Source organism: Collinsella sp. CLA-ER-H8 (assembly GCF_040092335.1).
Taxonomy (GTDB): domain Bacteria; phylum Actinomycetota; class Coriobacteriia; order Coriobacteriales; family Coriobacteriaceae; genus Collinsella.
Genome location: NZ_JBBNLU010000013.1, coordinates 1 through 57,671 on the forward strand (window position 1 = coordinate 1; position 57,671 = coordinate 57,671).

Sequence of the window (57,671 nt, forward strand, 5' to 3'; positions counted from 1 at the left end):
CATTTCCCCGGACAGGACCACCTTTGCCGCCGAGACCTTGAACTGCCTGTCGTATCGCTTTCTTCTTTGGGTCATCTTGAACACCTTTCGCTCTTAACTAGGTGTCCAATTCATCATACCCACTCCAATGGATACGCCTAGGCGCGGTCCAAGAAATAGTCCGCACCCCCAACAGTCCCTATTTCACCGCAATTTATGAAGGGGATGGGGCTACTTAAGTGCGCCGGTCACCGTGCCGCCGCCGAGGACGATGTCGCCGTGGTAGACTACAACGGCCTGGCCGGGGGCGATGGCTCGCTGCGGCTCGTCAAAAGTCAGCAGCATTTGCCCGTCTTCGCCGCGCGTAAGGGTCGCTGCTTGGTCTTTCTGACGGTAACGGTACTTGGCGCCCACGCGAATGCCGCCGGCATCGAGTTCTGCCTCCATGCGGTCGGCAGGGGCGCTCCAGATCCAGTCGTTGGCCGTGAGCGCTGTGGCCGTCAGGTCCTCGGCCTCGCCCAGATGCACAATGTTGCTGGCGGCGTCGACGCCCGTTACGTACACGGGATGGGCCATCGCGACGCCCAGACCCTTGCGCTGGCCGATGGTATAGCGCAGCGCGCCGTTGTGGCGACCGACCAGGCTGCCGTCGCGCCACACGATATCGCCCGGTGTAGCGGGATGTCCGCACCGACGTTCGATATAGCCCGCATAGTCACCGTCTGGAATAAAGCAGATGTCCTCGCTTTCGGCCTTCTGGGCGTTGGTAAAGCCTTGCTCGGCGGCTATGCGGCGCACGTCGCGCTCTTTGTCTAGGCCTGCCAGCGGAAAGATCGTGTGCGCCAGGCGCTCCTGCGTAAGCGAATATAAAAAGTAGCTCTGGTCCTTTTTGGGATCTTCGCCGCGATGCAGCTGCCAGGTGCCGTCTACTGTCTGGCTTGTTTTGGCGTAATGACCCGTTGCGATGTAGTCGCAGCCCATGTCCAGCGCCGCACCGAGCAACGCGCCAAACTTTATGTGGCGGTTGCAGATGATGCACGGGTTGGGCGTCAGCCCCTCCTGGTAGGCGTTCACAAAGCGCTCGATAACGCTGTGGTCGAAGGTCTGCTGCAAGTCGAGCACATGGTGGGGTATCCCCAGACGCTCGGCGACGGCCTTCGCATCGGCGATGTCGCGGTCGACCTTACTCATGCCCGTGGCGGGATCGGGCGCGGGACAGGTGAGGCGCATGGTGGCACCGACACATTCGTAACCCTGACTTTTGAGCAGATACGCGGTCACGCTGGAATCGACGCCGCCGCTCATGGCGACGAGCACGCGCTTGTTGTGCATGGGGAGGTTCTCCTTGGTGGCATGTGGCCAAAAAAGAAAAGCGGCGCGGGAGGCTGGTTCCGCGCCGCAGACATTGTAGCAAGTTCGGGCGTCCTGTGGGACACCCTGTTGGGATGAGCTCAGGCTGCCAGAAGAGAGGGGAGGCCGGCGCGCCTTGGACTCGTTCTAAGAACGAGAGCTCTAGTCCTGGAAGAGCGCCGTGGACAGGTAGCGCTCACCGGTGTCGGCGAGCAGCGCCACGATGGTCTTGCCCTCGTTCTCGGGGCGCTTGGCCAGCTGCAGTGCGGCCCACACGGCGGCGCCGGACGAAATGCCCACGAGCACGCCCTCCTTGTGGCCCACGGCGCGGCCGGTGGCAAAGGCGTCGTCGTTCTCGACGGGGATGATCTCGTCATAGACCTGGGTATCGAGGACGTCGGGCACAAAGCCAGCGCCGATGCCCTGGATCTTGTGCGGGCCGGCCTGGCCCTTAGAGAGCACCGGGGAGGTGGCGGGCTCGACGGCGACAACCTGAATCTGGGGGTTCTGCTCCTTGAGGAACTCGCCCACGCCGGTCACGGTGCCGCCGGTGCCAACGCCGGCGACGAAGATGTCGACCTTGCCGTCGGTGTCATCCCAGATCTCGGGGCCGGTCGTGGCTTTGTGGATGGCGGGGTTGGCGGGGTTCACAAACTGGCCGGCGAGTATGCTGTTGGGGGTCTCCTTCTGCAGCTCCTCGGCCTTGGCGATAGCGCCCTTCATGCCTTTGGAGCCGTCGGTGAGCACGAGCTGTGCGCCGTATGCCTGCATAAGCTTGCGGCGCTCGACGGACATGGTCTCGGGCATGGTGATGATCACCTTGTAGCCGCGGGCCGCTGCCACCGAGGCGATGCCGACGCCGGTGTTGCCGCTCGTGGGCTCGATGATGGTGTAGTCGCCGCCGCGCACGAGCTTGCCGGCCTTCTCGGCCTCGTCAATCATGTTCTTGGCGACGCGGTCTTTAACTGACCCGGCGGGGTTGAAGTATTCGAGTTTGACGAGCACACGAGCCTTGAGGTCCTCGTCGGCCTCAAAGTGGGTGAGCTCCAGAAGCGGGGTGTGGCCGATAAGCTGATCGATGGATGTGTAAACCTTGCTCATGGGGAACCTCCAAAGTGTTCAAGTTGCTGGTTGCCGTGTGGTTTCACGGTGCGTGTAGCAGCTAAACCCATAAACCTTATAGGTTGTTCGTTTAGCTGTTGGGAAGCATACTAGACACTAAAGCCTAGTAATGCAATAGGAAATAGAAGATTATTACGAGCTGATTAACCATCTTGACCGGAACGGGTATTTTCAAAACCAATTTTTCGGCTAGAATTTCTACGGACTAAATGACCGAAAGGCAGCACGATACATGTTGGTTTCTACTAAGGGCAGATATGCCCTGCGCGTTATGGTCGATCTGGCCGAGCACCAGGCGGCCGGTCGCATCCCGCTCAAAGAGATCGCGGCGCGACAGGGGATTTCCGAGAAATATCTCGAGAACATCTTGGCTACGCTCGTGCGCGCCAACATGCTTTCGGGCATGCGTGGCAAGGGCGGCGGCTACGTGCTCACGCGCCCGCCCGAGCAGTACACGGTGGGCGAGATCTTACGCCTGACCGAGGGCAGTCTGGCGCCTGTCGCCTGCCTGGATGGCGACTGCAAGGGCTGTTCGCGTTCGGATGAGTGCCCCACGCTCGACGTGTGGAAGAACCTGGACAAGCTCATCAACGACTACCTCGACGGTGTGACGCTCGATCAACTTATCGCTCCCAACCGTGGCTACGACTACGTCATCTAATCCCACCTGTCATGTGGGGACGGGGCAGAAATGGTAGATGCTCTCGCCCTTTAAGACTTGACAAATAAGAAGGCCGCCCATTTTTGCGATGGGTGGCCTTCGTTTTGGGCTGTTGAGACGGGCACGGCCGGAATGGCCGTTTTAGTCCTTGGCGATGCTGTCGAGAATGCTACGCATGATGGATACCAGGATGCTACCCATAAAGGCCGAGCCAAAGCCTGCGATGGAGATGCCGACGCCCAGCAGGTTGACCGACAGGTAGCTCGCGAGCTCAAGCATAAAGCTGTTGACGACAAGCTGGAAAATGCCCAGCGTAATGATCGTGAGCGGCAGCGAGATGACCGTCAGGAACGGCTTGACGAACGAATCGACGATGTTCAGGAACAGTCCCACGAAGGCGAAACAGACCCAGGCCTCGGCAAAACCGAAGGGCTGGATGCCGGGAACGAGGAACGTGGCAATCGCGATGGCGATCGAGGTAAAGAGCCAGTTAAGCATAAAGCGCATGGTGTGAATCCTTTCTTGCGCAGGATGTATTGACATCGCGCGAAGCGGCTTGCTGCGGCAGCTTGGACGGCCGCGCGGGTATGCCGCCTTGTTCGGCCGCCCATTGTCTCAGATATTCGTGGAGCTTACGTGCGCATTCGGTTTCAAAACGGCGTTCGTCCTAAAAAACGTGCCGCTGGCAGAGAGTCTTGTCGCTTTAGTTTGGTGGTGTGCTACACTGCTACGGGCAAATGGCCCATGCATAGTTTTATTGCATATTACGGGTGAACGATGCCCGATGTCAGTATCAACTTCGATGCCTTTTGGCGGGTTTGGCGGTGATCGATGAACATCGAGAACATGTTTGACAAGCCTGATGTCAAGCAGCTAGTCCACGCATTTAGTCTTTTGGATGACGAGAAGGATATCCAGGCGTTTTTAACCGATATCTGCACACCGCGCGAGATTTGCGATCTTTCGCAGCGCTTGCAGGTCGCGCGTTATCTGGATGAGGGCGAGCCCTATGTTGAGGTTCAGGCCCGCACGGGCGCTTCGTCCACCACGGTGAGCCGTGTTTCCAAGGCGCTCAACGGCGAGTACGGTGGCTATCGCAAGATCCTCATCAAGCTGGAGGATGGCGAGTAGGTCAACGGCAACAAACGGATCAGCTGGAGCCGCCCCTTCGGGGGCGGTTTTTGTGTGTCGATAATTGATCCCTTGGGGACGGAGGAAAACGGATCATCGAGGGGATCTGGTGCATTGGGGTCAGGTTGTCCGCGCGGGCGGGTAGGATAGATGCGTTGAATATTGCGAACAGTTTGAGTGGAGGACCATGCCTGTTCGAATCTATACCACCAATGCCGGCACGGATTTGAGCGATGCCGAGGCGGCGCTGCTGGCCGACCTGGTTGCCCGCCACGGGCGCGCCGTGTTGCTGGCGCCAACATTTGCCGAGCTCGACCTGTGCCGTCATGATGCGGCAGAAGCCGGGGTTTCACTGGGTATCGATTACAAGACGCCCACATCGTGGCTCCGCTCGCTGTGGGAGCTTATGGGCGATGGCCGCAGCTTTGTGGATAACCTTCAGCGCCAGATGCTGTTCTCGGACATGGTCGACCGCCGCGACGACGCTGCTCTGCAGCCGCTCTCGCGCAGCCAAGGCACGGTACGCATGCTTGCTCGCATGGCCCGCGGCGTGTTGCCAGGCGTGGCGGGGACGGGCGACGAACGCTGTCGCGATGCCGCCGCTCAGCCCGAGCCCAAAAGCGACGCCGAGGCCCGTGTGTTCGAGCTGTTGCGCGCCTATGCGAGCGGCTTGGACCGTCGAGACATGGTCGAGCCCTGCGAAGCCGCCGATATGATGGCAGAAGCCCTGGCGAACAACCTGCCGGGGTGCGCCCGCGCCGTCTGCGTGCGTGGTGTCACGTCGTTTACGCATAGCCTGCTCGAGCTGTTGTCGGCCGTGGCGAACAATGGGGGAGAGGTCGTCGTGCTGCTTGCCCGCGAGCAGGCGGCGATGCGCGAAGACTTGGCCGCAGCTTTTGATGCCCGCGGTGTGCTGTTTGAGGTCGCCCCGTTGGGAGAGGACGCCGGCGCGTCCGAGACCGCTTCTGCGCCTGCTGCCCAGCCTATTTTTATAGAGGTGGCCGGCCCCCATGCCCGCGCCCGCGCTTATGTGGATGCTCTTGAGAACCTGGTCGCGGCATGTGAGGAGTCTGTGTCACGCGACGGCGCCGCGACGAACGCCGACCCCGCGCGCGTGCTCGTAGTTTCCGCCCGGGCGCCCCAGCTGTTCGGCGAACTCGCTGCCCGTCTGGCGGCGCGTCACATTGCGGCCGAGACGACTGAGTTCACGGCGTTTTCCCAGTCCGTCGCGGGCAGGCAGTTTACGGCGCTCGCCAACCTGATCGAGCGTATGAAAGCCGCCGACGAGGGCACCGCTTCCAAGACCGAGTGGTGGCCCGCGCCGGAGCTTACCGACTGGATCTACAGTCCGCTTTCGGGTGCCGACGCCGCGAGCGCCCGCGGCTTCGACAAGAACATGCGCCTGTCGCGCAGCAAGACCGCTGCGGGCGTCAAGAGCCTGCTGCAGAGCGTGCAGGGCCAGGTGAGGGGCGCCCGCAAGGCCGCCAGCGACGATAACTGGTTTAAGAATGTGCCGTGCGTGGTCTCGGACGTGTTTCAGGCGCTGTGGCGCGACAAACCCGTGACGGCGCTCAAGGCCATGCTCGCCGTTGCAGAGGCGCTGCCCGATCGCGCTCTAGGCGGTCTTGACGGCCAGGCCCGTCGTCAGGCAGAGACGGCTTTGCTGCGCCATGCCATCGACATCCTTATGAACGATGCTCGCGCGCTCGACGTGTCGCAGGCCGCGACCATGCCGGTTCTCGACGGCGTTCGAACTAAGGTGGACAAGCGCAGCACCGCTTACGATTACGAGACCTACGAGGTCGATCGCACGCCACGGGCGCAAGTGCGCTTCGTGTCGCTTGCCGATGCGTCGGTTTTGCGTCCTGCCAGCTACGATGCCGTGCTGTTTGCCGATGTCGACCTGGACAGCTACCCGCTTTCGCACGAAGAGGGCCCGCTTGCCACGTTGACGGCCGAGCTGCGCCGCGACGGCGTGTCTTTGGAGCCCGCCGCCCTGCTGCGCGTGCGCTTTGGCCGTGCAATGCAGGCAGCGAACGGTCCGGTCGCGCTCGCCCGCGTGACACACGATCGCCAGGCGCGCGAGTGCTACCCGGCAGCCGTATGGACCGAGCTGCGGGCACATGCCGAGGCCGCTGGCGCTGCCAAGCCCACGCGCGTGGGCGAGGGCGATATCATCGCCGACTTTGATCCTGCGGCAGGCGAAGGTCTTAGGCGCGCGCGCGTGACCTGCGAAGCTCCTCAGCATCTGAGCGATGAAGCCATTCCGTATCTGGTCCTGCGCCGTCGTGATGGCGAGGGCGAGGATGCGCCGCTCGTGCCGCGTCTGACGTCTGCCTCGCAGATCGAGGCCTATTCGACCTGCCCGCTATGCTGGTTCGTCTCGTACCGCGTGAAGCCCCAGTCGATCGACGCCGGCTTTGGCAATATGGAGAAGGGCAACTTTGTCCACGACGTGTTGGAGCATCTGCATGCCCGTCTGCCCCAAGAGGGCATGAAGCGCGTGACGCCCGAGAATCTGCCGCGTGCACAGGAGCTGCTGCACGAGGTCTTTGACGAGACCTTGGCCGAGCACGCCGGCAAGCGCGGTACCGAGGGCCCGCTGGTGCCGCTCTCCCCGGTGGAGGAGCGTCAGGTGGCCGAGATCTTGCCGCAGTTGGAGGGCGTGCTTGCCTACGAGTCCGAGGCACTTGCCCCCTTTGCCCCGCGCTACCTGGAGTTTGCGTTCAACGAGCTCCAGGTTGAGTATGCCGGCTGGCCGCTCGGCGGGCGCATCGACCGTGTGGACGTGGATGCCGAGAACCGCGCCGTGGTGATCGACTATAAGCACCGCACGGGCGTTGAGGAGTTTAAACTCGCCGACCCCACGATGCGCGACGAGGAATCGGGCGAGGCTCCCATCGACGACCCGCGCTGGCTGCCGCCCCATACCCAGACACTCATCTACGCGCAGGCCATGCGTCGGGCGCTGGGCCTAGATACCCGTGCTGCGCTCTATTTCTCGACCAAGGGCGGCAAGCCCGCGCTGCGCGGCGCGGCGAGTGCCGAGTTGCTCGAGGAAGAGCGTGGTGACGGTCGCATCCCGGGCCTCAAGAAGGGCTTCCCGGGCGAGGGCGGCAGCATGGACTTCGATGCCCTGCTCGACCGCGTGGAGACCGGCATTGCCGAGCGCCTGCGCGAGCTCGAGGCAGGTGACGTCGCCGCTGTCGACCCGACATCGGCGCAAGCCGCGCATGCGCGCTGTTCGTATAACCACCAAGGAACGTTTGTAAGGAGGGACGTGTAGACCATGGATCTTTCGACTTTGATGCCGCAACAGCTGCAGATTGTCAAAACGCTCGACCGTCCGCTATTTGTCTCGGCGGGCGCCGGTTCGGGCAAGACCTTTACCCTTACGCGCCGCATCGTCTACGCGCTCTCGCCCGAATCCGGTCCGTTTGTCGAGCATCTGGATCAGGTGCTCGCCATTACCTTTACCAAAGATGCCGCGGCCGAGATTCGCGACCGCGTGCGCCGTGCGCTTATCGACGAGGGCATGGACGAGGAAGCACTGACCGTCGACGACGCGTGGATTTCGACCATTCACGGCATGTGCTCGCGTATCCTGCGCGCGCATGCGCTGGAGCTGGGCATCGACCCCGAGTTCACGGTGCTCACCGATACCGACGAGCTTATGGACCAGGCTGTTGAGCATGTGCTGGCCCGCGCGACGGCGCCCGATGCCGCCCCCGAGCTCGCGGCATCGCTCAAGGCCCTCTATGCCTGGTATCCCATGGCGGGCGAGGGCGGTTCCTTTGGCACCGGCACGACCATCAAGGGCCTGGTGCGCGACCTGCTGGAGCTGTCGAGCCAGTTGCCGGGCGGTATGGACGACGTGTGCGTGGCGCGCGGCCAGGCCGATACCTCGGCACTCGCCGATGCCTATCGCGCGGCGCTGGGCGCAAGCAAGGCCGCGACCGAGAAGGCGCAGATGGCACTCGACGCCATTGACGCGTTCGAGGCGAGCGGCAAGACCATGGCCGATGCAGCGCGACTCATGATGTCGTGCACCATGCCGCGCGCGAGCAAGGCATTCCCTAAGGAGCAGGTCGAGCTGCTCAAGGCCGAGGCCGCCGATGCGTTTATCAATATCGTGCTTGCCTGCGGTGGCCAGGCGCTCGATGCGCTGGTGGGCCTGGCCCGTTCCGTGGAGGCTGAGTATCGCGCGCTGAAGGCTGCCCAGTCCGCCCTCGATAATAACGACCTGCTGCGTATGGCTTACGAGGCGTTGCGCGATTACCCTGCCATCCGTGCTGCGTACGAGGGCCGCTTTAAGATGGTCATGATCGATGAGTTTCAGGATACCGACCAGATGCAGGTCGATCTGATACGCTACCTGACGGGTGCGGGGGAGCGCGCGCTGTGCACCGTGGGCGATGCGCAGCAGTCCATCTATCGCTTCCGTGGCGCCGAGGTCGAGGTGTTCCGTCGTCAGGAGCGCAAGGTGGGCTCGTCTGCCGCGCCCGAGGCGACTGCCGTGGCCGATGCCCCTGCCGGCGAACTCGTCAAACTCGTGCGCAACTTCCGCAGCCATGACGAGGTGTTGCGTTACGTGGCACGCGTCTTCGACGGCGATGACGGCGGCCTGATGCAGGGCTTTTTGGATCTTGAGGCGAGCGATGGCCGCAAGGACACGCTGGTGGCGGACGCCTCGCGCCGCCAGGCCCTCTTTGTTGCCGGCGGCAGTATGCAGGAGCGCACACAGGCCAAGGCCCGCGCGATCGCCGAGCGCTTCCGCGCGCTTGTCGATGCCGGCCAGCCCCAGGGCGGCATGGTACTGCTGCTGGGCCGCATGACCAACGCCGATGTCTACGCCCAGGCCTTCCGCGATCAGGGGCTCGACTGCGTCATCGCGGGCGGCTCGGTCTTTGCCCAAGCAGCCGAGGTGCTGACGGTGCGCTCCCTGGTTTGTGCGCTCGCCAATCCGGCCGATACGGCGCAGGGCCTTATGCCGCTGCTCGCCTCGCCGATGTTTGCGCTCGGCGCCCAGGAGTTCCTGGCGCTGGCGACCAAGCTCGATAGCGAGACAGGGGAGACCTCGCGCCGGAATATCGACATGGGCATCATGAGCGATTTCGACGTGCCGGGTTTGCAAGACTTGCCGCTTGTGACGCGCGCCCGCGAGGTGCTGCGGTATGCGCTTCGTCGCGTGGGCCGCGATTCGTTCGCCGCCATCGCGCGCGACGTGGTCAACGCCTCCGGCTGGTTTGTGCGTCTGGGACAGCGTGGTCCCGAGGGCAAGGCCTTCGCCGCCAACGTGCTCAAGGCGCTCGATGCCGTGGCCGAGGCAGAGGCCGAGCTCGGCAATTCTCCGCGTTCCATCGCGCTGGCCTTCGACCGCTTCTTGGCGGGCAAGGAAGCCCCGGGTGCCCTCAACGAAGAAGGCGACGGCGCGGTGCGCATCATGACGGTGCATGCCTCCAAGGGTCTGGAATATCCGGTCGTGGCGGTCGCCGAGTGCTTTGGCGTGCGTAAGTCCTCGGGTGCGGCACAGATGGGTCGCGTCGAGGGTGGAGCGCAGGTCGTGGCACTGCCGGCACGCTTCGACGGCGTTAAGCTTGCCGACGGTACCTTTGTGAAGGGCGACGACGTCAAAAAGCAGTTTGAGCACGCGTTTAAGGGCAGGGGCACGTCGCTGTGGCTGCCGCCGGAGCTCATGGAGGACGTCTGTGCGACGGGTTCTCCCGCCGAGGCATTTGCTCACCTGCGCAACGACGACCTGCAGCTTTCGCTCGAGGAGCGGGCCCGCTTGCTCTATGTCGCCATGACGCGAGCACGCGAGCTAGTCATTCTGGCGATGGATGCCGGCGTGAGCCGTGGCAAGGTGACGGCGCCGACCTTCGATGTCGAGACGGATCTGACCTACGACGTGCTGCGCCGTATTTTGCCGACCGACGCTCTGGACATGCCGCAGCTCGATGCCGACCGCCTGGTGTTCGACAACTCCCAGCCGGGTGACTACGAGCTCATTTCGCTTTCGGACTTTACCTTTGGCGAGCAGGCGTTTGAGGCCAACGCTTCGCTGGATGCCGAGGGCAGGCTTGTTCGTGGCGATGCCGATACAGATGCTGCCGGCGATTCGGCTAGTACAATCGTCCCCGGTCCTGCCGACCCCGAGCCCGATGCGTTTGAGCTCGTGTATCCCCAGGCGGTGGGCGTGCGCATGGGCATCTGTCCGTTCCCGGCGCGTGACTCGTATAGCTACTCGTCAATCGCGGCGGCGCTCCATGCCGAGACAGAAGACCGTGCCGCCGAGGCGCGTGTGCCCATGGACGAGTCCGGCGATGATGCAGAGTCGGATGGCTCGGAGATGACGGATGCAGACGTGGCTGCTGTCGAGCCCGCCGGCAATCCCATGGCGCTGGGCTCGGCCTTCCACGCCGCCTGCCAGTGGCTCATCGAGATGGGTGCCGATGCGCTGCCCGCTGAGCGTGCCGACGCCCTGGCTCGCCTGTGGCACCTGACGCCAGAACAGCGCGAGCGCTTCGATGCCGCTCTGGAGCGCTGGCTCAAGTCGTCGGTTCGTGCCGACCTGCTCGCGTGGCCGTGCGTTCGCGCCGAGGTGCCGTTCTTTTCGCTGGGCTGCGAGGACGAGGACATCGCTCGCTACGGTGCCTATGCCGAAGGCGCCATCGATGCACTGGCGACGAACCCGGCGGATTCGTCACGCGCGCTGGTCATCGACTATAAGACGGGCGGCACGCCGGACGAGACGCCGGACCAGCTGCTCGAGAAGCACGCCCTGCAGGCGCGCGTTTACGCCGACGTGTTGCACAAGGCGGGCTTTGAGACGGTGACGGTCAAGTTCGTTCGCGTGGAGCAGGCGAATTCAGCCATCTTCGTCGAACCCGCCGAACCTCAAGTAGTCATCTACAATCTCTAGCCCTCAGATAACTTGCGGTGGAATACGGACTGTTTTGGCCAAAAAAGCCGCCAAACAGTCCGCATTTCACCGCAACTGCAAGAGGAGCCGTGTTGGTTTGGCTAGGTTCGGGTGCCGTCCGCGCCGTGCGGTAAAATCGTTCAGTCAGAACACGAACCCGCATCGGAGCTCATCACATGGCATTCGTCCATCTGCACAATCACACTGTTTTCTCCATGCTCGACGGCGCAACCCGTATCCAGGATATGGTCAATCGTGCCGTTGAACTTGGCATGCCCGCCGTGGCCATTACCGACCACGGCTACATGTATGGCGTGCCCGACCTGGCGCTGGCCTGCGACGCCGTCAATCACAACACGCCCGAGTACAAAACCTGGAGCCACGACAAGGCCTTCTTGGAAAAGGACCGCCGCGACGAGCTGGCGGAGCCCGACCCCGAGGCAAACCCGCGCGAGCATGCCCAGTATGTGAAGGACATGGCCATGTGGGACGAGAAGGGCAACATCGACGAGCTCAAACCGCCCCTGGTCATCAAGCCCATCTTTGGCTGCGAGGTCTACTTTACGCCGGACGAGACCCTTGCCCGCGACCACAAGCCCGAGCTCTACCATATGATCCTCCTGGCCAAAGACCAGGAAGGCTACGTCAACCTGATGCAGACGGTCTCCGAGGCCGCCGTGCAGGGCTTTTACTACAAGCCGCGCGTGACGCTCGACAACCTACGCCGCCACGCCAAGGGCATGATCTGCACGAGCGCCTGCATCGCGGGCATCATCCCCAAATACATCGACCGCGGTGACATGGAGGGCGCCATCAAGTGGGCCGAGACCTTCCGCGATACCTTCGACCCCGGCGACTTCTACATCGAGATCCAGGAACACGGCATCACCACCGACAACGGCCTGACCGACGAGCAGATGGACCGCACGCTCATCGATATCGCCAAGCAGGTGGGCGTCAAGGTCATCGCCACCAACGACTTCCACTACCTGCGCCGCGAGGATGCGCCCGTGCAGGACGTCATCATGTGTATTGGCATGAACGCCAAGGTCGATGACCCCAACCGCATGCGCATGACCGGCTCGGAGTTTTACATGAAGACCGAGGAGGAGATGCGGGCGATGTTCCCGTATTGCCCCGAGGCCTGCGACAACACGCTCGAGATCGCCGACAAGTGCTACGTTGAGCTGGACTGGGACTCTATCATCCTGCCGCGCTTTCCGTTGCTCGATCCCGGCGAGACGCACGAGAGCCAGTTCCGCCGTGAGTGCGAGAAGGGCCTGCGCCAGCACTATGGCGACGACTGGGCCACGCGCGAGATCGGTGGCGTCAACATCAAAGAGCGCTTTGAGTACGAATACAAGGTCATCTGCGACAAGGGCTTTGCCGCCTACTTTTTGATCGTTGCCGAGTACGTGCAATGGGCCAAGGACAACGGCATCGGCGTCGGCCCTGGCCGTGGCTCGGCCGCCGGCGCTATCGTCGCCTACGCCATGAACATCACCGCGTTCGACCCGCTCGAGAACGGCCTGATGTTCGAGAGGTTCCTGTCCCCGCAGCGTACCGAGATGCCCGATATCGATATGGACTTCGACGATGAGCGGCGCCTCGAGGTCGTGGAGCACGTTCGTCAGCTCTACGGCCCCGAGAAGGTCACCCACGTCATCACCTACTCGACCATCAAGGCCAAGCAGGCCATCAACGACGCCGCGCGCGTCTTGGACTACCCGGTCTACATGGGCCAGCGCCTGTCCAAGATGGTCTCGAGCGACCCCAAGGTCAAGCTCAAGCAGGTGCTCGACAAGCAGCCCGGCAAAGAGGATCTGTTTAACCCCGATTTTGCCGAGGCCTATAAAAAGGACGACGACGCCCGCCGCATCATCGACACGGCGCTCTCGATCGAGGGTCTCACCCGTGGCGAGGGCGTGCACGCGTGCGCCGTTCTGATCTGCCGCGACCCCGTCAACGAGCACGTGCCCACTAAGCTCGATACCAAGGGCGGCGTCGAGATTACCCAGTACGAGGGCCATACCGTCGCCGACATGGGCCTGCTCAAGATGGACTTCTTGGGCCTGCGCACGCTGACGGTTATCTCCAAGGCCAAGGCAAACATCAAAAAGAACTTCGGCATCGACATCAAAGAGGAAGAGATTCCCTTTGACGACCCCGAGATCTTTAAGCTCATGGGTTCCGGCCATACCGCCGGCGTCTTCCAGGTCGAGTCCGCTGGCATGACGGCCACGATCAAGAACATGAAGCCCACCGAGTACAAGCACGTCGTGGCATTGATCGCCCTATACCGCCCGGGTCCGCTGGGCGCCGGCATGGTCTCGTCCTACATCAACCGTATGAACGGCAAGGAGCCGGCCGTTTCCTACGACGACCGCCTGGACGACATCCTGGGCGAAACCTACGGCACCATGGTCTACCAGGAACAGGTTATGCTCATCTCCGTCGAGATGTGCGGCTTCTCCAAGGGCGAATCGGACTCGCGTATCCGTAAGCCCGTGGCTAAGAAAAAGATTAAGCTGCTCACGTCGACGGTGCTGCACTGGGAGGATGGCTCGGACGAGACCACCTACGACCACTGGATGAACGGCGCTATCAAGAACAACTACACGCGCGAGGTCGCCCAGAAGATTTGGGACGATGTTCTCGAGTTCGCATCCTACGCCTTCAACAAGTCGCACTCCGCCGGCTACGCCATCCTGGTTATGCAGACGGCGTGGCTCAAGGCGCACTATCCGCACGAGTACATGGCGGCCGTTCTGACGTCCTACACGGGCAAGACCGACAAGATCGTGCACTACGTCTCGGCGTGCCGTCACGACGGCATTCCCGTGCTTTCGCCAGATGTCAACGAGTCCGGTACCGAGTTCACGGCTACCAAGGAAGGCGTGCGCTTTGGTCTGGCCGGCATTCGAGGCGTGGGCACCGGCGTGGCGCAGGCGATTATCGCCGAGCGCGAGGCGGGCGGTCCGTTTAAGACGCTGCACGACTTTGTCGAGCGCGTGGACTCGAGTCAGGCCAACCGTCGCGTGATCGAATCGCTGATCAAGGCAGGTGCCTTTGACTCCACGGGGTATCCGCGCCGCCAGATGATGCACTTTGTGGACAAGAACAACCCCGAGAACATCATCGATGCCGCGGTAAAGCGCCAGAAGGACCGCGCGAGCGGCCAGACGTCGTTCTTCGACATGTTCGGCGACGTTGAGGGCTCGGGCTTTGAGGTGAGCGTGCCCGATCCGGATGGCCAGGAATGGGACCGCCACCTTAAGCTGAGCCAGGAGAAGGAGGTTCTGGGCATCTATGTCTCGGACCACCCGCTGCGCCCGTTTGAGTATGCGCTAGCCAAGGCGCGCGACTTCTCGTTCTCGCAGATCGACACCGGCTATGAGGTGCAAAACCCCACGGGCGGCACCATCAACCAGGAGATTCCCGAGGGTAAGGCGCTGTGGTGGGCCGGCATGGTCTCGAGCGTGTCCAAGCGCGTGACCAAAAACGGCGACCCCATGGGCATCGTGCAGCTCGAAGACATGGAAGGCGAGGCCACGGTCGTGGTGTTCCCCAAGACCTACAAGGAGGCCGAGGGGTATCTGTACGGCGAGGTCGATCCCGAGACCGGCGCGCAGCTGTCCGACGCGTTTGTGCGCATTAAGGGCAAGCTCGAGCGCTCGGACCGCGGCGACCAGATCATCGCGCAGGAGATTGTGCCGCTGGAGCTTAGCGAGGAGAAAAACAAGCCCAAGGTCTTTGAGGTCATGGTGCCCAACAGCCGCTTTAGCCAGGGCAATATGGCGCGCCTGGCCACGGTGCTCACCACCAACCCGGGCGGCGACCGCGTGGAGATCTTTATTGAGCAAGTCGACGGGCGCGTGCTGCGTGCCGAGGTGCCGGCCAAGGTCAATGCACGCTCGATTCCGCTGCTGGCAGAGGCAAAGGCCATCGTCGGCAACCAAGGCCGCGTGACGGTTATCTAAGCTACCCCGGGTGAGATTGGAGGAAGTGATGGCGCAGGGGACGTTTGTGCAGGCGCTTCGCAAAGAGGCGGCGTTGAGCGGCACCTTTATGAAGGGGCGTTCGCTCATGCTCAACGGCGCCGTGCTGTCGATCGAGGACAGCGGCTCGCGCTTCTCCAAAAACGTGAATATCGAGGGTACGGTGCGCGGCTCGCGCGGTGACCTGTACAAGACGCACGTAGCGCTCGACATGGACGAGCACGAGGTGATCGACTACGACTGCGTTTGCCCCGCTGCCTATCGCTACCCCGGCATGTGCAAGCACGCTATTGCCACGGCTCTGGCGTATTTGGATGCCAGCGGCGCCGAGCCCGTCGAAGGTTTGCGCACGCCGGTCCGCACGTTTGCGGCGCAGCCGAAACAGCCCGCGCGCAACGCGCCCAAAGCGCCGGCCGTCAATCCCAACTTTCCCTTTCCGGCGCCCGTCCCCACGAGTCCCAGCCTCATGGCGGCGCTCTCCGATCTTTCGGACGCGCGCATGGATGAGCTGGCGAGCATGCGCCGCAAGCTCGCCGGCAGTGTGGATCCCGATGCCCCCAAGGCGGTGTTGGAGCCCTCGCTGGTGCCGTATTACAATCCACTGTTTGCCGACCGCTTTAGCTGGGCGCTCGAGCTTCGCATTCGCTGTGGATCGGTCTCCTACGTGGTCAAGGACATCGACGGCATGGCCGATGCCTACGTGCGCGGCGGCACCTTCTCGTACGGCAAGAAGCTCACGTTTGTCCATACGCCCGAAGCCTTCGAAGACGTGTCGACAAAGCTGCTCAACCTTGTCGTGACGACAGTTGCCTATCTCGATGACATCACAAGCTCGCGTTCGGCGTCGTACGACTTTGCCCGCAGTGGTTTTGCCGCCGAGCGTCAGTTGCCGCTGTCCGAGCATAGCATCGTATATGTGCTGGACCTGTTGCGCGGCCAGACCATCTCTTTTGAGCCCGCCTGGTCGCGGGGGACGACGACGCATCGCACCTATGACGTGGCGGTCGAGCCGGCGCCGCAAGGGAAGGATGAAGCCCCGACCAAGCGCCCGCCGCTCCTTGCCGCCAAGATTGCGCCGGCGGTCGGCGGCAGCTACGACCTTCGCCTGCCCGCCGATATGTACTGCTTTGCATCGGGCGATGCTGCCTACCTGGTCGACACGCGCCGCGCGCGCCGTACCGACACGGCGTTTGCCCAACATGCGGCGCCGTTCCTATCGCGCTTGCTGCCCTGTCGCACGCCGGTCCATATCGCTGCCGACCAGGTGGGGGAGTTCTGTCGTATGGCGCTGCCCATTTTGCGCGACTATACCGACCTTACCGCGCCCGCCGTGCTCGATACCGTGGCACCCGAGCCGAGCTTTGCTATGGCGATCGGCGTCGACGATGGGCTCGTGACCTGCAAAATTACGGTTGCCTACGGCGATTGGTCGGCGGATCTCTTTAGCCTGGGCGCTCCGGGCAGCCCCTTCGAAGAGCAACGCCCCGGCGTGCCGCCCCGCGACGAGGTGGCGGAGTTTCGCGTTATGGACACGGCGGCCCTGTATTTCGACTTTTACGAGGGCGGCCTGGCGTTTGAGGAGCGCGATGACGAGAGCTTGTTCTGCCTGCTGACCGAGGGCCTGTCCGCCCTGTCCGAGCTGGGTGAGGTCATGCTCAGCGACCGTCTGCGCCAGATCTCGGTCCGCCCTGCGCCCAAGCTTTCGGTGCGTGCGACCGTCAAGAGCAATCTGCTCGATGTCGAGCTGGGTGCGAGCGGGCTTTCGGCCGCGGACCTTGCCGTCTATCTCGATTCGTACAAGCGTCACCAGACGTTTGCGCGTCTCACGTCGGGCGACATCATTCGCCTGGACGAGGGCGCCCGAGCCGCGTTTGGCCTTGCCGAGGACCTGGGTGTCGATGCTGTCGACCTGCTCGACGGCGTGTCGCTCCCCGCGTCGAGTACCCTGTTCGTCGACAGCATGCTTGCGCGCACGCCGGCGCTTGAGGCCGATCGCGACGCTGCGTTCCGCCGCACCGTCGAGCGCCTGGACACGCTCGGCAAGATGGACTTTACGGTACCCGCCTCGCTCAAGGCCACGCTGCGTGGCTACCAGGTCGACGGCTACCAGTGGCTCGGCTCGCTTGAGCATCTGGGCCTCGGCGGTATCTTGGCCGACGATATGGGCCTGGGCAAAACGCTCCAGATGATCGCGCACATTCTGGCGCGCGTGGAAGCGGGGGACACTAAGCCCACGCTTGTGGTGTGCCCTGCGTCGCTTGTGTACAACTGGACCGCCGAGCTGGAGCGCTTTGCGCCCTCGCTCGATGTGTGCGCCATCGTGGGCGCCAAGGCGCAACGTCGCGTGCAAATCGCCGGCGTGGCCGAGCATAACGTGGTCGTGACGTCGTATGACCTTATGCGCCGCGATATCGATGAGTACGCCGAGCAGGACTTTGCCCGCGTGGTACTCGATGAGGCCCAGTACATTAAAAACCCGCTCACGCAGGTGGCGCGCGCTGCCAAGCGCCTGCCGGCCGGCGTGCGCTTTGCCTTGACGGGCACGCCCATCGAAAACCGCTTGTCCGAGCTCTGGAGCATCTTCGACTTTTTGATGCCGGGCCTGCTTGGCACGCGTGAATTGTTTGCAAAGCGCTTCGAAAGCCCGGTCGAGCATGCCGAGGGCGACAGCGCCGCTCGCCTGCAGGCGCTCGTGTCGCCGTTTGTGCTGCGCCGCGTAAAGGAAGACGTGGTGGCAGACCTGCCCGAGAAGATCGAGGATACGGTCATGGCGCAGCTCACCGGCGAGCAGCGCAAGCTCTACCTGGCCAACCAGGACCGCATCGCCCAACAGGTGCAGCACCGCGAGTCATCCGAGTTTAAGAAAGACAAGCTCAAGGTGCTCGCCGAGCTCACCAAGCTGCGCCAGATCTGCTGCGACCCGCGTCTGCACTACGAGGATTACAAGGCGGGGAGCGCCAAACTCGATACGTGCATGGAGCTCGTGCACGGCGCACTCGACGGCGGGCATCGCATCCTGCTGTTCAGCCAGTTTACGGGTATGCTCGATATCATCGGTAAGCGCTTGGCCAAGGAGGACATCGCCTTCCTTAAGCTCACGGGCGCTTCGTCTAAGGAGAGCCGCGCCAAGATGGTCGCGCAGTTCCAAGCGGGCGAGGTTCCGATCTTTTTGATTTCGCTCAAGGCGGGCGGCGTGGGCCTGAACCTGACGGCGGCCGACGTGGTCATTCACTACGACCCGTGGTGGAACGTGGCGGCGCAGGACCAAGCAACTGATCGTGCACACCGTATTGGTCAGCAACATACCGTGACCGTGTACAAGCTCATCGCCAAGGACACGATCGAGGAACGCATTATGCAGATGCAGGAGTCCAAACGCGACCTGGTCAACAGCGTGCTCGGCGGCGACGGCATCTCGTCGGCGCTGTTCACGCGCGAGGATGTTCTGGCGCTGCTGGGCGGCGACGGTCGCTAGCCGCGCACGGGGTGGGACTGCTGGAGCGGGCAGGACGGTCGACGCATTTTGGCTCGACCGCTTGCCTAATCCGTTATGTGTTCATTTGCAATGCCGTGGATGGTTTGTCTGCCTTTGGGCATAAGAACCATCAAGAACATTGGCACATCAGCAAAGGAGAACATCATGGCGAAATTCTTTAAGGACCCCGACGGCAAGCTCATCGCCGCCCTTGGCGACGACGTTGCGACCCCTGCCGGTTGCACGGAACTGACTGCAAACACTGAGGACGCGGCGCACGAGAAGCACGTGCCTGTTGTCGAGACCGAGCGTGACGGTCACGTGATTCGCGCACGCGTTGGCTCGGTCGAGCACCCCAGCCTGCCCGAGCACTACATTGAGTGGATCGCCCTTGAGGCCGAGGGCCGCTTAGAGGTTCATTACCTTGAACCCGGCATGAAACCCGCGACGTTTTTCGCGGGCGGCTCCAAGACCGGTACCGTCTATGCCTACTGCAACCTGCACGGGCTGTGGTCCGCGACATTCTAGGAGCGCGCCCCCGCTCGGGGTATCATAGCTAGCATATGCACATGCAAGCGCCGACTGCATTATGCGGCCGGCGCTTTTACTACGATTTCGATGGTTTACGACGGAAAGGGCTGGGCCATGAAGCTCGCGCTTGCACAGATCGATATGCGCCTGGGTGATATTGAGGGCATTTGCGGCCGCATCGAGGACCAGGCTCGTCTGGCCCACGAGCGCGGGGCGCGCGTGCTGTGCGTTCCGGCTCCGCTCTTTATGGGCGCCATGCCCGGTGGCCTGGTGGGCGCTGCCGACTTTGAGCACGGCGTGCTTGCCGGTTTGACTGGTGTCGCCGAGCGTATCCAGGAGCTTGACATGATCTGCATCGTGCCCGCGGCGGTTTCGTTTGAGGGCCAGCCGCTGCTCGACTACATGATGCTCAAGGACGGTCATGTGGTGCCGGCGCGTTCGAGCATTGCCCTGCAGCGTGGCGAGAACAACGACACACGTTGGGCGCCGCCGGTGTTCGACGTGGACGGCGTGCGCATCGCCGTGATTTTTGACTTGGACCGCGAACTCGAGATGCTGCCGACCGGTGTTGACCTCATTGCGTATTTCCAATTCAACGCGTTTGACATGACCGACCGCGAGACTGCCGCCATTGCTGCCGTTCGCAGCGGCGCCTACCGCAAGATCGCATCCAAGCGCAGCGTGTGGTTTGCCTGCATGGCGCCGGTCGGTGCCTATGACGAGTCGGTGTATACCGGCGGTTCGTTTGTGCTCGACGACTGCGGTCGCGTGGTGGCCCAGGCGCCGTGCTTTGAGGAGAGCCTGCTGGTTCAGGAGATTCAGCGCGGCGTGATGCTCGATGCCTTGGAAGACCACGAGCTGCCCGAGTTTCGTTCCGAGGAGTGGCTGTGGCGGGCGCTGGTGCTCGCCGTGCGCGACAACGCCCGCGCCCGCGGTGCGTCGCGTGCTGTTGTGGCACTCGAGGGTGACTTGCCGTCGTCTTTGCTGGCGGCGCTGGCCGTCGACGCTCTGGGCCCGCGCAATGTGATTGGCCTGGTGCTGGGGCGCAACCGTATCTTTACGCCAGCGCAGGAAGAGGCCGAGGCTGCCCGCTGTGCCGCCGTCCGCGCCATTGCCGAGCGTTTGCACATTCGCACCGTCGAGCGCGATGCACCGGATGCGGCGCGTGTGCTCGATCGCGACGTGTCGGCGGGCGATGCTGAGCGCCTGCGTTCGCGCACGCTGGGCCTCATGCTGGAGGACACAGCGCTCGAGCTGGGTGCGATGGCGCTGAGCCCGCTGTCCAAAACCGAGTACGCGCTGGCGGCGCCGGCGCTTTGCGGCGGCTACCAGGGCGACTTTGCGCCCTTTGGCGATGTGTACCTGTCGACGCTTGAGTTTGTGGCGCGTGTGCGCAATCGCACGTCTGCCGTGGTGCCCCAAGAGCTCGTGACGCTCAACGCGGTGGAAGATTGTATGGAGCGCGTGCTGGCGCAAGCGCTTTCGACGCTCGACGGTCCGGTCGATATGCTCGACCGCGCGGCACAGCTGCTCGGCGGGCTTGAGCCGGGTGAGGTCGATGGCGCGCTCGAGGCGCACGTGGACCGTAATCGATTTTTCGACGATATCCCGATGGCCACTGGCAAACCTGAGGCCTGCTCGCTGCTGCTGATGCTCGTTCGACAGGGTGAGGCTGCCCGCCGCATGTTGCCGACGGCACCGATCGTCTCGGCACGTTCGTTTGCCGAGCGCTCCTGGCCGTACATGCTCGCGTGGTCCGACCTGGGGCTTAACGGCAAGGAGCGTATGACGGTCGATTCGCTGGCGCGCGCCGAGGTGCGCCGTTTTGCTGACGAGGATACGAGCGAGCGCGTGCGAAACGAGATGATGGGCGTGCTGGGCGAGCTACTGGGTATTTCGCCCGAACAAATGGAGGAGCTGCGCTCTGAAGACGGTCAGCGTCGTTTGCACGAGGGAATGAAAAAGTTTGAGGGCGAGGTTCAGGACGCCATCGATAAGATGATGGGCGGTCAGGGCGGACCGCAGAGCGGGCCCCAGGGCACGCCGATGCCGCAGCCGCCGGTGGATCCGAGGCAGTTCCCCTTTTTCTCGCAAAATTAACTATGGGATAGGATTCGCTTCCAACCCTGACATTTCAACTAAGCATCTTGGCCCCGTTGTGTTATTCTAGAACAGACGTTCGTGAATGATGTGCGGGGCCTTGCCTTGTGCTGTGCTGGTGACGAGGGGAGGTCGGCTTGGTTATCTTGGGCATTGACCCCGGTTTGGCTCATACGGGTTGGGGGATTATCGAGGAGCGGCGTGGCGAGGTTCGTTGCCGTGCCTATGGCTGCATCGAGACCAGTGCCGGAAGTCCGCTCGCGGTTCGCCTGTCGCATATCGCCCATGACCTTAAGGATGTCGTTGAGCGTTATCGACCCGACACGGCTGCTGTCGAGAGCATTTACTTTGGTGCTAACGTTCGCTCGGCAATTCCTACGGCGCATGCCCGCGGGGCTGCACTCGTGGCGCTGTCGGAATGCGCGCTCGAGATTGGCGAGTACACGCCCATGCAGATCAAACAGGCTGTGGTGGGCACTGGCGCCGCGGACAAGCGGCAGGTCGCCTACATGGTACGCACACTCACACAGCTCGATCACGACCCGCATCCCGACCATGCCGCCGATGCCCTGGCCTGCGCCATCTGCCACGTAAACCTCAGCCGCACCCGCGCCCTCACCGGTGGCGAGTTCTATCAACAGAGAGGAACCGGATACTGATGATTTCCCAGCTCCACGGAACGCTTGTCGAGGCCACGATGAGCTCTGCTGTCGTCGATGTGTCGGGCGTTGGCTTTGAGCTCGGCATCTCGGGCAGCACTGCGGCCACGTTGCCGACGCCCGGCGGCGAGGTCCGCCTCTACACGCGTATGCAGGTGCGCGAGGATGCCATGACACTTTTCGGTTTTTCCTCAAAGGATGAGCGCACGATGTTCGACCGGCTCGTGTCCGTCTCGGGCGTTGGCCCGCGCTTGGCGCTCGCCGTGCTTTCCACCTATACCGTGGGGCAGCTGTATTCGTTGGTGATGGCCGAGGACGACAAGGGCATGGCCAAGGTACCCGGTGTGGGCAAAAAGACAGCTCAGCGCCTGATCCTGGAACTCAAGAGCACCTTTGCCAAGGACAAGGGCTTTGTCCCGGTCGACGTGATTCCCGGCCAGGTTGCGATGCCCGTGCCCGCTGCTGCTCCCTCGGCCATCGATGATGCCCGTGCGGCGCTCCTTTCCATGGGCTTTAGCCCGCAGGAGACCGATGTTGCCCTGAGCGGGTATGATGGGCAGAATATGCGTGTCGAGGATCTGCTCGGCGCGGCGCTTAAGCGACTTGGAATGGATGCGTGATGTGGGAAGCCGATGACTCTCAGGACCTGTGGGCGACGCCCGGCAACTCGCCGGCGGCATCCATGGCGCACGGCGAGCGCATGGTGGGCTCGGAGCTGACGGCCGAGGACCTCGATGTCGACCGCACTTTGCGCCCCCAGCGCCTGGACGATTACTGTGGCCAAGAGCACATCAAGCAGAGCCTGCGCGTGTTGATCGAAGCGGCGCAGAACCGTGGCGAGACGCTCGACCACGTGATTTTCTCGGGTCCTCCGGGCCTGGGCAAGACCACGCTGGCCACCGTTATCGCCAACGAGCTGGGCGCTCAGATCAAGACCACGAGTGGCCCTGCCATCGCGCGCACGGGCGACCTGGCGGCCATCCTTACTAACTTGCAGCCGGGTGATGTGCTGTTTATCGACGAGATCCACCGCCTTAACCGTTCGGTCGAGGAGGTCCTGTACCCCGCGATGGAGGACTTTGCCCTCGATATCGTGATTGGCAAGGGCCCGGCGGCGCGCTCGATTCGGCTGGATATTCCCAAGTTTACGCTGGTAGCGGCAACGACCCGCTCAGGCATGTTGACCGGCCCGTTGCGCGACCGCTTTGGCATTTCATATCGCCTGGATTACTACACGGTCGAGGAGCTCGCGCAGATTGTGACGCGCTCGGCGACTATCCTGGGCGTAACGATCGACCATCCCAGTGCACTCGAGATCGGCTCGCGTTCGCGCGGCACGCCACGTCTTGCCAACCGCCTTCTCAAACGCGTGCGCGATTACGCACAGGTGCGCGGCAACGGCCCCATCGAGCTCGATATCTGCCGCAAGGCGCTCGAGTTCTTCGAGATCGACGAGCTCGGTCTGGACTGGATGGATATTCGCATTTTGGAGACGCTCGCCAAGACGTTCTCCGGTCGTGCCGTGGGACTTACGACCCTTGCCAGCGCGGTGGGCGAGGACCCGGGCACGCTCGAGGATGTCTATGAGCCCTATTTGCTGCAGTGCGGATTGATGATTCGTACGCCGCAGGGCCGTCAGGCAACCCTCCGCACCTTTGAGCACCTGGGGATTGAACCTACCGTTTAGGGCGTTTTGTTTTGGCGGGCTGTTGGACTATCGCTGGGCATCGGGTAAACATATCGCCGTTCATCGGTTATGGGCGTTTTACTATTGCGCGCCCGTGCTATGCTGAATTGGTCTTTTTCTCATTCGGTAACGAAAGGACCGCCCATGCCTACTGACATCGAAATCGCACGTTCTGTCACGCCGCTGCCTATTACCGAGGTGGCCAAGAACGCCGGCGTCGACGTTAAGCACCTTATTCCGTACGGCTTCGACAAGGCTAAGGTCGACTATTCACTGCTCAACGAGCCGACTGATCACCAGGCCAAGCTCGTCCTCGTGACCGCTATCAACCCAACGCCTGCGGGCGAGGGCAAGACCACCACGACCATCGGTCTGGCCGACGGCCTGCGTCGTCGCGGCGTCAAGAGTGCCGTGGCCCTGCGCGAGCCTTCGCTCGGCCCCGTCTTTGGCGTGAAGGGCGGTGCTGCCGGCGGCGGTTGGGCTCAGGTCATCCCCATGGAGGATATCAACCTGCACTTTACCGGCGACTTCCACGCTATCGGTGCTGCCAACAACCTGCTGGCCGCCATGCTTGATAACCACATCCAGCAGGGCAATCAGCTCGGTATTGACGTTAAGCGCATCACTTGGAAGCGCGTCGTCGATATGAACGACCGTCAGCTGCGCCACGTTATCGACGGCATTGGCGGTAAGGCCCAGGGCGTGCCGCGCGAGGACGGCTTCGATATCACCGTCGCCTCCGAGGTCATGGCAATCCTGTGCCTGTCTACGAGCATCAGCGACCTCAAGGAACGCTTGGGTGAGATCGTCGTTGGCTACAGCTTTGCCGGCGAGCCCGTCCGTGCCCGCGACCTTAAGGCCCAGGGTGCCATGGCCGCGTTGCTTAAGGACGCGCTCAAGCCCAACCTGGTGCAAACGCTCGAGGGCACGCCCGCGTTTGTCCACGGCGGTCCCTTCGCCAACATTGCCCACGGCTGCAACTCTATCATGGCCACGCGTATGGCGATGCGCTTTGGCGATGTCGCCATTACCGAGGCCGGCTTCGGTGCCGATCTGGGTGCCGAGAAGTTCCTCGACATCAAGTGCCGCATGACGGGCGTTCGCCCCAGCGCTGTCGTGGTCGTCGCTACTGCCCGCGCGCTTAAGTACAACGGCGGTGTCGCCAAGGCCGACCTCAACGAGGAGAACCTCGAGGCTCTCAAGGCCGGCATGCCCAATCTGCTGCGCCACGTCGACAACATTCAGAATGTCTACGGTCTGCCCTGCGTGGTCGCTATCAACCGCTTCCCGACGGACACCGAGGCCGAGCTTGCGCTCATCGAGTCCGAGTGCCAGAAGCTCGGTGTCAACGTTAAGCTGTCCGAGGTCTGGGCCAAGGGCGGCGAGGGCGCGCTCGAGCTGGCCGATGAGGTCATGCGTCTGATTGAGCAGCCGAGCGAGCTCAAGTTTGCCTATGAGGACGGCGCCGATGTGGCCGACGCCCTCGAGGCTGTTGCCATCAAGGTTTACCGCGCCGACGGCGTTGACTTTACGCCGGCCGCCAAGCGTCAGCTTGCCGAGCTGCGCGAGAACGGCTTTGGCAACCTGCCGGTATGCGTGGCCAAGACGCAGTACAGCTTTAGCGACAACGCCAAGGCCCTGGGCGCTCCCGAGAACTTCCGCATCACGGTGCGCGAGCTCAAGGTTTCCGCCGGCGCCCACTTTGTGGTCGCGCTGACCGGCAGTGTTCTGACCATGCCGGGCCTGCCCAAGGTCCCCGCGGCCGAGAATATCGACGTCGACAACGACGGCAACATCACCGGCCTGTTCTAAGCCCGCTGCTCATAGCCGCTTGCCCGCCCCGTCGTGCCTACCAAGGCCCGGCGGGGCTTTTTTGATCCTTAGACCCGCGCACGTCTTGTAGATACCGACGGACTCTGCCCATCATAGGCTTTTGCGCGGGTAGAATGCATGAATAACTTGAGGCTCACGCGCGACGGAAAGGAATCGTTGCATGGATCAGGACAAGACAACCGTGATGGGCGGCTACGGTTCCGCGCAGGCTGGCGATAGCGCCGATGCGACCCGCGTTGTTTCCAACCCCGGTTATACCGACCCCGCCGCGACGCAGCCTTCTGCCGAGCCCACCCGGGTTATGGACTATGGCGACACGGCGCAGGATTCTTACGCTACATCTTCGCAAGGCCCCTATGGCAACGCAGCTCCGGATCCGTTTGATTACGCACCGCAGGATTCTTATGCTGCCTCGACGCCGAATCCCTATGATGGCCTGCCGCAGAATCCCATTCCGCAGCCTCAGCAGACGACGTATATGCCTCGCACGGCACAGCCTCGCTGCGAGTCGCGCGAGCCGTATCGCGAGTACCCCAAGTCGATTCCGCAATATGGCGAGGACGAGGAGAAGAGGCCGTCGCGTTCGTCGAGCGTGATCAAGAAGATCCTCATCGTACTGGCGACCTTCTTTGCGCTGTCGATTGTGTTTGCCATCGTGTCGGGCATGCTCAACAAGCGGGGGAGTTCAACGGCCGATGCCACTGCCGAGCAAACCGAGTCCGCCTCGTCTAGCACCGTCGATCTGAGCGATATCCCGGGGCAGTACTGGTCCAACGCCAAGAAGATCCTCAAGTCGCGCGGCGCCGATCTTTCGAATGCCGTGGTCCTGACTGATGATGGCTCAACGCCCATCGTCGATGCCAACTGGGTCGTTACTTCTGCCTACTATAACGACAACGGCAACCTCGAAATTCAACTCACGCACAAGAACAGTTCGGGCAACTCGTCCGACGGCCAAAGCGGTACCGACAGCTCGAGCTCCAATACGCTGGAGGACTTGAGCAACAAGGCGCAGGAGTTGGGAGACAAGGCGCAAGAGCTGGGCGATACGGCACAAAATCTGGGCGATACCGCGCAGAACTTGGGCGGCATGGCGACGGATGCCTGGAACGCCCTGCAAAACGGCATCTCGGGCGCGCAGGGAAACTAGCTGTTAAGTGGGCTACAGCTGCTCGGCCGGACGGTCGGGCGAGCTGAAGCCCGAGTCAAATGTGACGACGCACGAGGCATCGGGCCGGCGCTCGTGCACGATGCGCGTGACGAGCTCCAGCAGCTCCTCGTCGGATATGTCAAAGCCGTCGGGACGCACCAGGTCAAACGAAACGAACCCGTCGTGCTCGTGCAGGTCATGGATGGAGAGCGTGGGGTCGATTTGCGCTATGCCGCGCTTGACCCAGCCACGCAGGTCGTCGCCGGTGGTGGCGATGGGGTCGCAGTGCAGCGTGATACCGATGCCCATCTGCCGTTTGATATCGTGCTCGATGGTGTCCAGGATCTCGTGATGTTCAAACGCATCGCCCTCGCCGGGCATTTCCACGTGCGCACTGGCAAATTGCCGACCGGGGCCGTAGTCGTGCACCATGAGGTCGTGCGTGCCTAGGACCTGCGGATACGACATGATCTTGTCGCGGATTGCCTGGACGAGCTTGGGGTCGGGCGCTTGCCCCAACAGCGGGCTGATGGCGTCGCGCACCAGGCCCATACCGCTGATGCAGATGAAGATGCCCACGCCCAGGCCTGCCCAGCCATCGAGGTCAAAGCTGGTCGTCTGCGAAATAAGCGCTGCGGCCAGGACCGAGGCCGAGGCAATGACGTCGTTTTTGGAATCCTGCGCCGTGGCGATAAGCGTCTCGGAATCGATGCGGTTGCCCAGCGTGCGGTTGAACGCCGCCATCCAAAACTTGACGAGCATGGACAGGATAAGGGCTGCCATGGAGAGCGCCGAATACGCGGTGGGGGAGGGCTTGATGATCTTGGTGACCGACTCCAGGATCAGGTTGATGCCGACGGCGCAAACGAGAACGGCGACAAACAAGCCGGCGAGGTACTCGTAGCGGCCGTGACCATAAGGGTGCCCCTCGTCGGCCGGGCGGCTGGCAAGGCGGAATCCGAGCAGGCTCACGATGTTGCTCGAGGCATCGGAAAGGTTGTTGAAGGCATCGGCGATAAGCGAGACGGAGCCCGCGAGCAGGCCAGCTATGCCCTTGGCCAGGCACAGCGTGATGTTGAGGCCGATGCAGATGAGGCTTGCGGCAAAGCCCGCGTTGGTGCGGCAGGAGGTATCGACCGGCTCGCTTTCGCTGCCGGGAACAAGCGTATGTACCAGCCGATTTACAAATAGCATGGCGTATCTCCTCGCATTCTTATTAAGGGGATAGTGTAGCTCGCACAGACGCAACGTGTACCGATGCTCAGAAAATGCAGCAATGGTCTGCCGGCGCTAACGGGCGCGAGGCGGGGGGGGGGACGACTGCCCGCGCGCCTTCGAGTTCACTGCGCCTTCCCGTCCGACCGAGTGTCCCATTTTGGGCCACATGGGTATGGGCACGCGTCGATTTGCTCGACATACTTAATGTCGACAGCCCTGTGCAAAGGAGGACGTTTCCATGGACGAGATGTTTGCCATTAAATGCCAAAACTGCGGCGGCCCCATGTATTCGCACCAGGCAAAGCGCAGCTTTGAGTGCGCCTATTGCGAAACGGTTATTCCGTGGCAAGCGGACGCCGGAGAGCCCAAGAGCGCCCTGGGTATCCGTCATACGCCGCTGACGGTGGTTGACGGGCTGCTTAAGCTCACCCATGTGTCGCAGCTCGAGCGCCCGGTGGACCCCGACTGGTATTTCTTCAATTCGCACTGGCGCAATCAGTCGGTTCTGGAGCATCTGCTGTGGGAAGATCGAGGAACGGCGCAAGAGTTCCAAGATGCCACGCACGTGAGCATCCCGTGCCCCTTCTGCGGTGCATCCTTTGAGGGCGAGTCGACCCAGCGCGTGTTTGAGTGCCCGTCGTGCGGCAACAAGATTGGCGTGGCCGACCTGCTCAAGCCCGGTACGTTTAGCAAACGCCTGACCATGGGCGTGGGTGCCGAATACGTTCCCGAACAGGGCGTCCCCTGTGAGATATCGCCGCAGCAGGCGCGTGCCAACGCGCTGCAGCTGGTGCGTCAGTATCCCGATGCCTTTGCCGGGCATGACGTGGAAGACGCGATTCAAAATGACATGATGCTCTTCTACTTCCCCATGGCGCTCGCGGACCTGCGCATGATGGCGTCCTTCCCGGGCAAGGGCCTGAGCAAGGAGACCCTGGTGTACTACGAGGTTCTCGACTGGGCGTATCCGCGGGCAAACTACCTGGATGTTCGCCTTATGGGCATTTTGGAGCCGTGGGACTTTGGCAAGGTGGGGCCGTTCGATCCCGCTATGCAGGAAGGCGACTTCCGCGTCGTTTCCGTCGATGCGTCCACCAAGGACCAGGTGGTTATTGATAAGCTGGCGCTCGACGTTGCAGGCAACGATGCCGAGGCGACCCTGGGGCTCAATAAAAAGAGCATCCGTGCCTGGGCGCGCAAGACCCGCAAGCATAAGGACGGCCTGGTGATGGTGCCGGTCTACTTTATCGATCGCCCGGCGTCGGACAGCCGCGACGGCGAGCAGGTGCGCATTGCCGTAAACGGCCAGACGGGTCGCGCGGCCGCGGTGGTGTTTGGCGACAAGCGCGAAACGCATATCGTGGCGCCGCTCAGCTCGAGCCTGCATCTGTCCGGTGAGAGCACCGTGCACGCCACGCCCGTCGAGGTCAAATATGTTAAGTCACCCTTTCTGTACCAGATCGTGCGCCGTGGAGGCGGCGAGCAGCCGCGACAGGTGGCGGCCGCAGCCGAGGGTTCCTACCGAGAGGAGAAGCCCAAACGCCGCGGCCTGCTGGGTGCGCTATTTGGGAAGTAGGGGAGTAGTGCTGGGGTGTTGGGCTGCATCACAAGGCCATTAGATGAATTTAAAAGTGCTGGGAACGTGCTAACATTGCCGATAGCCTTAATCTTGTAGAAGCGGAGGCCGGATTATGGGTTTTGCGGATCAGCAGCTTCAGATTCAGGTGCCGTATTCTCCTGACGACACGTTTAATGCCTTGAAGGCAGCTATGGAAAAGCTGCCTAAAGTAAAAGTTGATAGCGCATCGCCCACAACAAGAACAGTTGCAGCTGAGATTGGTATGAGCCTTTGGTCCTGGGGTGAAAATATCAGTATTTCGGTTGTTCCAGTTGAAGGCGGATCTGGCGTTACTGTCAACTCATCATCTAAGGTCAGGACAAACGTATTAAACGGGGGCAAAAATGCAAAGAATATTGCCGAGATAGTCGATGCCCTATCGAAGGAGCTCGAGCAGTATCCGCAGGTTTCACAGACTATTGAGACGCTGGCGGATAGTGGTGATGTAGTTGCAAGGCTTGAGAGACTTGCAACGCTGCGTGATAGTGGAGTACTTACCGAGGAAGAGTTTGCCGCAGAAAAGGAAAAAACCTTTCGTAACTAGACACGATGGCTGGATTTGTATTCTGCTATTGAACTTGTTTAAGCCAGGCTGAAAACGTCGTGTGGAATAAAAGTGCGCAGTATCCTCGCCTTATACAACAATAGAGACCTCTTTCGGGCGCCCTGCCTTTGGAGTGTCGGCGAGTCGTGCCTCGATGGAAGCTTTGGACACCATGCGCTTGGTGCCATCCTTCCATGAATCCAACAGTCCAGCATTTATCAGTTGCGATACTCTTGCCGAGCTAACGCCAAGCATGCGCGCGGCATCCGCTGCGGTGACGGCGGGGATATCGTTGAGTTCGCGGCTGACGGCTACGGCGATAATCTTGCCGCCGTGTCGCGGCTCATGTCCGAAGTCCGGCGCAGGCAGGTCGACGCCGCCCATTAGGTGGTCATCGACCATGCATGCGAGAAAATCAGCGGCGCTTTCGACAGCGTCGTTTAGGTCGGAGCCAAACGTTCCTCCTCCGCCCAGCGAGCCACATGGCACGGCATCGACCATGCCGTCCGAATCAAAGAACTCAAATTCCCATACGTAAACCATGTAAGACCTCCTCTAAAAAGCGATGCGAAATGTGATGAGGATGAGCTATCGAAGTCCTGCCTGCCTTAGGATTCTTTTGGCAATTTGATCCTCAATCTCTCGGTGGCGTTTCACGAGCACGAGTTTATCTCCTTTGACGAACTTCTCGTGATTAGTGCCTCCTTTCGAGATGAAGCCGGCTTCTTCGAGGATGCGGATCAATTCGCGTCTCTGCATCTTAGCCTCTTTCAATAACTATATATTAGCACTTTCTAAGGGTTTAAGACTTAAATCTTAGATATTACTAACCCTTTGTTTTGTGGTGCCATCTTTGGATAACGGCTTATATTCCTTGTTGTATTAGTTTATTTGCTCGTGCGGACACGATTTTGGTGCTCTGCGCACGACCGCGAAAAGGGTTTGCGGCGACTAAAATGTGACCATAGAGGCAGTTTTAGCGAACCCCACGGGAGTGACGCGTATGGACAACAACACGCTGCTATTCCAGGACAAAGGTTCGGGTAGGTATAAAGACGTCAAGATCTACCCTAACCGCATTGAGGTACTCAAGAAGGGCACTTTTGGCGGCAAGCACACCGAGATTGTTTATCTTAAGGACATTACGGGCGTCAATAGAATCAAAGGCCGCGATGTTTTTCTGCGCAATCGTCTGTTGACCGCTTGCGTCTTTAGCCTGAGCAGCCGTGCGAAGGCCCAGGAGTTTGTTAACGCGCTGAACATGGTGATGTAGCCGATAGCGGCGTTCGGACCAAGGTAAAAATCGGGGGCACAGAACGGTGTTCTGCGCCCCCGATTGAGTCGATGTGTCTAAAAGGCCGGCTTGCCTATTCGACAACGTCCTCGTTGTTTTCACCGTCACTGGCAAGCATTGCCGCGCCGGCGACCGTTGTCGCCACGGCGGCAGCGGCGAGCCCGGCGGCGATGCCAGAGCCGTCGCCTGTGTCGGCGAGTTTTCCGCCCGAGCCCTTGCCCTTGTTGCCCTTGCCGTTCTTGTCGGCGCTGTCCGCGTTGGCGCCAGTGCCGGTGCCGGCGCCGCCTGCACTGCCCGAGGCCGCTACGGTAAAGCTTACGGCTCCATCGCTGGCGAGTGTGTAGTTTTGTGCCGCGTCGCCCAAGAGGCCGTTCACGCGCACCCAGTACGTTCCTGCGGCAAATGTTTCGCCCTCGGCCATTGCCGCGCCCGGAGCGCCGTTTGCATCGTGCACAAACTCGAGCTGGGCCGTGCAGGCATCGGTTTCGAGCTTGCCCTTGAGTGATGCCGCAATCTTGGCGCGCACGTCTTCGCCGGCCTTAAGGCCTTCGAGTCCCTCAAAATGGGGCGTCAGCGCGCGTGGATTGATATCGATGGGCACGGAGCCCCGCAGCTCCGTAACGGTCTCGTTGCCCAAGGCGTCGACATCCACGTATTCGATGGCAAACGCGCTGCCAGAAGCGGCCACGTTGAGTACGTTGCTGCTGTCGACAAGGCGGAAATGGCCCTCGCCAACGGTCTTGCCATCTTGGAGCGAGGCATCGCTCAGCGAGTCTCCATACGTCATGTGCATGCGGTCCGGGAGGCAGCATGAAACTGTTGGCTTGTGCTTCGCGTCGTAATTTCGTTGGTAGATGCTCCGGGCCAGTGCCGAATCGACAAAGTCGGACGCGATAATGCCAACGTGCTTGAGGCAATCTGACTTTGTTTTATCGCTGCCGCTGGGATTGATGTACTGGCTCTTGTACAGATGCTCGTTGACCACTCGCGCCGCGGTAAAAGGATTGCTTCCTTGTTTGTAATTCGTGCAACTGGTGTAGTTGATAGACCAGCAGCGTTCCAGGACTTGCACCTTGGCGTCATCATTGTCCTCGACGTCCACCTTGTTGCGCGTGAGATTGGTCGTCTCTCGCAGCGCCATATCGACCCAGCTAATCTTGTCGGTTCCGGTGCATTCAAAATGGTCCTGGGCGTATACCTTGGTGCAATAGGGCTCTTTGTCGCCCGCATTGCCCGTAGTCTCAAAGCCTCGCGCGTCTTGGACGAGGCACATCGACTGCCCGGAATGCGCCTTGATTTTGTCGTCCCATTGGGTGAGATCGAGGCCCCACGTGTGGCTGCTTACGCTGTTGCCGGCGAGTACAAATCGACGCAGCAGGACGATCTTTCCGCGCACCTCGTTCAGTGTGGGGATTCGGCTCGACGTGTAGAACAGATCGGGATTATCGTGCATAACCTTGGCGAAAGCCGTCGTAACGCTTTCGTCGGTAGCCTCGTCGTTGCCTCGTGACGCAAGCATGATGAGCGCTTCTGACGGGTTTTCGTTCAAAAATGTTTTGAAGTAACCGATGACATCGGAGAGATGCATAAAGCCCCCGTCTTTTTTGAGCAGGTAGCATCTTCCATGGTCGATACCGGGGTCGCCGTTCTCGTCGTTCCTTCCGAGTCGGATATCAAAATAGCGAATGCCTTCGAGCAACTGCGTCGGGATGTAATCCTGCTGGCACTTTGCTTGTGAGGATTGGGGCTCGGTGTCGTTGTCCACGCTGCAGGTGCCCGAATCATGCGTGCCCGGGATACTCAGCTCGTCGAGGTACTTGTTGTCGTCGACGTATTTCATCCAGCATGGTCCGTCGACGTAGCTGCTATACGTGGTCCAGTCGATACTTCTAACTGTGGTATTGATCTTGCCCATGTCGTAACCGATAAGTTCGAGCTCCCACGGAATGCTCTTACTCTTATGGCAGATCTTATTGTTGTCCTGGTCTTTGCCGTCCGATTCTATTGCCAGGTACTTAATGTCTTTTTTCTCGGTTTCTTTCTCGACCGTGCGGTCTCGAATGATATAGGTTCCGTTTGATTGACGTTCGAACGCAAAAGCGCGGCTGGGCTTGTTGTCATACTCGCCGCCCCATACGTGGATGACCTTTCCATCTTTGTCCGAGTCGTCGTCGACCGACCAAATGCTGTAGCCCGTCTTTTTATGCTCTTCGAAATTGAGCAAGGTGCGGATAGCATACCAGTTTGTATCGTCATTCTTGGTCGTTACGTTCTCAAGGATGAGCTTGCTGGACGTGCCGTCGTTAAACAAATGGCAGACGTTGCCGCGAACGTTGCCGTCTTGGTTGACGCTCGCGGTGCGAAGATAGCCCGCGGGGCGAAGGCGAATGACGAAATTGTCGAGGCTGTCCGACGCTGTGACAGCGTCGTCTGCAAATGCCGCGCGCACGGGAAGGCCCAATCCCGCGGTTTCGGGCAGGCTTGCAAATGGCGACAATGCCGCAAGTCCTAGGCTCAACGTAAACGCTCGGCGACTGATGGCGTGATGTTCGGTCATAACTTCTCCATTCGCAGAGTGCGGTTATGCGATAGTTTTGGTCACTATACTGCTCAGATGTTTAAAGATGCTGGTTTAATTGCCTGCGCGGCACAATAAATCGGCGGGCGGACGTGTTGGGGCGTTTGTCGTTTTCGTACTGTTGCTACATTTGGAGCGGTTCCGGCGTCCGGCATCCTCGCGTTCGTTGGCTACAGGCATAAGAAAGGGAGGGTCGGTTTACCGGCCCTCCCTGGGTACGAAGCGCTGGGGTACCGTCGCTTGTTTGCACTGCGCCCGTGTTTCCCGCTGCGCTCGCCAGTCGCTTAACGCTTGATCTCGATATCGTCGAGCTTGACGTCCATGGCCTCGGTCTTGGCCTCGGCGATGTCGTCGGCAAACTCCAGAGACTTCATCATGGTCTCGACGGCGTCCTTGTGCTCCTCGACGTTGTCGATACGCACATACACACTGCCGCCGTCAACGTCGGTGAAGTATTCGGTCGTTACGCCGCCCGAGTGCGTGAAGTAGGCACTGCGCCAGGTCTTGCCGTTGTACTTAACGGGATCGCTCTCGGTCCATCCAGAGTTGGCCTTCCACTTTGCCTCGTAGTCGAACAACTCATCGGCGTTCTTGTCAGGATCGAAGACGGGGATGAAGCGGTCGCTGGCGTGCTCGCTCTCGGTGAACTTAAACTGGGCCCTGTCGGCGGTGTCGTCTGCGACGTCGGTGATCTCGACGCCCTCGGGAACCTCGACCTTAAACCAAATGAAGTCGGTCCTCATATCCACGGCGGGCTTTTCTGCTCCGCCGCCACCGCCACTTCCGGTAGCGCCGCCGCTGCCACCGCAGCCCACCAGGGCAACTGCGGCAAAGAGGCTTATGCAGAGGGTGAGAATCGCAAAGGCCTTCTTTTTCATGGTCGTGTCCTCCTCGATCTGTAATCGTCCATGGATTACCTGCCTTTACTGTACGCGTGGACGGCTCCTTCGGGTGGGCCATGTGTCCCATTCTGAGGGCCGGATTTGCGCCGTTAAGTGGCAATATGCACGGGTCCAAAAGAGGGGAGGGCCGGTGCTGTCGGCTCTCCCCGGGGTGAGGTGCCCGTTGATTTAATGGGGCGCGCGTGCGTGGGCGTTGCCCCAACAGGTTCCTTGTTTATAGATATGCCTCAGTTTTTGACGTCCGGAAGTCTCGAAAGGTGGGCCATGTGTCCCATGTTTGCGTTGGCATGGTCTATCGTGTGCCATAGAAATCCGCGATGGCCAGGTACGCTGACGCTCATGTACTTATGGGCTAGACTTAGCACCATTATGTGATCGATGCGGTCGGTCGGTGGTTGCCACCCGACCGATGTATATGACTTGAAGGTGCGTGCGTATGAGCCAAGAGATGATGGACAAGACCTGCCGCGGGTTTGCCGAGGCGCTTGCCGCGCGCGAGCCGGTTCCCGGCGGTGGCAGCGCGAGCGCCTTTGTGGGCGCGCTGGGCGCCTCGCTGTGCGGAATGGTTGCCCGCTACGGTGCGACCAATCCCGCGCTTGCTGATCGTGCGGATGACCTGGCGCGCGCGTTTGCTCAGGCTGATGAGCTGTCCCAGGAGCTTGTCGAGTTGGTTGCCGAGGACGTTCGTGCCTACGGGCAGGTGTCCGCGGCGTACGGTATTCCGCGTGACGATCCGGCTCGAGCGACCGCGATTCAGGATGCGCTACATGTGGCCGCTATGCCGCCGTATCGCATTATGGATGCCTGCGGGCGTGCGCTGGCGCTGCTCGAGGACATGGCCGACAAGGGCTCGCGTCAGCTGCTGTCCGATGTGGCGTGCGGCGCCGTGTTCTGCCGTGCTGCTATGCAGGGCGCGAGTTTGACGCTCTTTGCGAACACCACGTCTATGAAGGATCGCGCTCGTGCTGAGGAGCTCGAGACGGCGTGTGATGAGTTGCTCGACACATGGTTGCCGCGCGCCGATGCGCTGGCGCGTCGCGCCTCCGACGCTGCAAGGAAGAGAGGATAGCCATGGCTGAACTGCTGAAGGGTGCTCCCGTTGCTCGCGCTTTGACTGAGGAACTTGCTGCTCGCTGCGCAGCCCTGCGCGAGCGGGGCGTTGTTCCGACGTTGGCTATCGTGCGTGTAGGTGAACGCGAGGACGACCTATCCTACGAGCGCGGTGCGCTCAAGCGCTGCGAAAAAGTGGGGATTGAGGCTCGTCGCGTTTTGCTTTCTGCCGATGTTTCGCAGGACGAGCTGTTGACGGCCATCGAGGACATAAATGCCGACTCGGCTGTTCATGGCTGTTTGATGTTCCGCCCGCTGCCCGCTGGACTTGACGAGGATGCGGTTGCCGCGGCGCTCGATCCCGCCAAGGATGTTGACTCCATGACGCCGGCCTCGCTGCTTACCACGCTTTCGGGTCGTGGCGAGGGCTTTGCTCCCTGCACGGCCGAGGCCGTGTTGGCGTTGCTGGACCATTACAGTGTTGAGCTGGATGGGGCCAAGGTTGCGGTCGTCGGTCGGTCTCTGGTGATTGGTCGTCCCGTTGCCGCCATGCTTACGGCTCGCAATGCCACGGTGACGATGTGCCATACGCATACACGCGATCTTGCTGCCGAGTGCCGTTCTGCCGATATCGTTGTTGCGGCCGTTGGACGCGCGAGCACGATTGGCGCGGATGCCGTTCGCGAGGGCCAGACGATCATTGATGTTGGCATTAACTGGGACGAGGCCGCTGGCAAGCTGGTCGGGGACATCGATTTTGATGCTGCGGAGCCGGTCGTTAACGCCATCACGCCCGTGCCGGGCGGCGTGGGGGCTGTGACCACCGCGATTCTCGCCAAACACGTGATTGAGGCGGCGGAGCGCGCATCGAAATAGGCGTTTTGGGCTGTTTGAGGGGGTTAGCTATATACCACGTGGTCAAACAATGCCAAATATGAGTACTGTTGCCAAGATAGTCACATATGTCTTACGTCTTTTTGGCTTCCTAACGGTATCCATTATCGTTAGGAAGCCTATTTTATTGAACTTATGGGGAATAACGTTGTCTTACTTTTGGGCAAATGGGGATTTTCGGCACTCGTTACAGGGAAATTTGCTGCCACTAAATTGGTGACAGTACTCATATTTGGCATTTTTGACCACGGGGGCTGCCGAGGCCGTGGTTTCGCCCTTTCTGCGCCGAAGCGATACACTGTTGTCGTTTGATTTCTTCGCTCAAGGAGGATGCGCATGCCGTGCACAACGATTCTGGTCGGTAAGAACGCAAGCTACGACGGGTCGACCCTGGTCGCCCGCAACGAGGACTCGTCCAACGGGGTGTTTGAGCCCAAGCGTATGCGCGTGGTGCATCCCGACGAGCAGCCGCGCGTCTACATGAGCGTCCTGAGTCACCTGACCGTTGAACTGCCCGATAACCCCATGCGCTACACGAGCGTCCCCGATGTTGTCCCGGGCCACGGCATCTGGGCCGAGGCCGGTTTCAACGAGCTCAATGTGGGCATGTCCGCAACCGAGACGCTCACCACCAACGAGCGCGTCCGCGGCGCCGACCCACTCGTGGACTACGTGCCCGCCAAGGGCAACGAGGGTGAGGACGGCTATGTGCCGGCGCAACCTGGTGGCCTGGGCGAGGAGGACATGGTGACCCTGGTGCTGCCGTATGCCAAGTCCGCCCGCGACGGCGTTCGTATCCTGGGCGACCTGCTCGAGCGCTACGGCACCTACGAGAACAACGGCATCGCCTTTAGCGACGTGGACGAGATCTGGTGGCTCGAGACCATCGGCGGTCACCACTGGATTGCCAAGCGTGTGCCCGATGACGCCTATGTGACCATGCCCAACCAACTGGGTATCGACAGCTTTGACCTGGATGACGCCGAGGGCGCCCAGGCCGACCACATGTGCTCCGCCGACCTGCGCGCCTGGATGGGCGAGTGGCATCTGGACCTGACGCTGGGCGTCGAGGGTGACGGTCCGGCGGCGGTCTTTAACCCACGCGACGCCTTTGGCTCGCACAGCGACAGCGACCACGTCTACAACACGCCGCGCGCCTGGTACATGCAGCGCTGCCTCAACCCCAGCGACGTGTGGGATGGCCCCGACGCCGACTACACGCCCGAGAGCGACGACATCCCCTGGAGCCGTGTGCCCGAGCGCAAGGTGACCATCGAGGACATTAAGTACGTGCTTTCGAGCCACTACCAGGGTACGGAGTACGACTGCTACGGCAGCAAGGGCACGCCCGCCACGCGCGGCGCCTATCGCCCCATCGGCATCAACCGCAACAGCCAGCTCGCCGTGTTGCAACTACGCCCCTATGCGCAGCCGGCGTATCGCGCCGTGCAGTGGATGGCCTTTGGTTCCAACTCGTTTAACGCGCTGGTTCCGCTGTACGCCAACGTCGAGACCATGCCCGAGTACTATGCCGACACGCAGGCTCGCGTAACGTCCGAAAACTTCTACTGGGCCAACCGCCTGATCGGTGCCCTGGCCGACGTCCGTTTCCATGAGTGCGGTCGCGCGGTCGAGGATTATCAGGAGAAGGTCGGTGGCATGGGCCACAAACAGATCCATGACGTCGACGCCGCCGTAGCCACCCTGCCCGAGGCCGAGGTGTCTGCCGAGCTTGCCCGCGCCAACGAGGAGTTTGCCGAGCGCGTGCGGGTGGAGACCGACGCCCTGTTGGGCAAGGTACTCTACACCACGAGCTGCGCCATGAAGAACTCTTTCGCGATGAACGACAACGAGAGGTAGGGATTTCCCGTCGATCGAATAGCGCTGAAACGCTTTGTCGCTTTCGCTCAATCTTGGGTACAAGAACGCCAATGCAGTTGTTTGTGATTGGAGACAACCATGGTTATGAAACTCGATCAGCTTGTTAACGGCGCCATCAACGTGGGCTTTGGCGCCGCCGCCGTTGCCGTCGAGGGCAGCAAGAAGGTTCTTGACGACCTTAATACCAAGGGTGAGCAGGTGCGCAAGGACGCCGGCGCCCCCGATATCGCCCGCAGTGTGTCCGACATGTTCGAGCAGGCCGGCGGCACCATCTCCAATCTGACCGAGCGCCTGGGCATGCAGGGCGAGACCGCGGCCCAGCGCGTGCTCGACGAGCTCATCCTTGCTCGCGTCCGCGTTATGACCGCGTCCGAGCGCACGGCCTTCCTGGCCCATGTGCGCGATATCGTCGATTCGGTCGAGGACAACGTGACCTCGGTGCCCGTCGAGTCCGTTGAGCCCGACGATGCGAAGGATACCGAAGAGGCCGAGTAGCAGCGCAGATGGCAGATTCCACCACCGATTACAACAAACTAGATCCCCTGGGTGACGAGGCGGCGGTTGTCGATGAGGTCGACGCTGCCGTCTCGGGCGCTCGCAAGAAGCCACGCGCTGTCGATATGGTGCCCGAGGAGCCCGACGCGATGGCACCGGACGAGGAATACCAGCTCACGCCGGCGGGTCGTCGCGAACGCATTGGGCAGATTGTTCGCCTGGTCAAAAAGTACCGCGTGTGGGATAACCTCACGCCGGTTCGTTTGCGCCGCCTGCTCGAGGAACTCGGCCCTATGTTCGTCAAGATGGGGCAGATTCTGGCCAACCGGTCCGAGATTCTGCCGCAACGCTTTTGCGACGAGCTGCGTCGTCTGCGCTCCGACGTGGAGCCGGTGCCGTACGAGGTAGTGCTTCGCTGTCTGGAGGAAGAATACGGCCTGCGCCTGGGGGAGATGTTCGATGCGATCGATCCCAATCCGCTTGGTAGCGCATCGCTCGCGCAGGTGCACCGCGCTCGTCTGGTGACGGGCGAGGATGTGGCCGTCAAGGTGCAGCGCCCCGGTGCGCAGCAGGTTATGGCGCAGGACATCGATATCATCCGCTCGGTGGTGCGTATCGTTTCCAAGTTCGTCAACACCGATCAATTCGTTGACCTGCACGGCGTGGTCGAGGAGCTGTGGACCTCGTTTCGCGAGGAGACCAACTTTTTGGCCGAGGCCAAAAACCTCAACGACTTCTACGAGTTCCATAAGAGCGTTCATGGCGTGACGTGCCCTAAATCCTATCTGGACCTGTGCACCGAACACGTGGTGGTTATGGACTACGTCGACGGCATTTCGATCGCCGATCCTGAACGCTTGGTGGCCGAGGGCTATGACTTGGAAAAGATCGGTGCCGCGATTGTCGAGGACTACTCGTCGCAGGTGCTTGATGACGGCTTTTTCCATGCCGACCCGCATGCGGGAAACATCATTCTCAAGGACGGCATCGTTTACTTTATCGACTTGGGCATGGTCGGGCGTATGTCGAGCCACGACCGTGGCATCGTCAAGGACATGATTTTCGCCGTGGCCGAGGGTGACGTGCCCAAGCTCAAGGATTCGCTCATGCGCTTCGCCGTGACGCGTGGCGACTCGGCCGAGCTCGATCATTCAGCGTTTTTGTCCGATTTGGACTTTATCGTGGCTGACTTTGCGGGCCTTGACCTTAAGGACCTAGATATCGGCGAGTTTTTGACCTCGCTGTTAAACCTCGCGCGCAAAAATGACGTTGAGCTGCCGAGCGTGGTGACGATGTTCGCCCGCGGCATGGTGACGCTCGAGGGCCTGCTGACCGAGTACATGCCCGACGTCAACATGATCCAGATCATTCAGGCACACATCAAAAACGAGAAGAGCACCTATGCGCGCGTGCGCGATATGAGTCGCGACTTTGCGGCGAGCAGTTATCGCGCGGCGAAGGGCTCACTCGAGGCGGCTGAGTATCTGGGCCTGGCTTCGCGTATGCTCACACGCGGCCAGCTTAAGGTGAACACGCAGATCATGAGCAGCGATAAGGCGCTGCGACAGCTGGGTGGGATTATCGACCGCATGTCGATGGCTATCGTTATCGCCGGTCTGTTTATCGGTTCGTCGGTGGTGTACTACGCGCGCATCGAGCCGGTTGTGTTTGGTATCCCGGTCATTGGCTTTATGGGCTACGTGAGCGCGCTGGTGCTGGCACTTATGCTGGGCCGCAATATCTGGCTCAACAGCCACGGCGGCAAGCACTAGAGTCTGCGACCGTCACCGCATTTTCCTATCGCAAACAATAGCTTTTACCTTGGGCTTCGCCTGCGTGCGAGGCCCTTTTGCGTGATAGCATATTGACGGTATTAATCGATGGCCTAGATGGTGGTGCGGAGACGCACGAATGCGCGGTTTTCCTGCGCGTTTGGGAGAATCGGGGTGCAAGTCCCCGGCTGTACCAGTAACCGTAATTCCTCTTGGCTCGGGATGCTCGCGTCGCAGATCGGACGACGTGCCCGAGCCGTTAAGGTTAAGTCGGATCGCCTCCCGTCTTGCATGCGGCTGCGGCTTTTGCCGCCGGTGTGCATAGGGCTCTGGAGGGAAGGGGGTCCCCGATGGGGGAACTCGAGCGCAACATGCGCGATGACGTGGGGCAGTCTCAAGGCAACGCTCCAAGTACAGACAGTAGGAGACAAATGGATATGTTTGAGGACAAGCGTGAGCGCGCCTCGTTGCATCGCCGTGGCGCGATTGCACGCGGTGTAGCCAAGCGCGGCCTGGTGGCATTCCTGGCCTTCGCGATGGCCTTTGGCACCACACCGGCTCAGCTGTGGGCCGAGGGCGCCGAGGGCATTGCCGAGGCTGTGGCTCAGGCTGCGACGCCGGGCGAGGACGCAGCGCTTGCGGGCGGTACCGCTGAGCAGAGCGGCGCCGAGGTTTCGGATTCCGAGGGCGCGCCTGCAGCTAGTGCAGCCATAACAGAGGCAACAACTGGCGACGAAGGCTCGGTGACGGGGGAGAGCCCTGCCACGAGCGAGCAGTCTTCGACGGCGTCCGCTGGCCAAGCGGGACCTGCCGCCGCGACTGCCGTCCGGACAGAGAACCCGACAGAAACCGGCGATGTCGCCAAGAAGCAGGTTGAGGTCTCGTTCTCGATTATCGGCACCGATGCTGACGGCAAGGCTCAGACCTGGGTGGCACCTGCGCAGCTCAAGCTCGACGAGGGCGCGACGGCTGCGGATGCCTTCATTAAGCTGCAGGAGAAGACGGGCTTCAAGGCGAAGTACGAACCGAACACGGCATACGGTTTCTACCTCGAAAGCATCACATCTCCGAGCGATGGTCGCACGCTTGCCTACGATCCGACGACTTATGCCTTCTGGCAGCTGTTCGTCGACGGCGCGTCTTCCTCGGTTGGCGCGAGCAGCGTCAAGCTCACCCAGGGGCAGAAGATTGAGTTTGCCTATACGGCTGGTAGCTCGTCCCCTGTCGTTAAGGACCAGGTTGCCGCAAATGTGACCGTCATTGGTCGCGATGCCCAGGGCAAGTCTCAGACTTGGGTCGATAACGCGCAGTATGTGGTGACGTCCGGCTCGAGCGCACTTGACCTTACGAAGGTCGCGCTCGAGGCGAATGATATTGACGCCGTTGCTGCGGGCTCCTTCATTCTGAGCCTTAAGTACAACGGTGTTGAGCTGGGTACGCCCCAAGATTATTCGACCTATTGGCAGCTGTTTATCAACGGCAAGTCGAGTGACTATACGGCGGACAATGTCACCATCCATGCCGGCGATACCGTTACGTGGTTCTACGGTGGCTGGGGCGACCAGTTGCCGTCCGATTCTGTCCATGCTTCTGTTCAGGTTCTCGGTAAGGACAAGGACGGCAAGCAGCAGGTTTGGGCTTCGACGGGTCAGACGAGTCTCAAGGCGGGCTCTACTGCCAAGGATCTCCTTGAGCAGACCGGCCTTAAGCTCGATGCTAGCGAATCGTCTTGGGGCTGGTTCCTCAACGGTATTACTTCGCCGTTCGACAGTAAGTCCTATGGCTGGGATGCTGCGACCAATAGCTATTGGCGCTTCTACGTAAATGGCAAGTTCGCCGACGCTGGCGCCGGTGTCTACAAGCTCCAGGAGGGTGACGCCGTCACCTTTATGTATGGTGCTGACGCCGATGCCCTCCCCGGTCAGGTGCTTGGATCCGCCGATGTTATCGGTCCCGATGTCAACGGGAACAATACGCGTTGGGGCACGGCAAGCAATGTTTCTCTGCCCGAAGGCTCCACGGCCCAGAACCTTATTGAGGCAGTTCTGAAGGCCAAGGGCGTTGCGTACAACGGCTCCCAGAGTGGTGAGTACTGGTTCCTGAATTCCATTACTTCGCCGTTCGATCACAAGCCGTATGGTTGGGATGCTGCGACCAATAAATACTGGCATCTGTATATCAACGGAGAGCCCTCCTTACTCTGCGCCAATCAGATTACGCTCAAGAGCGGCGATAAGGTCACGCTTGCCTATACCACCGATAATTCGCCCATGCCCGATCCCGACAAGATTGTCGTGGATCCGAGCGCGACGACTCCTGATTGGGATGCCGAGTGGGCCGGCTACGGCAACAGTGGCAACGGTTCGACCGTAACGGATGCCAAGACGCCTGCGCAGGCCGCCGGTCTTAAGTGGGCCTTCGATTGGAAGGCCGAGTCTGGTCAGCAGTATGCCAACTGCAGCGAGCCTGTCATTGCTAACGGCTTTGTGTACATCGCGACCGAGAACGAGCTCATTAAGATCGATTCGTCCACGGGCAAAAAGGTTGCCTCTGCGCCGCTTGCCTCCAAGGTGAGCTATACCTCTCGTCCGATCTATACCAATGGCCTTATCATCGTTCCGCTCAACGGCGGTGCGGTCCAGGCGATTACTGCAGACAAGCTGATCTGCAAGTGGCTGACGCCTGGTTTGACGGACTTGACGCAGAGCTCCTGCACCGTCGTTTCGGACGGCGAGTACGTCTATGTAGGCTCGGTCGATATTTCGTATGACGAGAATTACAACGCGACCTACGGCAACGGCTCCTTTGCGCGCATTAAGATTGCCACGGGCGAAGTTTCTTGGCAGAACATCGACCCTGCCGAGGGCTATTACTGGACTGGTGCGGCTTTGACGGATAAGTATGCCATCGTTCCTACGAGCGCAGGTACGCTTAAGTGCATTGATAAGGCAACGGGTGATGTCGTTTCGACCATGAAGCTCGGCGCCCTTGCGAACGCTGACTGCGTCGCCGATCCGTCCAATGGCTCGACCTTCTATCAGATGACGCACGACGGAAAGCTCCATGTGATTTCGCTTTCGGCGAAGGGCGTGCTGAGTGAACAGAAGACGGTTGATCTGGGCCTTACGAATAATCTGAGCGCCCCTGCGGTGTCTGGTGACAATCTGATTGTCGGCGGACAGACGGCTACTGGCTCTGCTCTGGTTCTCTATAACCTGAAGACGGGTAAGACCACGATGGTCGCTGCTGCCGACGGCAAGGCGCTGCCGGCTGGCCTCAACGGTATTGCTGCTACTCCGCTGGTGAGTGTTCAGGGCGGCAAGACCTATGTGTACTTCACCGTTAACAGCGCGGATAGCAAGGATTACGTCAACTACTCTGCTGGTGGTGGCGTGTATCGCTATACGCTCGGCGATGCAGAGGCGACGCAGATTTATGATGCGGCTGGCCATTACCAGTACTGTGACTCTCCGGTCATTGCCGATGCTTCTGGCAATCTCTACTACATTAATGATTCGGGCACGCTGTTTAAACTTGGAGCTGTCGAGTCTTGGACGGTTGCCTTTAACTCCAACGGCGGGTCTGCTTGCGACACTAAGTTTGTTGCTACGGCCGATGGCAAGCTGGTCAAGCCGGCCGATCCGACGCGCGATGGCTACACTTTCGGCGGTTGGTATACCGATGAGGCTTGCACGCAGGCGTATGACTTTAGCACGCCGGTGACGGCCGATCTGACGCTGTATGCCAAGTGGACCAAGAATGCCGTTAACCCTGGCGGTAATGGCGGCGCAGGTTCGAATGGCGGCGGCGGTTCTGGTACCGGTACTGGTTCCGGCACTGGCGCTGGCACTGGCACGGGTTCCGGCTCCGGCTCGAAGGGCGGCGCTGTCGCCCCGGGTCATAAGCCGACGACCAAGACGACGGTGTCGACCAAGACCGAGACCAAGGACAACAAGTCCGACAAGAAGGATGAGAAGAAGTCTGACAAGAAGGACAACAAGTCCGACAAGAAGTCCGATTCCAAGTCCGATACGGGTGCTGCTTCCACGGCCACTGCTAAGAAGTCCTCTAGTGCTTCCGAGCAGGAGACTGGCACCAACCCGCTCGCCATTGTTGGCGTTGCCGCCGGTGTCATCGGTCTCGCGCTCATCGCCGTCTTCGTGCTGACCAAGCGCGGCAAGGGTGACGGTAATGCCCGATAAGCCCAAGGAGACCAGCGGGCAACAGCCCGACTCCTCGTTTATCCAGCTCGATGATCCAAAGCAAAAGGGCGCCGCTTCGGCGGCGTCCGCCTCTCGTCGCAAGGCGCTCCTTGGCGTTCTTGCTGCCGCGTGCACCATTCTGATCGTCGTCTCGCTGGGTTTCGTCCATCCTTCCACAAGCGGTGCCTGGTCCATCGACTGGATCATTCAGACCGTGACGGGGGAGAGCGTCGTCACCAAGGACACCAAGGCGTCTGGCTCGACTACGACTTCGGGAGAGGCCAGTTCCAAGGATTCCAAGTCATCGAATGACGCAAAAGACGAGTCTAAGGGTTCGAACGACGGCAAGGACGATTCCGAGTCTTCAAACAAGGAATCGGACAAAAACTCGGATAGCAAGAAGTCCGAGGACCGGGGCGGCAAGAAGTCTGGCGATAAATCCGCTGCCCAAAATACGGGAGCCGGTGATACTTCCAATGCGTCTGGCGGTGCTTCTTCGGGCGGTGGCCAGTCGTCTGATGGAGCCTCATCCTCTAATGGTGGAAACGCCTCCTCGGGCAGTCAGGGCGGCTCGCAGGAGTCCAACTACGTTACGGTGACGGTTTCGGTCACATCGAGCGCTGTGGGCAATCCCGTGTCCTCTGGTGGCACCTTTACCTTTAACGAAGGCGCCACCGTTTACGATGCCCTGTGCGCGCTGGGCCTTTCTGTCAACGCACACGGCTCATCGTACGGCACGTATGTTTCTGCGATTGGTGGTTTGGCCGAGAAACAGTACGGCGGCACGAGCGGCTGGATGTACTCCGTCAACGGCACAACGCCCATGACGGCCTGCAGTAACTACGTTCTCTCCAATGGCGATAACGTCGTTTGGTATTACGTAACGGGCTAGAGGCCTCGACATAGCGCGCCAGACGGGCGGTTCGGACCAACATCCGGACCGCCCGTTTTTCGTGCGAATGGGACTGGGTCGCCGGGTCTCTCGGCAAACAAAAAACCGGTTGGAACGGGAATTCCAACCGGTTATACATTCAAGCAAATAGTGAATCGACTATGACCGTGCGCCCTCGAGGAAGAAGCGGCGGCTGAAGTAGTTGTACCAGGTGACGAGGAACGTGGCGATGGCCTTCATGGCTTGGTAGCCGATGCTCAAAAACGTGACGCCCACAAACATATACAGGTCGTTGAGGCCCAGACCGATCACCGACAGGATGGTGAAGATCGTGAACTCGCGCTTGCGGCTCATGCCCTCGCGATGGTCGAACACGTACTTCATGCTGAGCCAGTAGTTGACCACGACGGACGTGATAAACGAAACCGTGGTGCTCATCAAAAAGTCGAGGTGGAACAGCTCGACGAGCGCAATGAGCATGCCCCAGTCGATGCCAAAGGAGATAAGACCCACGACAGCAAACTTGAGGAACTGCTTGGTATGAGGTTGTGCCAGCGCCTTGCGCACGTAATCACATCCAATGCGTTGATGAATCGAGCAGAGGATACTTTAGAGCTTTTACAAGGGAAACGTAAGGTCTTTGCCAAGAACTATATGAACTCGCCAAATTTTCAAGAGCTAATCCGCAAACGTTGAAAATATGCCCGTAAACGAGCGGCACCCACGGACGATACTGCGCTGAGTGCACGTCGTCCGTGGGTGCCGTAATGCTGCAGGGGTTTCGAGCTATTTTGTCTCGTCGCCCTCCAGGAAGATTTTTCGGGTCACAAAGTTGTAGACCATGACAAGCGCGGTGGCGCAGATCTTGGCGATATTGGCCTCGAGTCCCAGGCCGGCGTTGAGCGCCAGCACGATGCCGTCGTTGAGCACCAAACCGATCACGGACAGCACGACAAAGATGATGAACTCGCGGCGGCGGCTCATGCCTTCCTTGTGCGCAAACACGTACTTCATGCTTGCGAGGTAGTTAAAGATGAGTGAGATGATAAAGCCGCTGGTGTTGGCGATTAGGATGTTAAGGCCCAGACCGTAGTGGAGCAGATTCATAATGCCAAAGTCGATAACCGTGGCAATGACACCGACGACGCCAAATTTCATGATCTGCGCAAGGAGCTTTTGCATGGTACCTGCCTTAAGCTGGCGCCAAAGCGCCGCGGGGATGACAAACTCAGCAAGTTTAGCCAATCCCCGCGGGTGGTGCTAGGCGCGCTCCTCGATAGCACCGTTTCTATACGCATCGAGCAGCTGACGCAGGTCTTGGATTTGGCTACGGATCTTGGCGCCAGTATCGGTGTCGCTCACCATGCGGCGACGGTCCGCTTGGTCAAAACGGTTGGTCTCGCTTTCGATGTCCACGTTGCGCGTGAGTGCCTCGGCAACCGTCGTAAAGGCCCGGTGCGACTTGAGGCGGCAGCCGCGCGAGCTCGAGATGAGCGTATAGCCGGCGATACCCGTCTTGGGATGGTAAGCGCGGCAGAAGCCGCCATCGATGACCAGCAGCTTGCCCTCGGCGCGGATGGGCTGCTCGCCCTTGGTGGTTTTAACGGGCGTGTGGCCGTTGATGATGTGGCCGGTCGGCGAACATGCCATGGGCGCGACGCCAAACTCGCGCATGATGTCGTCGCAGACCGAGGGCGACTTGGTAAGCGTAAAGTACGGGTCCATCGGCTCGACCCAGGTGCTCTTATCGGCGATATAGGCGCGCTCAAAGGTACGCACCAGGCGTCCGCTGGCGGGTGAATTGAAGCCAATCCACAGGTACCACATCCAGTCGAGGGCATCGCGGTCGCCCACGCGCCACGCGCGGCGGGCGATGTGGTCGCAAAAATCGAGATAATCGCGGCCGGCGTGCCAGGTGCCCAGGCAGTTCATGCTGCTAAAGGTGCCGTCTTCGTTGAGCGGAACGCAGCCGTGGAAGAGCAGGTTGCCGTTGGCGACCTTGTACATCGAGCCGTGGGAATAGAGGAAATCGATATGGCGATGCAGGTGATCGGCGGTGACAAACTCGGACACGAGCTTGTCGATGATGTGCTGCTCCTGAGACGTGAGCGTGTAGGGGTCCGCCGGGTCGACGGTGGGGAAGTCGTTGGTCGTGAGCGGCCACACGCTGCCGTCGGCGAGCGTGACCGTGCCGGTGTCGTGGTCAATCTTGTCGAGCAGCAGGCGGTCTGTCATGTCGAACTCGGGGTGACGCTGGATAATCTGGCCCTCGAGCTTAAAGAGCAGCACGTTGATGGCCTTGATCAGCGGGGTGATGGACTCACCGGCGGTATAGGTGGCATCGGCAAAGGCGACAAGCTCACGCAGCGAGATGCCGTAGTCGTTCTCGAGGATCTCGTAATTGTCGTAACGCAGGTTGTTGCGCAGCACCGTGGCGATGCAGGCGGGCTCACCGGCCGCAGCGCCCATCCACAGCAGGTCGTGGTTGCCCCACTGGATGTCGAGTGAATGGTAGGTGAGCAGACGGTCCATAATCTTGGCCGCGCCGCCGCCGCGGTCGAAGATGTCGCCCACCAGGTGCAGGTGGTCGACGGCCAGGCGCTTGATGAGCGAGGCGAGCGACTCGATAAAGTCGTCGGCGCTGGCGGTCTCCAGGATGGACTCCACGATGCGCTCGTGATAGCGCACGCGATAGTTGTTCTCGTCCGGGTGCGTGTGCAACAACTCGTCGATGATGTAGGCGTAATCGCGCGGGATGGCCTTACGCACTTTGGAGCGCGTGTAGCGGCTTGAAAGCGAACGAGCGACCATGATGAGCTGGTCAAGCATCGTCTTGTACCAGGTTGGCGAGTCCTCGCGCCGGCTGCGGACCAGGTCGATCTTCTCGCGCGGGTAGTAGATGAGCGTACACAGCTCGCCCTTTTCGTCAAAGGAGAGCGTGTCGCCAAAGATCTCGTCGACATGTTCGCGCACGACGCCCGAGCAGTTGTTGAGGATGTGCATAAAGGCTTCGTACTCGCCATGCACGTCGCTCATAAAATGCTCGGTGCCTTTGGGCAGGTTGAGGATGGCCGAGAGATTGATGATCTCGGTAAACGCGGATTGTTCGGTGGGGAACTGTCTCGAAAGCAGGCGCAGATACTTGAAGTCTTGCGGTTTGCGATCGAATGCGACCATGAAACACCTTCCAATGGGGCTGGTAAAACTGATAAACAGCGTCAAACGTTTACCAGTATGCGCCGCTTTTGTTTCGATTTTGCGCCAGCGGCTGAATTGTCGGATGAACGGTTTGGTAAATCGATTTAGTTGAGGTAGATATGGCGGTTGGGTGGAGACGACAGAGGGTGTTTTTTCAGATATTTATGCGTGGGGTCGGTGGAGACGATGGTGGTAAAGATGTTCACTATTTTTGGTTCGATTTGGTAAATAGTGGACATATGTACCGCATGTAGGCTCACTGTGCGATAATTTGCGCAGCAATGAGTAAGGAGCCTCATATGAGTGATTTTGTCCTGACCTGTGAATCCGCCGCCGATCGAACCCGTGAGTTCTTTGCGTCGCGCAATATCCCTGTCGTGTGTTTTCATTACGAGATCGACGATGTTGTCTATACGGACGATCTGTATCAGTCGATTACGCCGGACGAGTTTTTTGCCCAGATTGCCGCGGGCGCCATGCCCAAGACGTCTCAGGTGAGCGTGGGTGAGTACGAGGAGTTTTGGGAGCCGTTTGTTGCCGAGGGTAAAGACGTGCTGCACCTGACGTTGTCGTCGGGTATTTCGGGCACGTATGGATCGGCCTGCGTCGCGGCGCAGATGCTTGCGGATCGCTATCCCGAGGGCGGCAAGGTGCGCGTCATCGATTCGCTGGCGGCGTCTTCGGGCTTTGGCCTGTTGTTGGAATATGCCGCCGATGTGCGCGATAGCGGGGCTTCACTCGACGAGACGGCTGCCTGGATCGAGGAGCACAAGCTCAACCTGCACCACTGGTTCTTCTCGACCGATCTGTCGAGCTACCTGCGCGGCGGTCGCATTTCGGCCGCGAGCGCGATCATCGGCACGGCGCTTAAGATTTGCCCGCTTATGACGGTCGATTGCGAAGGTAAGCTGTCGCCACGTGAGAAGATTCGCACTAAGAAGCGCGCGATTTCCGAGATGGCTAAGACCATGATGGCACACGTACAGGACGGTGCGGATTATTCGGGTAAGTGCATCATGTCGCAGTCGGCGTGCCGCGAGGATGCCGAGGCGGTCGCGGCGCTGATTGAGGAACAGGTTCCGCAGCTTAAAGGCAAGATTGAGATCAATGACATCGGTACTCTGATTGGCTCGCATACCGGACCTGGTACGGTGGCGCTCTTCTTTATGGGCGACAAGCGCGTGGATTAATTTGCCCCATCACGTCGCTGCATGATTGCTCAAACGAAAACGGCCCGCCTCACGTTTGTGGGGCGGGCCAAGATGTTTTGCTAGCGTTTCTTTCCGCGGAAGAAAAAGCCGTGCAGTGACGGCTTGAGGCCGCGGTTGGCGCGATGCTCCTCGACGCGCTCGTGGATCGAAGCAACGCGCTCGATGACTTCGTCGGGAATCGGCACGTCGGGATTCATGTTCTCGACCTGGCTGACCTCGGCGGCGGCTACCTGGTCGATAATGGGCACATCGTCGCGCGAGATGACAGGTGTGGCGTCTTCCTTCATCTTGCGATAACGCTGCATCATGTCGGTCTGTAGCTGCTGGGCCGAAGGCGGCGTCCAGATGATGGCGTTGGCGCCGGCGGCGATGGTCTCGCGAATGCTCTCGGGCGTCTTGCCGCCCGGCGCGATGAGCGGCAGGTTGGGATAGTGCTCGCGCAGCTCGCGTAGGACCTGGGGCGTGTTCTTGCCGGCGGCGATGTTGAGAATCTTGGCGCCGGCGCGCACCTTGGCGTGGGCATCGTCGTCGCAGCGAACGACCGTGGCGATGACGGGGATGTCGGCGATGTTGGTGATGTGCTCTACCATCTCGGCGGTAGCGGGGGAGTTGACCACGCAGCCCGCCGCGCCCTGCATCTCGGAGACGGCTGCCATCTGCACGGAGCGCTTACCGGTCGTAGTTCCGCCGCCCACGCCTACAAAGACCGGGCATTCGGCGACGGTCAGCAGCGCTTGCGTAATGGCGGGCTGCGGCGTGAAAGGGTAGACCGCAAAGACGGCATCGGCGTTGGAGTTGCGGATAACCGCGACGTCGGTGGTGTAAATGAGCGACTTGATGCGTCGGCCGAAGAGCGTAAAGCCGCTGGCCTCCTCGATCTCGTCGGGCATGCGAAGGGCCGCCTTGCGCAAACGCCCGTCGATGGGCAGTGGCTCCATGGGGAGCAGTCCGTTGGGGGTCACGGCTACCTGGGGCTCGGTGAACTCGTCTGCGAGCTCGACCTCGGAGAAATCGACCGAGGCGACGATGTCCTCGTGAACCTCGGCGGGTACATCGATGGGAGCTTGGTCGTTTGCCGCGGCAGGCGTGTCGAAGGAGCTGGTGCCGACGAAGGCGTCGACGCGCTCATTTAGATCGTTGAGGGTATCCATGGAGACTCGATTCTATGTGATGACGGCCGGCGCGATGCAGCCGGAATTGCGAATGCTAAATCGTTTGACGAGTTGATTTTTCCCCGCCGCGCCATCCGTTAGACCGAAGGGCCGGCGAACGTGAAGGAGCTGTGGTGGCGGGGATCGAGGTGCTATCTTGAAAGTCCCGTTTAAAAGAGAGGTGACGCGGTATGGAATTGACAGCAATGTTTGGCTCGATTGGCCTGTGTGTGGGCGCAATCGTTGCCGCCGCGGTCATCTACTTTGTGGTCACGGCCATTAAGGGCAAAAGGGCCGAACGCAAGGAGCGCACGATGCTTAAACAGCATCGCGACCAGCAGGGCAAACGCGCACGGAGATAGCTTGTTGAGTTTTGGATCCGTGCGCTAGCTGCGTTTTCGGATCAGGGCAATGTAGAAGCCCTCAAAGTCGCGGCTAGGCGGAATGGTCAGCGTACCGGGCATACCGTTGGCGACGGCCGAGACATGGCCGGCAGCGATGGCCTCGGTGAGGGCGTTGCACTCGATATGCGGCTCCTCGCCGGCATCCTGGGCGCGACGCGTTTCACTTTCGCTCGGTGTGCCGTCGAGGGGGATAAGCTCGCAATCCATGTGCTTGTCGAGGGCCTCTTGCAGGGCGTCCTCGTTTTCCTGCGGCATGATCGAACAGGTGGAATAGACGAGCGTGCCGCCCGGTTTGAGGGCTCCCGTGGCGCGGTCCAGAAGCGCGCGCTGCGAGCGGGCGCACTTGACGAGCAGCTGCTCGGTCAGGCCGCGTAGGCTTTTCTCGTTGCCGCTGATGACGGTGCCCGTGCCGGTGCAGGGGGCGTCGAGCAGGATGCGGTCAAAGCGGAAGAACTCGTCGAGCTCGCGTGCGTCGATGCGCATGACGGGCACGTTTTTGGCACCCTGGCGATGGAGGTTCGACTCGAGCTTTTCGGCGCGGGGAATGCTCATCTCACAGGCGGTGAGGTGCGCCTGTCCCTGGGTGAGGGCGGCGATCTGCGTCGTCTTGCCGCCGGGGGCTGCGCACATGTCCAGGATGTCCTCGCCTGCCTGGGCGCCCAGGACCAACGGCGGCATCATGGATGACAGGCTCTGCAGGTAGATCTTGCCGTCGCGGTAGATGTCGAGGTCCCACAGATCAGAAACCTGGGCCTCGGGCAGGATAAAGGCGTCTGGGTACCAGGCGACGGGGTTGTGGGCGATTCCGGCGGCATCGAGCGCCGCAGCGATGTCCTCGGCGGTCGCCTTGAGCGTATTGGCGCGCAGCGTGACCGGGCGTGTGGCCGCGGCGCCGAAGCCCTCGATCATGAGCTCGGCATCGGCGGGCGCATAGGCGCCGGCGACCGTGTCGACCATAAAGCGCGGCAGGTCGGCGGCGGAGTGTTGGGCGGCAAGCTGGTCGGAAAGCTCGGTGGCAGCAAACTGCCTAAGCTTGAGCTCGGGCTTAACCTGCTTTTTCTGCTTACGACGACGCGGCTTGGACATCCGTCTTTCCTCCCCATTCCATTACATGTCGAGTGTTTTAGTACTGGCTCTCGTGCTTGCTGAAGAAGTCGAAGCGCGGGGGCAGCGGCTTCACGCGGTGGTCGCCGGGCTTCTCGCCCAGGCTCTCTACGAACTCGTCCGTGGAGGCAAAGATGTTATCCCAGCTAAAGAAGGCGACCGGATCGACGTCGAAGTACTCGCAGATGAGCTCGCAGCCGGCCGGCACGATGCCGTGCATGAGCACGGTCGCCACGCGCAGCTCGGTGAAGGCGTCGACGAGGGCCTGCGTCATCGCGGTATTGGCTTGCTCGCCCTCAAGCTTGTTGGCAGCCTTGGAGGCGTCGCTCCAGCGCTTGTTGGCGGCGCGCAGGTAGTCGTCGCACACAGCGAGCGCGCGGTGCGTCTCGAACTTGTACATGGCCTGCTCAAACGCGAGGGCGGCCTGCTCGGCGGCCTCCACCACGGTGGCCGAGGCGGCGCCGGCGGGGATGCAACCGTTGCGATAGGGGCTCTCGTCGCCCTCCTTGACGGCGACGCCGTAGAAGCAGCTGCGGGCCAGGCGGTTGAAGACGCCGGTCAAAAGGGCGCTTTCCTTAAGGGCCGGATCGATGACGCGCTTGTCGTCGCAGGCGTGCACCTCGTTGCCGTCCTTGTCCTTGCTGGTCACGCGGGTGTCGTATGCCTTGGGGCTAAAGCTCACCGGCTTCTCGGACAGGCCGAGCGACAGCCAGTGCGCGCGCATCTGCTCGCAGGTGTAGTGGTTGAGCAGGTCGTCTGCCGGCGGGGGAGGCGTCTGCGAGGACGAGCTTGCCTTTTTGCCCATGTAGAGCAGGTGGTAGCAGGCGCTGACGGTGCTCTGCGTGAGGTTCCAACCCAGGGCCTCCCACATGGCGGTCTGCGCGATGCAATAGAAGTAGATGTTGTCCTGGCCAATGAACTGGTAGATCTGTGCGTCATCCGAGCACCACCAGTCGCGCCAGTCGAGCGAGCTGTGCTGGTAGGTGGGCGCGGGGACCTGCGTGGAATCGGCGGCGGGCTCGCCCATGAGGGCGGCATCCTGGGCGGCGACGCCCTCGGTCACGCCGGCGGCCTTGGCATCGCGTGCGAGCACGGTGCGCGTATAGCTGATGGGAGCCCACAGGCTCTCGGGCCAGCACCAGCAGGTGACGTCGGAGACGCCATCGACCTCGGGCACCGGAACGCCCCAGTCGATGTTGCCGGTGATGCGGAAGGGTACGAGCGCCTTGCCGCTGCGGAAGCGCACGCCGCCGTTGGCGAGCACCGCGTGGGCATCGTCGCGCTCCTTCCAGCTGGGGAAGGTGACGGTAAAGCTGCTCTTGTTGCCCTCGGGCTCCAGCACGGTGTGCTCGGGAAGCTGATCCTCGACGGCATCGAAGGCCTCGCGGAACTTGTTCTGGATGTAGAGCTGAGCCGGCAGCAGCCACTCTTCCATGGTCTTGGAGACCACGGAGCGAACCTGCGGGTTCTGGGCGAGCTTGGCGGTATAGGTTTTCATAAAGTCGAGGTAGGCCGGCAGGTCGAAGTAGAGGTTGTCGACCGGGCGCAGCTCGGGCACCTCGCCGGTGAGCTGGCTTTTGGGCGCGATGAGCTCCTCGGGCTCAAACTGGTGGCCCAGGTCGCACTCGTCGGCATAAGCCTTCTCAGACTTGCAGCCCTGGATGGGGCAGCGGCCGATCACCTGACGGCCGTTGAGGAACGTGCCGGCCTTGGCATCGTAGAACTGCAGCGTGGAGCGCTTGGAGATGGTGCCCTGCTCGTGCAGGCGCTTGATAATCTCGGCGGTCACCTCGTTGTGAATCTGCGCAGCCGGCTCAAGGCCCGAGCCGCCGTAGATGTCACAGCTGATGTTGTAGTTGTTGAGGGTCGCGGCCTGGCGGGAGTGATTGGACTCGACATACTCGCTGATGGACTTATCGTAGCCTTCGTTCTCCTTGAGCTTGCGGTAACTCTCCATGATGGGCGAGCCATAGCAGTCGGTGCCCGAGGTGAAGATGACGTTCTCGCGGCCCAGACGGTCGCGCAGGAAGCGGGCGAAGAAGTCGGCCGGGACAAAGACGCCGCCAACGTGGCCAAAGTGAAGGCCCTTGTTGCCATAGGGCTCGCCGGCGGTAACGATGGCGCGGCGAGGCCAGCTGGGACGGTCGTTCATGGAGTATTTGGATGCCATGGGACTCCTTCGTATATGGTGAGAGCGCGGCCGGGCGCAAGGCCTGGCGACGCGGTGGTCAATTCGTGCATATCGTTCGACATTATCGCACATGCGGACGGGTACGTGGCAGGGGCGCTATCCTAAGATGCTATGAATGAGATTTCCAACATACATGCGTTTGAAGACGAGGATTTTCTGCACGCCTGCTTTGTGTGGGGGATGGCCGTGCTCGGCGCATTTGCCGTGTGCTTGGTGCCGGTGTTTATGCTGATGGGCGGGCCTGCGGACTTGGATGCGGCTGACGCGGGCGGCTGGACCACGGTCTTGGGCTGGATAGTCGGCTTGGCTGCGGTTTCGGCGGCGTCATTTGCCGTGCACGAGCTGGTGCACGGTGTGTTTTTTAAGCTGCTGGCGCCTGCGGGCGCGCAGGTGACCTTTGGGGCGAATCGCGAGACGGCGATGATCTATGCCTGCGCCGAAGGCGTGGTGTATTCGCGCTGGCGGTACGTGGCAGTTTGCCTGGCGCCGACGGTTGTTGTGACGACAGCGTTTGCCCTGGGGTTTGCGTTCTCGGGCTATCCGCTGCTGTGCTACCTGGCGGCCGGCTTGCATTTGTCGGGCTGTGTGGGCGACTGGTATTACGTGCGGACCATTTTGCGCGACCGCCGCATTGTCGCCTGCGAGGACACGTCCTTCGGCGTGCGCTTTTTCGGGTGAGGAGATGTCGATGAAGCCGTTGTTGTTGCACGCCTGCTGTGCGCCGTGCTCTCTTGAGCCGGTCCGCCTGCTGCGCGAGGAAGGATTTGAGCCCACAATCTGCTGGACAAACCCCAATATTCAGCCGCACGATGAATGGCAGCGGCGTTTGGACGAGCTGCGCCGGTGGTGTGCCGATGGCGACATCGAGCTTATCGAGGCGGGGGAGGACCGGGAGCGCTGGGAGGCCGGCGTGGCCCCGCTGGGCGCCGATCGAGCCCGTCGCTGTCGCGCATGCTATGCCCTGCGTCTGGCCGAGGCGTGCCGTGTGGCCCAGGAGCGCGGGTTTGAGTTTGTGGGCACGACGCTCGCCGTCTCGCCGTATCAGTTGTTCGAAACCTGCAATGATGTGTTGGAGCGTCTGGCTGCCGCCCGCGGTCTCACTCCGGTGATTCGTGATTTTCGTCCGTATTACTCCGAGGCCACGCGTCGTTCGCGCGAGCTGGGCATGTATCGGCAGAACTACTGCGGCTGCCGATTCTCGGCCGTCGAGGCGGCCATGGACCGCGCCCGCATCCGCGACGAGCGCAAAGCCGCCAAAAAGTAGTTCATTTGGGCTGGCAGCCTGCTAGGATGTAGAGCGGACTTTAGCTATATAAGGAGTATCCGACGTGTCTATGCGTACCGATGATTTTGACTACAACCTTCCTGAGGAACTGATCGCCCAGGCTCCAGCCGAGCCGCGCGACTCCTGCCGCCTGCTGGTGGTGGATCGCAAGGGCTCCCAGGCGGGAACGCCGTTGGAGCACGGCGGTACCGTTGAGCACCGCATCTTCCGCGACATCATCGACTATATCGAGCCGGGCGACGTGCTCGTCATCAATCAGACGCGCGTGATGCCGGCCCGTCTGATCGGTCGTAAAACGGGATCGGGCGGCGTGGTCGAGACCCTGCTGCTCAAGCGCCGCGAGGACGTGGATCCGCTGGGCCATGTTTGGGAGTGCTTGGTCAAGCCGGGCAAGCGCCTGAAGCCCGGTGCTCATATTGAGTATCGCGCCGGTGGCGCCCATGCGCCCGAGGGGGCTCCCGTGGTGCTGACGGCCGAGGTTGTCGACTTTGTCACCGATAGCCGCGGCGGCCGCCTGGTACGCTTTGAGCCGGCCGGTTGCAATGCCGCCGGCGAGCCGCGCACGCTCGACGAGGCCATCCATGCTGCCGGCCACGTGCCGCTGCCGCCCTACATTACCGATTACGAGGGCGATCCCGAGAAGTACCAGACCGTCTACGCCATGAAGGAGGAGCACTCGGCCGCTGCTCCCACGGCGGGTCTGCATTTTACTCCCGAGCTCATGGCTGCCATCGAGGCCAAGGGTGCCAAGTTTGCCGCCGTCGAGCTCGAGGTGGGTATCGATACCTTCCGTCTGGTGGAGGAGGACGACCCCGCGCAGCACGTGATGCACACCGAGCGCTACCACGTGTCGCAGGAGGTTGTCGACGCCGTGCATAAGGCGAAGGCCGAGGGGCACCGCGTGATCGCCGTCGGCACCACCGCGGTGCGCTCGCTCGAGAGCGCGTTTGACGCGGACGCGCCGGTGTCCGACCCGGCCGTGACGGCGCGCTATTTTGAGGGCCGTAAGGACGGGGCCGACACGCTCGGCCGCGGCGACATCGTGGTGCGCGAGAACGCCACGACGCAGCTCTACCTTATGCCCGGCTCGACCTATCACGTGGTCGACGCGCTGATCACGAACTTCCACGTGCCGCGCTCCACGCTCATGATGCTCGTAAGCGCGCTTGCCACCCGCGACCAGATCATG

Annotated in this window: 42 protein-coding genes (1 of these 42 running past the window's edge); 28 read left to right on the plus strand and 14 right to left on the minus strand. The window is 61.1% G+C overall.

All coding sequences use genetic code 11. The features are described from left to right. Window positions 1–210: 210 nt before the first annotated feature. Together mnmA and cysK are read right to left on the minus strand one after the other, a co-directional pair. On the minus strand, window positions 211–1,434 hold the full coding sequence (mnmA, locus tag AAAX72_RS07960; protein WP_349129911.1) for a tRNA 2-thiouridine(34) synthase MnmA: 1,224 nt from the start codon (window positions 1,432–1,434) through the stop codon (window positions 211–213). 57 nt (window positions 1,435–1,491) lie between these two features. Further along, on the minus strand, window positions 1,492–2,430 hold the full coding sequence (cysK, locus tag AAAX72_RS07965; protein WP_349105570.1) for a cysteine synthase A: 939 nt from the start codon (window positions 2,428–2,430) through the stop codon (window positions 1,492–1,494). A gap of 253 nt (window positions 2,431–2,683) precedes the next feature. Here cysK and AAAX72_RS07970 point away from each other — a divergent pair, with 253 nt between their 5' ends. Then, window positions 2,684–3,112 carry an Rrf2 family transcriptional regulator gene (locus AAAX72_RS07970; protein ID WP_349105571.1) on the plus strand — a complete coding sequence of 143 codons (429 nt, stop codon included), beginning with the start codon at window positions 2,684–2,686 and terminating at the stop codon, window positions 3,110–3,112. 141 nt (window positions 3,113–3,253) lie between these two features. On the opposite strand, the gene AAAX72_RS07975 is transcribed toward AAAX72_RS07970, so the two are convergent. Then, entirely contained in the window at window positions 3,254–3,619 is a 366-nt protein-coding gene (locus AAAX72_RS07975; RefSeq protein WP_349129870.1) for a phage holin family protein, read from the minus strand. A 324-nt stretch (window positions 3,620–3,943) separates the two neighbouring features. Here AAAX72_RS07975 and AAAX72_RS07980 point away from each other — a divergent pair, with 324 nt between their 5' ends. The 12 genes from AAAX72_RS07980 to AAAX72_RS08035 all read left to right on the plus strand — a co-directional run bounded on the left by AAAX72_RS07980 (window position 3,944) and on the right by AAAX72_RS08035 (window position 26,598). Then, on the plus strand, window positions 3,944–4,243 hold the full coding sequence (locus AAAX72_RS07980) for a YerC/YecD family TrpR-related protein (protein WP_022094855.1): 300 nt from the start codon (window positions 3,944–3,946) through the stop codon (window positions 4,241–4,243). Window positions 4,244–4,430: 187 nt separating this feature from the next. Next, window positions 4,431–7,529 (plus strand): PD-(D/E)XK nuclease family protein, encoded by a 3,099-nt coding sequence (locus AAAX72_RS07985; RefSeq protein ID WP_349129871.1) that lies wholly within the window; start codon window positions 4,431–4,433, stop codon window positions 7,527–7,529. Window positions 7,530–7,532: 3 nt separating this feature from the next. Then, a complete protein-coding gene (locus AAAX72_RS07990) occupies window positions 7,533–11,165 on the plus strand; it encodes a UvrD-helicase domain-containing protein (protein WP_349129873.1) in 3,633 nt (1,210 codons plus the stop codon). Window positions 11,166–11,341: 176 nt separating this feature from the next. Beyond that, a complete protein-coding gene (dnaE, locus tag AAAX72_RS07995; protein WP_349129875.1) occupies window positions 11,342–15,145 on the plus strand; it encodes a DNA polymerase III subunit alpha in 3,804 nt (1,267 codons plus the stop codon). Window positions 15,146–15,173: 28 nt separating this feature from the next. Next, window positions 15,174–18,638, plus strand: coding sequence for a DEAD/DEAH box helicase (locus tag AAAX72_RS08000; protein WP_349129876.1), 3,465 nt, complete (start codon window positions 15,174–15,176; stop codon window positions 18,636–18,638). 165 nt (window positions 18,639–18,803) lie between these two features. After that, window positions 18,804–19,166, plus strand: a complete 363-nt coding sequence (locus tag AAAX72_RS08005) for a desulfoferrodoxin family protein (RefSeq protein ID WP_055285739.1) — start codon at window positions 18,804–18,806, stop codon at window positions 19,164–19,166. A gap of 117 nt (window positions 19,167–19,283) precedes the next feature. Continuing rightward, a complete protein-coding gene (locus tag AAAX72_RS08010) occupies window positions 19,284–21,269 on the plus strand; it encodes a hypothetical protein (protein ID WP_349129878.1) in 1,986 nt (661 codons plus the stop codon). A gap of 137 nt (window positions 21,270–21,406) precedes the next feature. Next, window positions 21,407–21,928, plus strand: a complete 522-nt coding sequence (gene ruvC, locus AAAX72_RS08015; protein ID WP_022095142.1) for a crossover junction endodeoxyribonuclease RuvC — start codon at window positions 21,407–21,409, stop codon at window positions 21,926–21,928. Further along, a complete protein-coding gene (gene ruvA, locus AAAX72_RS08020; RefSeq protein ID WP_055310211.1) occupies window positions 21,928–22,548 on the plus strand; it encodes a Holliday junction branch migration protein RuvA in 621 nt (206 codons plus the stop codon). Before ruvC ends, ruvA begins: the two co-directional genes overlap by 1 nt. Further along, window positions 22,548–23,615: a Holliday junction branch migration DNA helicase RuvB gene (gene ruvB / locus AAAX72_RS08025; protein ID WP_349129879.1), complete on the plus strand. Its 1,068-nt coding sequence runs from the start codon at window positions 22,548–22,550 to the stop codon at window positions 23,613–23,615. The genes ruvA and ruvB overlap by 1 nt, the downstream gene beginning before the upstream one ends. Window positions 23,616–23,759: 144 nt before the next feature. Continuing rightward, entirely contained in the window at window positions 23,760–25,427 is a 1,668-nt protein-coding gene (locus AAAX72_RS08030; RefSeq protein WP_349129880.1) for a formate--tetrahydrofolate ligase, read from the plus strand. A gap of 181 nt (window positions 25,428–25,608) precedes the next feature. Further along, window positions 25,609–26,598, plus strand: coding sequence for a hypothetical protein (locus AAAX72_RS08035; RefSeq protein WP_349129882.1), 990 nt, complete (start codon window positions 25,609–25,611; stop codon window positions 26,596–26,598). A 12-nt stretch (window positions 26,599–26,610) separates the two neighbouring features. Here AAAX72_RS08035 and AAAX72_RS08040 read toward each other — a convergent pair whose 3' ends face one another. After that, the gene (locus tag AAAX72_RS08040) at window positions 26,611–27,792 is read right to left on the minus strand and encodes a cation diffusion facilitator family transporter (protein ID WP_349129883.1); all 1,182 of its coding nucleotides are present in this window, start codon (window positions 27,790–27,792) and stop codon (window positions 26,611–26,613) included. A 262-nt stretch (window positions 27,793–28,054) separates the two neighbouring features. On the opposite strand from AAAX72_RS08040, the gene AAAX72_RS08045 reads away from it, so the two are divergent. Then, a complete protein-coding gene (locus AAAX72_RS08045) occupies window positions 28,055–29,392 on the plus strand; it encodes a hypothetical protein (protein ID WP_349129885.1) in 1,338 nt (445 codons plus the stop codon). A gap of 115 nt (window positions 29,393–29,507) precedes the next feature. Further along, on the plus strand, window positions 29,508–29,978 hold the full coding sequence (locus AAAX72_RS08050) for an SHOCT domain-containing protein (RefSeq protein WP_349129887.1): 471 nt from the start codon (window positions 29,508–29,510) through the stop codon (window positions 29,976–29,978). 90 nt (window positions 29,979–30,068) lie between these two features. Here AAAX72_RS08050 and AAAX72_RS08055 read toward each other — a convergent pair whose 3' ends face one another. Continuing rightward, entirely contained in the window at window positions 30,069–30,521 is a 453-nt protein-coding gene (locus AAAX72_RS08055; RefSeq protein ID WP_349129889.1) for a helix-turn-helix domain-containing protein, read from the minus strand. A gap of 45 nt (window positions 30,522–30,566) precedes the next feature. After that, window positions 30,567–30,737 carry a type II toxin-antitoxin system HicA family toxin gene (locus AAAX72_RS08060; protein ID WP_084591772.1) on the minus strand — a complete coding sequence of 57 codons (171 nt, stop codon included), beginning with the start codon at window positions 30,735–30,737 and terminating at the stop codon, window positions 30,567–30,569. Window positions 30,738–30,981: 244 nt separating this feature from the next. On the opposite strand from AAAX72_RS08060, the gene AAAX72_RS08065 reads away from it, so the two are divergent. Then, entirely contained in the window at window positions 30,982–31,251 is a 270-nt protein-coding gene (locus AAAX72_RS08065) for a hypothetical protein (protein WP_138112918.1), read from the plus strand. Window positions 31,252–31,345: 94 nt separating this feature from the next. On the opposite strand, the gene AAAX72_RS08070 is transcribed toward AAAX72_RS08065, so the two are convergent. Together AAAX72_RS08070 and AAAX72_RS08075 are read right to left on the minus strand one after the other, a co-directional pair. Beyond that, window positions 31,346–33,829 carry a phosphatidylinositol-specific phospholipase C gene (locus AAAX72_RS08070; RefSeq protein ID WP_349129891.1) on the minus strand — a complete coding sequence of 828 codons (2,484 nt, stop codon included), beginning with the start codon at window positions 33,827–33,829 and terminating at the stop codon, window positions 31,346–31,348. Between the two features lie 305 nt (window positions 33,830–34,134). Continuing rightward, window positions 34,135–34,728, minus strand: a complete 594-nt coding sequence (locus AAAX72_RS08075) for a hypothetical protein (protein ID WP_349129893.1) — start codon at window positions 34,726–34,728, stop codon at window positions 34,135–34,137. Between the two features lie 460 nt (window positions 34,729–35,188). Between AAAX72_RS08075 and AAAX72_RS08080 the strand changes: the two genes are divergently transcribed. From AAAX72_RS08080 to AAAX72_RS08110, 7 genes are all read left to right on the plus strand, one after another. Then, complete coding sequence (locus AAAX72_RS08080; protein ID WP_333644731.1) at window positions 35,189–35,821, plus strand: cyclodeaminase/cyclohydrolase family protein; 633 nt, start codon at window positions 35,189–35,191, stop codon at window positions 35,819–35,821. A 2-nt stretch (window positions 35,822–35,823) separates the two neighbouring features. Then, a complete protein-coding gene (locus tag AAAX72_RS08085; RefSeq protein ID WP_349129894.1) occupies window positions 35,824–36,678 on the plus strand; it encodes a tetrahydrofolate dehydrogenase/cyclohydrolase catalytic domain-containing protein in 855 nt (284 codons plus the stop codon). Between the two features lie 354 nt (window positions 36,679–37,032). Then, complete coding sequence (locus tag AAAX72_RS08090; RefSeq protein WP_349129896.1) at window positions 37,033–38,556, plus strand: C69 family dipeptidase; 1,524 nt, start codon at window positions 37,033–37,035, stop codon at window positions 38,554–38,556. A gap of 99 nt (window positions 38,557–38,655) precedes the next feature. Continuing rightward, window positions 38,656–39,072, plus strand: coding sequence for a hypothetical protein (locus tag AAAX72_RS08095; RefSeq protein WP_349129898.1), 417 nt, complete (start codon window positions 38,656–38,658; stop codon window positions 39,070–39,072). Window positions 39,073–39,080: 8 nt separating this feature from the next. Further along, window positions 39,081–40,844 carry an AarF/UbiB family protein gene (locus tag AAAX72_RS08100; protein WP_349129899.1) on the plus strand — a complete coding sequence of 588 codons (1,764 nt, stop codon included), beginning with the start codon at window positions 39,081–39,083 and terminating at the stop codon, window positions 40,842–40,844. A gap of 431 nt (window positions 40,845–41,275) precedes the next feature. Continuing rightward, the gene (locus tag AAAX72_RS08105; RefSeq protein ID WP_349129900.1) at window positions 41,276–45,046 is read left to right on the plus strand and encodes a DUF4430 domain-containing protein; all 3,771 of its coding nucleotides are present in this window, start codon (window positions 41,276–41,278) and stop codon (window positions 45,044–45,046) included. Then, window positions 45,036–45,938 (plus strand): DUF4430 domain-containing protein, encoded by a 903-nt coding sequence (locus AAAX72_RS08110; protein ID WP_349129901.1) that lies wholly within the window; start codon window positions 45,036–45,038, stop codon window positions 45,936–45,938. The genes AAAX72_RS08105 and AAAX72_RS08110 overlap by 11 nt, the downstream gene beginning before the upstream one ends. Window positions 45,939–46,097: 159 nt before the next feature. Here AAAX72_RS08110 and AAAX72_RS08115 read toward each other — a convergent pair whose 3' ends face one another. The 3 genes from AAAX72_RS08115 to AAAX72_RS08125 all read right to left on the minus strand — a co-directional run bounded on the left by AAAX72_RS08115 (window position 46,098) and on the right by AAAX72_RS08125 (window position 49,115). Further along, complete coding sequence (locus tag AAAX72_RS08115; RefSeq protein ID WP_022095123.1) at window positions 46,098–46,505, minus strand: GtrA family protein; 408 nt, start codon at window positions 46,503–46,505, stop codon at window positions 46,098–46,100. 219 nt (window positions 46,506–46,724) lie between these two features. Next, window positions 46,725–47,120, minus strand: coding sequence for a GtrA family protein (locus tag AAAX72_RS08120; RefSeq protein ID WP_022095122.1), 396 nt, complete (start codon window positions 47,118–47,120; stop codon window positions 46,725–46,727). Window positions 47,121–47,198: 78 nt separating this feature from the next. Next, a complete protein-coding gene (locus AAAX72_RS08125; RefSeq protein WP_349129902.1) occupies window positions 47,199–49,115 on the minus strand; it encodes a fructose-1,6-bisphosphatase in 1,917 nt (638 codons plus the stop codon). A gap of 320 nt (window positions 49,116–49,435) precedes the next feature. On the opposite strand from AAAX72_RS08125, the gene AAAX72_RS08130 reads away from it, so the two are divergent. After that, the gene (locus AAAX72_RS08130) at window positions 49,436–50,326 is read left to right on the plus strand and encodes a DegV family protein (protein WP_055285769.1); all 891 of its coding nucleotides are present in this window, start codon (window positions 49,436–49,438) and stop codon (window positions 50,324–50,326) included. A gap of 80 nt (window positions 50,327–50,406) precedes the next feature. Here AAAX72_RS08130 and AAAX72_RS08135 read toward each other — a convergent pair whose 3' ends face one another. Continuing rightward, a complete protein-coding gene (locus tag AAAX72_RS08135) occupies window positions 50,407–51,498 on the minus strand; it encodes a hypothetical protein (protein ID WP_089572116.1) in 1,092 nt (363 codons plus the stop codon). Window positions 51,499–51,689: 191 nt separating this feature from the next. Here AAAX72_RS08135 and AAAX72_RS08140 point away from each other — a divergent pair, with 191 nt between their 5' ends. Then, window positions 51,690–51,860 carry a hypothetical protein gene (locus AAAX72_RS08140; RefSeq protein ID WP_158551274.1) on the plus strand — a complete coding sequence of 57 codons (171 nt, stop codon included), beginning with the start codon at window positions 51,690–51,692 and terminating at the stop codon, window positions 51,858–51,860. Between the two features lie 24 nt (window positions 51,861–51,884). Here the strand turns inward: AAAX72_RS08140 and AAAX72_RS08145 are convergent, their stop codons facing one another. Continuing rightward, a complete protein-coding gene (locus AAAX72_RS08145) occupies window positions 51,885–52,988 on the minus strand; it encodes an RsmB/NOP family class I SAM-dependent RNA methyltransferase (protein WP_349129904.1) in 1,104 nt (367 codons plus the stop codon). A gap of 37 nt (window positions 52,989–53,025) precedes the next feature. Beyond that, window positions 53,026–55,176, minus strand: a complete 2,151-nt coding sequence (locus AAAX72_RS08150; RefSeq protein ID WP_349129906.1) for a class I tRNA ligase family protein — start codon at window positions 55,174–55,176, stop codon at window positions 53,026–53,028. A gap of 132 nt (window positions 55,177–55,308) precedes the next feature. On the opposite strand from AAAX72_RS08150, the gene AAAX72_RS08155 reads away from it, so the two are divergent. The 3 genes from AAAX72_RS08155 to queA form a co-directional block, all read left to right on the plus strand. Then, window positions 55,309–55,875: a DUF3267 domain-containing protein gene (locus AAAX72_RS08155; protein ID WP_260699258.1), complete on the plus strand. Its 567-nt coding sequence runs from the start codon at window positions 55,309–55,311 to the stop codon at window positions 55,873–55,875. A 10-nt stretch (window positions 55,876–55,885) separates the two neighbouring features. Continuing rightward, a complete protein-coding gene (locus tag AAAX72_RS08160) occupies window positions 55,886–56,461 on the plus strand; it encodes an epoxyqueuosine reductase QueH (RefSeq protein WP_349129907.1) in 576 nt (191 codons plus the stop codon). A 70-nt stretch (window positions 56,462–56,531) separates the two neighbouring features. Next, window positions 56,532–57,671, plus strand: partial view of a tRNA preQ1(34) S-adenosylmethionine ribosyltransferase-isomerase QueA gene (gene queA, locus AAAX72_RS08165; RefSeq protein ID WP_349129912.1) — the 5' portion only. It continues 72 nt past the right edge of the window; 1,140 of the gene's 1,212 nt are visible here — the first part of the coding sequence; it begins with the start codon at window positions 56,532–56,534; its stop codon lies beyond the right edge, outside the window.

Bases quoted from the DNA above. Each gene is read 5' to 3' on its own strand.
- cysK (WP_349105570.1), bottom strand. From the start codon at position 2,430: ATGAGCAAGGTTTACACATCCATCGATCAGCTTATCGGCCACACCCCG.
- AAAX72_RS07970 (WP_349105571.1), top strand. From the start codon at position 2,684: ATGTTGGTTTCTACTAAGGGCAGATATGCCCTGCGCGTTATGGTCGAT.
- AAAX72_RS07975 (WP_349129870.1), bottom strand. From the start codon at position 3,619: ATGCGCTTTATGCTTAACTGGCTCTTTACCTCGATCGCCATCGCGATT.
- AAAX72_RS07980 (WP_022094855.1), top strand. From the start codon at position 3,944: ATGAACATCGAGAACATGTTTGACAAGCCTGATGTCAAGCAGCTAGTC.
- AAAX72_RS07985 (WP_349129871.1), top strand. From the start codon at position 4,431: ATGCCTGTTCGAATCTATACCACCAATGCCGGCACGGATTTGAGCGAT.
- AAAX72_RS07990 (WP_349129873.1), top strand. From the start codon at position 7,533: ATGGATCTTTCGACTTTGATGCCGCAACAGCTGCAGATTGTCAAAACG.
- dnaE (WP_349129875.1), top strand. From the start codon at position 11,342: ATGGCATTCGTCCATCTGCACAATCACACTGTTTTCTCCATGCTCGAC.
- AAAX72_RS08000 (WP_349129876.1), top strand. From the start codon at position 15,174: ATGGCGCAGGGGACGTTTGTGCAGGCGCTTCGCAAAGAGGCGGCGTTG.
- AAAX72_RS08005 (WP_055285739.1), top strand. From the start codon at position 18,804: ATGGCGAAATTCTTTAAGGACCCCGACGGCAAGCTCATCGCCGCCCTT.
- AAAX72_RS08010 (WP_349129878.1), top strand. From the start codon at position 19,284: ATGAAGCTCGCGCTTGCACAGATCGATATGCGCCTGGGTGATATTGAG.
- ruvA (WP_055310211.1), top strand. From the start codon at position 21,928: ATGATTTCCCAGCTCCACGGAACGCTTGTCGAGGCCACGATGAGCTCT.
- ruvB (WP_349129879.1), top strand. From the start codon at position 22,548: ATGTGGGAAGCCGATGACTCTCAGGACCTGTGGGCGACGCCCGGCAAC.
- AAAX72_RS08030 (WP_349129880.1), top strand. From the start codon at position 23,760: ATGCCTACTGACATCGAAATCGCACGTTCTGTCACGCCGCTGCCTATT.
- AAAX72_RS08035 (WP_349129882.1), top strand. From the start codon at position 25,609: ATGGATCAGGACAAGACAACCGTGATGGGCGGCTACGGTTCCGCGCAG.
- AAAX72_RS08040 (WP_349129883.1), bottom strand. From the start codon at position 27,792: ATGCTATTTGTAAATCGGCTGGTACATACGCTTGTTCCCGGCAGCGAA.
- AAAX72_RS08045 (WP_349129885.1), top strand. From the start codon at position 28,055: ATGGACGAGATGTTTGCCATTAAATGCCAAAACTGCGGCGGCCCCATG.
- AAAX72_RS08050 (WP_349129887.1), top strand. From the start codon at position 29,508: ATGGGTTTTGCGGATCAGCAGCTTCAGATTCAGGTGCCGTATTCTCCT.
- AAAX72_RS08055 (WP_349129889.1), bottom strand. From the start codon at position 30,521: ATGGTTTACGTATGGGAATTTGAGTTCTTTGATTCGGACGGCATGGTC.
- AAAX72_RS08060 (WP_084591772.1), bottom strand. From the start codon at position 30,737: ATGCAGAGACGCGAATTGATCCGCATCCTCGAAGAAGCCGGCTTCATC.
- AAAX72_RS08065 (WP_138112918.1), top strand. From the start codon at position 30,982: ATGGACAACAACACGCTGCTATTCCAGGACAAAGGTTCGGGTAGGTAT.
- AAAX72_RS08070 (WP_349129891.1), bottom strand. From the start codon at position 33,829: ATGACCGAACATCACGCCATCAGTCGCCGAGCGTTTACGTTGAGCCTA.
- AAAX72_RS08075 (WP_349129893.1), bottom strand. From the start codon at position 34,728: ATGAAAAAGAAGGCCTTTGCGATTCTCACCCTCTGCATAAGCCTCTTT.
- AAAX72_RS08080 (WP_333644731.1), top strand. From the start codon at position 35,189: ATGAGCCAAGAGATGATGGACAAGACCTGCCGCGGGTTTGCCGAGGCG.
- AAAX72_RS08085 (WP_349129894.1), top strand. From the start codon at position 35,824: ATGGCTGAACTGCTGAAGGGTGCTCCCGTTGCTCGCGCTTTGACTGAG.
- AAAX72_RS08090 (WP_349129896.1), top strand. From the start codon at position 37,033: ATGCCGTGCACAACGATTCTGGTCGGTAAGAACGCAAGCTACGACGGG.
- AAAX72_RS08095 (WP_349129898.1), top strand. From the start codon at position 38,656: ATGGTTATGAAACTCGATCAGCTTGTTAACGGCGCCATCAACGTGGGC.
- AAAX72_RS08100 (WP_349129899.1), top strand. From the start codon at position 39,081: ATGGCAGATTCCACCACCGATTACAACAAACTAGATCCCCTGGGTGAC.
- AAAX72_RS08105 (WP_349129900.1), top strand. From the start codon at position 41,276: ATGGATATGTTTGAGGACAAGCGTGAGCGCGCCTCGTTGCATCGCCGT.
- AAAX72_RS08110 (WP_349129901.1), top strand. From the start codon at position 45,036: ATGCCCGATAAGCCCAAGGAGACCAGCGGGCAACAGCCCGACTCCTCG.
- AAAX72_RS08120 (WP_022095122.1), bottom strand. From the start codon at position 47,120: ATGCAAAAGCTCCTTGCGCAGATCATGAAATTTGGCGTCGTCGGTGTC.
- AAAX72_RS08125 (WP_349129902.1), bottom strand. From the start codon at position 49,115: ATGGTCGCATTCGATCGCAAACCGCAAGACTTCAAGTATCTGCGCCTG.
- AAAX72_RS08130 (WP_055285769.1), top strand. From the start codon at position 49,436: ATGAGTGATTTTGTCCTGACCTGTGAATCCGCCGCCGATCGAACCCGT.
- AAAX72_RS08135 (WP_089572116.1), bottom strand. From the start codon at position 51,498: ATGGATACCCTCAACGATCTAAATGAGCGCGTCGACGCCTTCGTCGGC.
- AAAX72_RS08140 (WP_158551274.1), top strand. From the start codon at position 51,690: ATGGAATTGACAGCAATGTTTGGCTCGATTGGCCTGTGTGTGGGCGCA.
- AAAX72_RS08145 (WP_349129904.1), bottom strand. From the start codon at position 52,988: ATGTCCAAGCCGCGTCGTCGTAAGCAGAAAAAGCAGGTTAAGCCCGAG.
- AAAX72_RS08150 (WP_349129906.1), bottom strand. From the start codon at position 55,176: ATGGCATCCAAATACTCCATGAACGACCGTCCCAGCTGGCCTCGCCGC.
- AAAX72_RS08155 (WP_260699258.1), top strand. From the start codon at position 55,309: ATGAATGAGATTTCCAACATACATGCGTTTGAAGACGAGGATTTTCTG.
- AAAX72_RS08160 (WP_349129907.1), top strand. From the start codon at position 55,886: ATGAAGCCGTTGTTGTTGCACGCCTGCTGTGCGCCGTGCTCTCTTGAG.